Annotated in this window: 43 protein-coding genes, 3 tRNA genes and 1 pseudogene (1 of these 47 running past the window's edge); 20 read left to right on the plus strand and 27 right to left on the minus strand. The window is 45.4% G+C overall.

Going from position 1 to position 57671, the window contains the following annotated elements:
* A pseudogene (locus tag L5M11_RS17180) lies at nucleotides 1–193 on the plus strand (IS5/IS1182 family transposase); the annotation flags it as partial.
* A 30-nt stretch (nucleotides 194–223) separates the two neighbouring features.
* Here the strand turns inward: L5M11_RS17180 and L5M11_RS17185 are convergent.
* The 15 genes from L5M11_RS17185 to L5M11_RS17255 form a co-directional block, all read right to left on the minus strand.
* Nucleotides 224–2833 carry a KAP family NTPase gene (locus tag L5M11_RS17185; RefSeq protein ID WP_263192827.1) on the minus strand — a complete coding sequence of 870 codons (2610 nt, stop codon included), beginning with the start codon at nucleotides 2831–2833 and terminating at the stop codon, nucleotides 224–226.
* Nucleotides 2834–3267: 434 nt separating this feature from the next.
* On the minus strand, nucleotides 3268–4917 hold the full coding sequence (gene panP / locus L5M11_RS17190) for a pyridoxal-dependent aspartate 1-decarboxylase PanP (RefSeq protein WP_263192829.1): 1650 nt from the start codon (nucleotides 4915–4917) through the stop codon (nucleotides 3268–3270).
* Between the two features lie 281 nt (nucleotides 4918–5198).
* Nucleotides 5199–6413 carry a glycerate kinase gene (locus L5M11_RS17195; RefSeq protein ID WP_263192831.1) on the minus strand — a complete coding sequence of 405 codons (1215 nt, stop codon included), beginning with the start codon at nucleotides 6411–6413 and terminating at the stop codon, nucleotides 5199–5201.
* A 232-nt stretch (nucleotides 6414–6645) separates the two neighbouring features.
* Nucleotides 6646–8004 carry a GntP family permease gene (locus L5M11_RS17200; protein ID WP_263144375.1) on the minus strand — a complete coding sequence of 453 codons (1359 nt, stop codon included), beginning with the start codon at nucleotides 8002–8004 and terminating at the stop codon, nucleotides 6646–6648.
* A gap of 326 nt (nucleotides 8005–8330) precedes the next feature.
* On the minus strand, nucleotides 8331–9338 hold the full coding sequence (locus L5M11_RS17205) for a catalase family peroxidase (RefSeq protein WP_173496493.1): 1008 nt from the start codon (nucleotides 9336–9338) through the stop codon (nucleotides 8331–8333).
* 209 nt (nucleotides 9339–9547) lie between these two features.
* A complete protein-coding gene (locus L5M11_RS17210; protein WP_263192832.1) occupies nucleotides 9548–10786 on the minus strand; it encodes a sugar diacid recognition domain-containing protein in 1239 nt (412 codons plus the stop codon).
* A gap of 8 nt (nucleotides 10787–10794) precedes the next feature.
* Nucleotides 10795–11475, minus strand: a complete 681-nt coding sequence (locus tag L5M11_RS17215) for a uracil-DNA glycosylase family protein (RefSeq protein WP_263192848.1) — start codon at nucleotides 11473–11475, stop codon at nucleotides 10795–10797.
* A gap of 110 nt (nucleotides 11476–11585) precedes the next feature.
* Nucleotides 11586–12191, minus strand: coding sequence for a hypothetical protein (locus L5M11_RS17220; RefSeq protein WP_263192833.1), 606 nt, complete (start codon nucleotides 12189–12191; stop codon nucleotides 11586–11588).
* Nucleotides 12192–12406: 215 nt separating this feature from the next.
* A complete protein-coding gene (locus L5M11_RS17225; RefSeq protein WP_173245655.1) occupies nucleotides 12407–14494 on the minus strand; it encodes an MtrB/PioB family decaheme-associated outer membrane protein in 2088 nt (695 codons plus the stop codon).
* 12 nt (nucleotides 14495–14506) lie between these two features.
* On the minus strand, nucleotides 14507–15508 hold the full coding sequence (gene mtrA, locus L5M11_RS17230; protein WP_028760483.1) for a decaheme c-type cytochrome MtrA: 1002 nt from the start codon (nucleotides 15506–15508) through the stop codon (nucleotides 14507–14509).
* 68 nt (nucleotides 15509–15576) lie between these two features.
* Entirely contained in the window at nucleotides 15577–17529 is a 1953-nt protein-coding gene (locus L5M11_RS17235) for an OmcA/MtrC family decaheme c-type cytochrome (protein ID WP_173245653.1), read from the minus strand.
* A gap of 402 nt (nucleotides 17530–17931) precedes the next feature.
* On the minus strand, nucleotides 17932–20463 hold the full coding sequence (locus L5M11_RS17240) for an OmcA/MtrC family decaheme c-type cytochrome (RefSeq protein WP_173245650.1): 2532 nt from the start codon (nucleotides 20461–20463) through the stop codon (nucleotides 17932–17934).
* 248 nt (nucleotides 20464–20711) lie between these two features.
* Nucleotides 20712–22631 carry an OmcA/MtrC family decaheme c-type cytochrome gene (locus L5M11_RS17245; RefSeq protein WP_263192835.1) on the minus strand — a complete coding sequence of 640 codons (1920 nt, stop codon included), beginning with the start codon at nucleotides 22629–22631 and terminating at the stop codon, nucleotides 20712–20714.
* A gap of 35 nt (nucleotides 22632–22666) precedes the next feature.
* Complete coding sequence (locus L5M11_RS17250) at nucleotides 22667–24817, minus strand: MtrB/PioB family decaheme-associated outer membrane protein (protein WP_263192836.1); 2151 nt, start codon at nucleotides 24815–24817, stop codon at nucleotides 22667–22669.
* 13 nt (nucleotides 24818–24830) lie between these two features.
* A complete protein-coding gene (locus L5M11_RS17255) occupies nucleotides 24831–25790 on the minus strand; it encodes a DmsE family decaheme c-type cytochrome (RefSeq protein WP_263144397.1) in 960 nt (319 codons plus the stop codon).
* A gap of 440 nt (nucleotides 25791–26230) precedes the next feature.
* On the opposite strand from L5M11_RS17255, the gene L5M11_RS17260 reads away from it, so the two are divergent.
* The 3 genes from L5M11_RS17260 to glnS all read left to right on the plus strand — a co-directional run bounded on the left by L5M11_RS17260 (nucleotide 26231) and on the right by glnS (nucleotide 30644).
* Entirely contained in the window at nucleotides 26231–26470 is a 240-nt protein-coding gene (locus L5M11_RS17260) for a ferrous iron transport protein A (RefSeq protein ID WP_028760477.1), read from the plus strand.
* Nucleotides 26463–28757 (plus strand): Fe(2+) transporter permease subunit FeoB, encoded by a 2295-nt coding sequence (gene feoB / locus L5M11_RS17265; RefSeq protein ID WP_028760476.1) that lies wholly within the window; start codon nucleotides 26463–26465, stop codon nucleotides 28755–28757. The genes L5M11_RS17260 and feoB overlap by 8 nt, the downstream gene beginning before the upstream one ends.
* A gap of 216 nt (nucleotides 28758–28973) precedes the next feature.
* Nucleotides 28974–30644: a glutamine--tRNA ligase gene (glnS, locus tag L5M11_RS17270; protein ID WP_263192837.1), complete on the plus strand. Its 1671-nt coding sequence runs from the start codon at nucleotides 28974–28976 to the stop codon at nucleotides 30642–30644.
* A 179-nt stretch (nucleotides 30645–30823) separates the two neighbouring features.
* On the opposite strand, the gene L5M11_RS17275 is transcribed toward glnS, so the two are convergent.
* Nucleotides 30824–31420, minus strand: coding sequence for a Yip1 family protein (locus tag L5M11_RS17275; protein ID WP_105252940.1), 597 nt, complete (start codon nucleotides 31418–31420; stop codon nucleotides 30824–30826).
* A gap of 283 nt (nucleotides 31421–31703) precedes the next feature.
* Between L5M11_RS17275 and miaE the strand changes: the two genes are divergently transcribed.
* Nucleotides 31704–32474, plus strand: a complete 771-nt coding sequence (gene miaE, locus L5M11_RS17280) for a tRNA isopentenyl-2-thiomethyl-A-37 hydroxylase MiaE (RefSeq protein ID WP_028760473.1) — start codon at nucleotides 31704–31706, stop codon at nucleotides 32472–32474.
* Between the two features lie 158 nt (nucleotides 32475–32632).
* On the opposite strand, the gene L5M11_RS17285 is transcribed toward miaE, so the two are convergent.
* Nucleotides 32633–33358, minus strand: a complete 726-nt coding sequence (locus tag L5M11_RS17285; RefSeq protein ID WP_263192838.1) for a UDP-2,3-diacylglucosamine diphosphatase — start codon at nucleotides 33356–33358, stop codon at nucleotides 32633–32635.
* Nucleotides 33359–33366: 8 nt separating this feature from the next.
* Complete coding sequence (locus L5M11_RS17290) at nucleotides 33367–33861, minus strand: peptidylprolyl isomerase (RefSeq protein ID WP_198572192.1); 495 nt, start codon at nucleotides 33859–33861, stop codon at nucleotides 33367–33369.
* 140 nt (nucleotides 33862–34001) lie between these two features.
* Between L5M11_RS17290 and cysS the strand changes: the two genes are divergently transcribed.
* Nucleotides 34002–35381 carry a cysteine--tRNA ligase gene (gene cysS / locus L5M11_RS17295; RefSeq protein ID WP_212599882.1) on the plus strand — a complete coding sequence of 460 codons (1380 nt, stop codon included), beginning with the start codon at nucleotides 34002–34004 and terminating at the stop codon, nucleotides 35379–35381.
* A gap of 148 nt (nucleotides 35382–35529) precedes the next feature.
* On the opposite strand, the gene folD is transcribed toward cysS, so the two are convergent.
* On the minus strand, nucleotides 35530–36384 hold the full coding sequence (gene folD / locus L5M11_RS17300; protein WP_168823651.1) for a bifunctional methylenetetrahydrofolate dehydrogenase/methenyltetrahydrofolate cyclohydrolase FolD: 855 nt from the start codon (nucleotides 36382–36384) through the stop codon (nucleotides 35530–35532).
* A gap of 364 nt (nucleotides 36385–36748) precedes the next feature.
* On the opposite strand from folD, the gene L5M11_RS17305 reads away from it, so the two are divergent.
* From L5M11_RS17305 to L5M11_RS17345, 9 genes are all read left to right on the plus strand, one after another.
* Nucleotides 36749–36825 (plus strand) — tRNA-Pro (locus tag L5M11_RS17305).
* Nucleotides 36826–36941: 116 nt separating this feature from the next.
* Nucleotides 36942–37018: transfer RNA gene (locus L5M11_RS17310), tRNA-Arg, on the plus strand.
* A 9-nt stretch (nucleotides 37019–37027) separates the two neighbouring features.
* Nucleotides 37028–37103 (plus strand) — tRNA-His (locus L5M11_RS17315).
* A 261-nt stretch (nucleotides 37104–37364) separates the two neighbouring features.
* Complete coding sequence (gene tig, locus L5M11_RS17320; protein WP_263192841.1) at nucleotides 37365–38669, plus strand: trigger factor; 1305 nt, start codon at nucleotides 37365–37367, stop codon at nucleotides 38667–38669.
* An 89-nt stretch (nucleotides 38670–38758) separates the two neighbouring features.
* Nucleotides 38759–39367: an ATP-dependent Clp endopeptidase proteolytic subunit ClpP gene (gene clpP / locus L5M11_RS17325; RefSeq protein WP_063883148.1), complete on the plus strand. Its 609-nt coding sequence runs from the start codon at nucleotides 38759–38761 to the stop codon at nucleotides 39365–39367.
* 84 nt (nucleotides 39368–39451) lie between these two features.
* A complete protein-coding gene (clpX, locus tag L5M11_RS17330; RefSeq protein WP_028760467.1) occupies nucleotides 39452–40732 on the plus strand; it encodes an ATP-dependent protease ATP-binding subunit ClpX in 1281 nt (426 codons plus the stop codon).
* Nucleotides 40733–40864: 132 nt separating this feature from the next.
* On the plus strand, nucleotides 40865–43222 hold the full coding sequence (lon, locus tag L5M11_RS17335) for an endopeptidase La (RefSeq protein WP_105252934.1): 2358 nt from the start codon (nucleotides 40865–40867) through the stop codon (nucleotides 43220–43222).
* 259 nt (nucleotides 43223–43481) lie between these two features.
* Nucleotides 43482–43754: a nucleoid-associated protein HU-beta gene (hupB, locus tag L5M11_RS17340; protein WP_006081127.1), complete on the plus strand. Its 273-nt coding sequence runs from the start codon at nucleotides 43482–43484 to the stop codon at nucleotides 43752–43754.
* A 225-nt stretch (nucleotides 43755–43979) separates the two neighbouring features.
* A complete protein-coding gene (locus L5M11_RS17345) occupies nucleotides 43980–45845 on the plus strand; it encodes a SurA N-terminal domain-containing protein (protein ID WP_263192842.1) in 1866 nt (621 codons plus the stop codon).
* A 194-nt stretch (nucleotides 45846–46039) separates the two neighbouring features.
* On the opposite strand, the gene L5M11_RS17350 is transcribed toward L5M11_RS17345, so the two are convergent.
* The 8 genes from L5M11_RS17350 to pspF form a co-directional block, all read right to left on the minus strand.
* The gene (locus L5M11_RS17350; RefSeq protein ID WP_006085368.1) at nucleotides 46040–46252 is read right to left on the minus strand and encodes a molybdopterin-binding protein; all 213 of its coding nucleotides are present in this window, start codon (nucleotides 46250–46252) and stop codon (nucleotides 46040–46042) included.
* Between the two features lie 138 nt (nucleotides 46253–46390).
* Nucleotides 46391–47593, minus strand: coding sequence for an enoyl-ACP reductase FabV (fabV, locus tag L5M11_RS17355; RefSeq protein WP_105252933.1), 1203 nt, complete (start codon nucleotides 47591–47593; stop codon nucleotides 46391–46393).
* A 105-nt stretch (nucleotides 47594–47698) separates the two neighbouring features.
* Nucleotides 47699–48484, minus strand: coding sequence for an ATP-binding cassette domain-containing protein (locus L5M11_RS17360; RefSeq protein ID WP_105252932.1), 786 nt, complete (start codon nucleotides 48482–48484; stop codon nucleotides 47699–47701).
* On the minus strand, nucleotides 48465–49472 hold the full coding sequence (locus L5M11_RS17365) for an oligopeptide/dipeptide ABC transporter ATP-binding protein (RefSeq protein ID WP_113938851.1): 1008 nt from the start codon (nucleotides 49470–49472) through the stop codon (nucleotides 48465–48467). Before L5M11_RS17365 ends, L5M11_RS17360 begins: the two co-directional genes overlap by 20 nt.
* Nucleotides 49473–49475: 3 nt before the next feature.
* On the minus strand, nucleotides 49476–50366 hold the full coding sequence (locus tag L5M11_RS17370) for an ABC transporter permease subunit (protein ID WP_105252931.1): 891 nt from the start codon (nucleotides 50364–50366) through the stop codon (nucleotides 49476–49478).
* Entirely contained in the window at nucleotides 50353–51384 is a 1032-nt protein-coding gene (locus L5M11_RS17375; protein ID WP_028760461.1) for an ABC transporter permease, read from the minus strand. Before L5M11_RS17375 ends, L5M11_RS17370 begins: the two co-directional genes overlap by 14 nt.
* Complete coding sequence (locus L5M11_RS17380; RefSeq protein WP_028760460.1) at nucleotides 51384–53009, minus strand: ABC transporter substrate-binding protein; 1626 nt, start codon at nucleotides 53007–53009, stop codon at nucleotides 51384–51386. The genes L5M11_RS17375 and L5M11_RS17380 overlap by 1 nt, the downstream gene beginning before the upstream one ends.
* A gap of 69 nt (nucleotides 53010–53078) precedes the next feature.
* Nucleotides 53079–54170, minus strand: coding sequence for a phage shock protein operon transcriptional activator (pspF, locus tag L5M11_RS17385; protein WP_263192843.1), 1092 nt, complete (start codon nucleotides 54168–54170; stop codon nucleotides 53079–53081).
* Nucleotides 54171–54347: 177 nt separating this feature from the next.
* Between pspF and pspA the strand changes: the two genes are divergently transcribed.
* The 5 genes from pspA to L5M11_RS17410 all read left to right on the plus strand — a co-directional run.
* Nucleotides 54348–55031, plus strand: coding sequence for a phage shock protein PspA (gene pspA, locus L5M11_RS17390; RefSeq protein ID WP_263144432.1), 684 nt, complete (start codon nucleotides 54348–54350; stop codon nucleotides 55029–55031).
* A 17-nt stretch (nucleotides 55032–55048) separates the two neighbouring features.
* On the plus strand, nucleotides 55049–55288 hold the full coding sequence (gene pspB / locus L5M11_RS17395) for an envelope stress response membrane protein PspB (RefSeq protein WP_006081138.1): 240 nt from the start codon (nucleotides 55049–55051) through the stop codon (nucleotides 55286–55288).
* Complete coding sequence (gene pspC / locus L5M11_RS17400; protein WP_028760457.1) at nucleotides 55275–55661, plus strand: envelope stress response membrane protein PspC; 387 nt, start codon at nucleotides 55275–55277, stop codon at nucleotides 55659–55661. Before pspB ends, pspC begins: the two co-directional genes overlap by 14 nt.
* A gap of 113 nt (nucleotides 55662–55774) precedes the next feature.
* Nucleotides 55775–57235: a YcjX family protein gene (locus L5M11_RS17405; protein ID WP_263192844.1), complete on the plus strand. Its 1461-nt coding sequence runs from the start codon at nucleotides 55775–55777 to the stop codon at nucleotides 57233–57235.
* Nucleotides 57232–57671 carry the start of a YcjF family protein gene (locus tag L5M11_RS17410; RefSeq protein ID WP_263192845.1) on the plus strand. It continues 769 nt past the right edge of the window, so only the first 440 of its 1209 coding nucleotides appear in the window; its start codon is at nucleotides 57232–57234; the stop codon falls past the right edge of the window. Before L5M11_RS17405 ends, L5M11_RS17410 begins: the two co-directional genes overlap by 4 nt.

Consider the following 57671-nt stretch of genomic DNA (forward strand, 5'->3'; position numbering starts at 1 on the left):
ACAATGGAAACAAGAGAATGACTATCACCAACGCTCCCTGTCAGAAACAGCTATGTATCGTTACAAGCAACTGATTAGCCCGAAATTGAGCCTGCGGGACTACAACGGCCAAGTCGGCGAGGCACTGGCTGGTGTGAAAGTGATGAACAAAGTCATAGGACTGGGTATGCCTATTCGCCAGAGGGTCAATTAATACCAGGAACCCTTTTAGGAAAAGGCATACCTAAGATTGATTTAGGCAACAACGCCGGTTGTTCGCATAATCTGATTTGCTGAATGCGTACTTAAATAGTAAATGCTCCATCTGCTTTGGCGATCTTAGTTTTATTAAGTATTCACTGATTTTTGTTGTATTTTCCAAATAATTAATTTCATCAGTCTCATATGTTTTACCTAGTCTATTCTCGTAAACTTGTATGGCGTTTGCTATTTTTGCAATATTGTCAATGGTAAGTGATGCTTTGATTAGTGCGTTGATATATGACTTAACATTAAAGGTATTAAGCTTATTTTCTTTATGTAGTTGCGCAAATATTCTTCGAGTAGAAGGTTCATTTAAATTTTCAGATAATGGGAAACGATAGAATAGTGGTAAAAACCTAGTGTATTTTTTGTGCTGTTTATTAGTTGGCTGGAACCAAGCTTCGATAAAATCTTCAGCATTCAACGCTAAATTAGTTCTCAAAAACTGAAAGGCTTCATGTGTGATAGTTTGATCTATGTAACCTTCGTCTTTTTCAGCTTTAGGTATCTCCTCAAGATTAAATCTTTTCAAATAGTCTACATTAGTATCTGTACTACCAAATGTTTGGCACGCACTGATTCTGGGATCTAGCATTAAAAATTTTTCAGTTTTATTATCTATGCTTTTTGATATAGCAGATGCATTCTCATTAAAAATATCAATGTTGACTAAACCTAGCATGATAATAATGAAATCAGCATAGGTTTTATCTACATTACCATTTATACCAGTCACTATCTCTTGTATGTTTTCAATGGAAATCTTAGTGTGGCCGGTTTTGTACAAATAGTCATATTCTTGCTGGAATTTGCTAAAATACTTGGGCCGAACCTCTCTTAATGTTGATAACATTATTAGTGAAATAATGTTAATTTCACCCATGAGTTTATCCGACGTCCAGGCTTCGTCGACTCTGCGTAAAATTTTCTTCAGTAATCGAGGTGAATCAACTATGTTGGATAATGCATTAATTTCCTGATGAAATACGTTATTTTTGTGACGTGTTATTTTCTCATGTGGAGAGTATGAACTTATCGCATCATCATCTAAAGTCTTTACGAAAATACGGTCTACATCATTTTGCGTTTCAATTGTAAGAGTATGAAGCTCATTTTTATTGGTTCCAGAAGTATGGTCGGAGAGTATGATTATATTGTTATGTTTAATTGCGTATTCTAAAGTCCTTCTAATATAATTTAAAATACCGAGTCTTGTGTCTTTCTTTAATATGTGCTCTGTTCTATTTGTTATTTTCGAAACTATTTCTGCTTGCTCGTGGTTCTCATTTCCTAATGCAATAATAAAGTTTATTTTATTCAGGCTTTTGCTTTTTAATCGGTCAAGCAATGCTGCTAATTCATTCAGGCGTCTTGCTATGTCATCTGATGTACCGCGATCAATATCTTGTATTGTGATAAGCAGATTAATTTTTTTGGTCGCAAGTACACTGTTCAATTCGGCTAAGCATGTTTCAACGTCAGTAGTTTTATTAAGCAGTGCTGCCATTATTTGCCAATGGCTACCACCACCTTTCATCGCTTCAACATAATGCTTTGGTAAGCTTCGAAATGCACACATATCAAGTTTTTCAGCAATGGTATCGATAACATGTATCAGTACTACCTGAGCAACATGATCGGCTTGTATTCCCCAAGTAGAGATATCACAGTGTAACCAATTTATTTTATTTGTTTTTTCATATGTATTCTGTTTTAGTTTGTTGACAATTGAGGCAATAATGCTGCTTTTACCACAACCAAATGGACCGCAGAGTGCAATTTGTTGAGCTAAATCTTCAGTTTCTTTTTCTTTGTTGATTAAACGATCATAGATACGATTAGCATAAACCTGATAGTCTGGTTCTAACTGTTCGATTGTATTTATTGGTGTATCGTCTTTAAACCAACTCTGGAACTCTTCTTTACTTCTAAAGTTTTCAACTTCTTTTTTACTTGTCTCATTGGTGCTGCTGACAAAATTGCTATCAGCTTTAATTAATCTTTTTTCTAAAAAAATAAATAAAATTAACATTGCAGAGTAGCAATATACGACTAAATCAGATGCTAAGTAATTATTTGGCTTTAAGGCTATAAATAATATTGAGATAAACATCAATGTTATTAATGAATACCTAAGTTTATTGCTTGTTGTTAGGTGGGAGATGCAAATTCCAGATATTATTAGGCAGATTTGTGATAATGCCTTGCTTTCAAACATCAAAAATATTAGTTCTTTAGAGTCGTCTTTACTGAAGATTGTAAAGCAGCTAATAATTAGAATGGTTAACCAAATACTGATAGTGATTGGCGGATAGCTAAAGTTAGGCCTAAAGATGCGTTTCGGGTGAGTTACACGAAAGCGATCTAGTAAGACTTTAATGGCTATGCCCGCAATAAATGCACTTGCATGATAAACCCATATGTTTGCAGTGATTATCTTACTGTATACCGTGAATGCTGCTTGAAGCCATGCCCATTCACTTAAGAAGAACAGTAAAAGGCTTGCCGTTACCGAACACAAGATGAGTGATATCCAGCGTTTTATCCTAACGGTGGGTAAATTTGATAAGGTTGAGGCAGATTGAGTCACTTTATATCCTTATAATTTAACGCCGTTAGTGTACCGACCTGATTTATATAAAGAAAGTTATTTTTCGGTTAAGAGCTAGATTCCTTGCACTTGGTTTTATTAAGCTTCAAATGTGTGCAACCTCTCTGCTTTGTTCACACGCTATTTGTCTTCTAAATGCCGCATATTACACCGAGATTTGCTAAGCCGAATTCCATTGCGGACGTGACCTTCGATGATATGGATATCATCGCAGAGCCGCCATGGATGGCTTCACGGCGTGTCACGGAAGCAATGGAATTCGGCGTATCCGCAACGAGATCAGAAGTGCTTGGTTTTAACCTAACCTTCTTTCATCCCAGCTCTACAAACAAAAACAGCCGCATAAATTTGCGGCTGTTTGTGATTAACACTCTGTATTTGAATGAGATTTAAAGCTTGCGGTAAATCACTCGCTATTCATTGACCATAACTAATAGCGCAGGTAAAAACTCGTTATCTAGTGCGGCTATTTCACTTTGCTCAACAAGCACTTGGTTGAGGATGTCATGGCTGGTGAGGGGGTTGGCGAGTACTACGCGAAATACTACGGTCGCTTGTCTAAAATAGCGGGCTGGCTGAATGCGGGTGCGGGAGACGAAGGACTTACCCTGTTCGCGTTGGTGCTTCTGAATAAACTGAGTAAGACCATCGAGCAGTTCGTTAAAGCGGGCGAGTTTTACTGTGTCAGCTTGCTCACAGGCAAGCTGCATGGCGGCTTGTACGCGAGCGGGGACATAACGGTAAGTCAGCAGACAAAGTTCTGGCTCAGTGATTAGCTCAAAATCCTCATGGGCTTTGATTTGTTCGGCAAAATAGCGAGCTTTTTCAAGGCTGTTATTGATTAAGATTTCATAACCATCGCGGCCGATGATCTGCAAGCAAGCGTGCACTAACATCGCCATGCCGGGGCGTGAGCCTTCCAGCGTTTGGCTGCCGAGATCCTTTGAACCACGGCGCAGAATATATTCGGCGTGGTGGGCAATGGCGTGGGCAAACTCTGGGTCTTTAAATAACACCATGCCTGCGCCCATAGGCACGTACATTTGTTTGTGGGCATCGATAGTGACTGAGTCCGCAAGTTCGATACCTGCGAGTAAGTGGCGGTATTTATTGGATAATAAACTTGCGCCGCCCCACGCTGCATCCACATGGAAATGGCAGTTTAACTCTTTTGCCAGCGCCGCTAATTCTGTCAGTGGGTCAACATTACCGGTTTCTGTGGTGCCAGCCACGCCAACAATCGCCAACACTTTGATGTTCTTGCTAGCAAGTTCAAGGGCGGCTTGGCGCATTTTTGCGACATCGACCTTGTTATCGCTGCCCGTGGGAATGCTGATGATATTATCACGGCCGATGCCAAGCAGATCGACGGCTTTGCCCAGCGAGTAGTGGCCTCGCTCCGAGACCAAAATCGCTAAATCGTCATAGCCGTAGTGGCGCAGTGCCTTGAGTAAGCCTTCGCGGCTGACGCCTTTAAACTCGCCATCGGCTTTCAATAATTGGTTGCGGGCAATCCACAGCGCCGTGATGTTGGCCACTGTGCCGCCGGAGCAAAACGCCCCGAGGGAATGATTGGCGCTGTGCATCCAGCTTTGATAAAAATCCGTATCTTGGGCGTAAATCAAATGGTGCATCATGCCGAGCACTTGGCGTTCAAGCGGCGTAAATGCCTTAGAGGTTTCTATTTTGACCAGATTTTGATTGAGTCCCACCATCATTTTCGACAGTGGCAACACAAAGTAGGGCAGTGCCGAAGTCATGTGGCCGATAAAACTTGGTGCCGCTGTGTGTACCGAATGCGCCACCAGATTTTGCATAATTTCGTCGGTGTAATCGGAGACAAAACGCGGCTGAGTTGGGATCTCAAAGGCTTGAAAATCGGTTTCGATTTCAGACAAGGGTTTTTCGAGCGCGGCGATACTGTCACCCAAAAAGCCTGCTAAGTCCTCGGAGAGCTTTTGCTCAATAATACTCAGCGTTGAGCTTGCATCTTCCGGTGCAGTAAAAATGCGGAGCAAACTTGCTTCGGATGCGGTGGCTTGGCGAGGGAGTTTCTGGGTCATGGGGCTTGCCGTCTATTAATTTTTATAGTGAAACCGCAAATTGGCTCGAAGAGTATAACGGACCAGTGATTCTCGACCAGTGATGCGCTATCAGTGACTCTCAAATGTTCAATCAGCGGAATACCAAAAAGGGAGCTCACTTTACTGCAAGGCCTTTTAGGCATCAAGCACTAAAATTTTGTGTTACCAAAGCGTTGCGGCCTAAATAAGCAAAGGCGCCGTGATGGCGCCTTTCTTCAAATCATTAAACAGAGGGAATTACTTAAGCATTAGTTCCAGTACTAGCGCTGGCCCAACATGAGTACCGCGCCGATATTTCGAGCGGTATTGCAAAGGTTTAGCTTGGCATTGGCTAGCACATCATCAAGCGGACTTAAGTGCGGGATGATAGGGAAGATAGCCGTCATACCGTGATCCAATATGGCATTGGCGTTTTCACCGAGGCAGCCCGCGATACCGATAGTGGGAATGCCCTGCAATTTGGCTTGCTTTAACACGCCCATTGGGGTTTTACCAAACACTGTTTGACCATCGATACGGCCTTCACCTGTGATCACTAAATCGGCGCCACGGATTTTGTCCGCAAGGCCAACGGTTTGCATCACAATCTCAACCCCAGGTTTAAGCTCGGCATTTAAAAAAGCCATCACGCCAAGACCCATACCGCCAGCAGCGCCAGCCCCTGCATGATCGCGGTGATCGCTAATGCCATTGCGGGCAATCACATCGGCATAATGGGCAAGAGCTGTATCTAGCTGCTTAACCATCTCGGGCGTCGCACCTTTTTGTGGACCAAAAATCGCCGAGGCACCGCGTTCACCGCACAGTGGGTTATCAACATCGCAGGCAACTTCGAAGCTGCACTCACGTAAAAGTGGATGAGCGTTTGATACATCGATTTGAGCAAGGTTCGCCAGCGCTGCGCCGCCAGAAGGCAAGGTTTTACCTTGGCCATCGAGCAATAAAATATCCAGCGCTTGGGCCATACCCGCGCCGCCATCGTTGGTGGCACTGCCGCCTAGCCCCAAAATGATGTGCTTTATCCCCCGATTAAGCGCATCACAAATCAGCTCGCCGGTGCCATAACTTGTGGTAAGCAGCGGATTACGTTGCTCCCTCGGCACATGGTGCAAACCTGAGGCTGAGGCCATTTCAATCACGGCAATCGCGCCTTGATGTGGCGATTTGTTCGTTGGATCTGCACGTGAAACTGACGCAGAACTTGTATTCATCGCAGCGCCGAGAATGCCTTCACCAAGAATGCCATAGTGTGCTTGCACTCTATGTCCAAGTGGCCCCATGACCTCTAAGCTGACAATACTGCCGCCCGTGGCGTCCACCATAGATTGCACTGTGCCTTCGCCACCATCGGCAACGGGTATTTTGATTATGTCGCAGTCAGGTATCACTTGTTTTAAGCCTTGCTCGATGGCGTTGGCCACTTCGAGCGCGCTTAAGCTTTCTTTAAATGAGTCGGGGGCGATAACTATTTTCATTAAAAATCCTACAGCTAAATGGGATAAAACAGGGCTCAATGTTGAACACTAAACCCAAGGCCACTTACGTTGGGCGCAACAACATCCCTGTGTTAAAACTGAGGTGATATAAAGGAATTTATATCCATCACTGGCACATTAATCTGTTGCAATTATTAGGGCGTATAACAGAACTATATCTTGGGCACGGTATGTGCCCAAGGGACAATATTGAATCAAGAACTCATTAATATTAGAGCAACACTAGACTTAGCACATACACAGTTACCATGGACGTTACACCTTGGATTAGGGTCGCCATAGTTTGGGCTTTATAGGCTTGTTTGACGCTCATGCGGCTAAATTGGGTGACAACCCAAAAGAAGCTGTCATTGGCGTGGGAAACTGTCATCGCACCTGCGCCAATTGCCATTACTGTTAATACTCGTCCCATATCGCTACCAAGACCAATATCGCCAAGCATAGGCGCAACCAGTGCTGAGGTTGCGACTAACGCGACTGTCGATGAACCCTGCGCTGACTTAAGCGCGGCAGCGACGATAAATGGCATAAAGATACCGATACCCAGTGCCGACAGTGATGTGCCCAAAAAGTCACCGATAGGCGTGGCTTTTAATACCGCACCAAAGGCACCACCTGCACCTGTGATTAAAATAATCGGCGCGGCAGTGACGAGCCCTTGGCTGATGCGTTCGCTAAATTCGCTGATCTTATTCTCACCCTTTAACAGCAGCAGGGATAAAAACAGGCCAATCATCAGGGCATTAACGGGCTGACCGAGGAACACGAGCACATCAAACACACCTTCTTTACCCAAAGGCGCTGAAGGGAAGTTAGCGATAGAACCTAAACAAATTAATACGATAGGCACAAAAATCGGTGCGAAAGCTTTTAATGGGCTTGGTAACGTGCCATAGCTTTTTTTCAGCGTTTCATAGTCACTGGCCTGCGCTTTAAGTTCTTCTGCGCCTTCCCCATCGGGTTCAACATCGGCAAAGCGGTTTGCCCATAACATACCCGCGAGTGCCGCAACGGCAGCCACAAAGAGACCCACACCGATCACTAAGCCTAAGTTGGACTCTAAGCCTAAGTTGCCTGCGGCGGCGATAGGGCCTGGCGTTGGCGGTACAAAGGTGTGAGTGGCGTACAGACCTGTGGCTAAGGCAACGCTCATGGAGACACTAGAGACCTTCATGCGGTTCGCCATCGATTGTTTCAGTGAGTTTAAGATCACAAAACCCGAGTCACAAAAGACCGGAATAGACACGAGATAACCGATAATTGACATAGTGAGTGTCGGGAAGCGTTTACCTAATATCTTGATCACCACATCGGCCATGGTGATGGCGGCGCCGCTTTTTTCCAGAATAATCCCTATGATAGTGCCTAAGACGATCACTAAGCCGATATAGCCTAAAATATTGCCAAACCCTGTGGTAATGGTTTTAGCGATTTCTCCGCTTGGCAGGCCATAGGCGAAGGCCGCGATAAAGGCGGCCAGAATTAAGGTTAAAAAGGGGTGGAGTTTAAATTTTGAGGTCGCGATAACAATAAATGCAATCACGCCGATGAGAATAAGCACTAAGTTCATAGTTTGTCCCGTTCAGTTCTTGGCTGAAGTTTTTGAGTAAGTTTTTTGACTTATAGTGTAGGGCGCAGTGCTTATTTGGGCCTGAGTCCAAATGAGGGCTGCTTTAAGGTCATCCTATTATTGTGCAGGTATGTTTGAATAGCTTTGGCTAAATCCACGGAATTACCGCGTTATGTTTCGCCATTTTTGTGCTCATGCACAAAAATGCTTAGGTGAATTCGAATGCAGGAGGAGGCGTTTTGTCGGTAAGGGAGGCGCTTGTCGATAAGGATTGGCAAATAGGGCTATTTGCCAATCCTAAACAGGAGGGACTTAACTCGACATCTTTATTGACGACGAATAAAGGATTCTACATAGGCTGCGGTGCGGGCATTGAGTATGGGATCGGCAGATGCAGTAATGCCCTTAGGTAATAACAGTGGGTTAAATATGCCTTTATCGCACTGTTGAACTTGGGGATCGCTATCTCGCTCACCGTTAATCATCACTTGGCCTACCAGTAAACGCTGGCGAGTTTCAGGCCAGATCACAGTTGGGTCATTAATCTCATCCCCCATTTCGGCGAGTTGAATATAAAGGTTCCATTGTGCTGGCTGGGTTTTAATGCGCTCGAGTAATTCCGCCTTTAAAAAATCATCACTGAGATTGGCAAGTTCACTGGCTGACAGCGCGGCAGTACCTGCGACAGGTTCAAAAATCCATTTACCCGCGACCGTTTCACCTTGAAGAACACTGTTTTTTGGCGTGCTGAACAGGAAACTATTTACACCAAAGTAGCGGCTGTTGGCAAAACTTGGGCTGGGAGGCAACTGTTTAACGTAGTCGAAAAAAGCTTTGGCGCTGGGTTGATTATCAATAAGCCACTGTTTACCTTCAGGACCTTGTTTCACTTTGGTCTGAAAGTTAAAAAACTCTTCGAGATTTTTGGCAAAGAAAACGGGAACGTTAGTGGTGACAAAGTTAAGATTTTCTTTATCGCCGTCAATTTTGAGTGACATAAAGCGCCCAGCGGTTTTATCTGAGATCTGCGGATTTGTACCGCCGAGGGAAAAGCGGGCTGTGACCTTGATACTATCTTGATTAAAAAATGGAATTGCCAACGTTTGTTGTAATTGTGGATTCGGTTTAAAACTGCCTGAGGTACAAAATCCCTTAGTGTGATTACGCAGTTTGACATTTTTACCCGCCTCGCGACTTGCCGCATCGGGTGTGCCGTTGACGGCATCGACCAGTTCGGGAATGGTTTTCTCGGCCGCGATTAACGAAGGTGAAGTCAGCGCAATGCCGCTAATGAGACAAGCTTTGGCGAGTAAAGTCAGTTTGATTGAGGTCATTATCATTCCTTTCAATGGACTAAGTCGAGAGCGCTAGCATATCGACGCGATACTATATGAAAGGATAGGAAAGGGGATACGGTATAAATCTTTCAATTAATTTTTTAGTACAGGCCAAGTTTTACTCAATTGATCTGGCCATCAGGCTTGCGCCGTCATCTGCGGGCTTTTTTCTGGCTAATCTGTTGAGTTGCTAAGTCATTTGAGCATTAAGTTAAGCGAGTCGAAGTATCAATTAATTGCCCAAGATACAGGCTCAATAATCCATGCAGGGATTGAATGTCGGCTTGGGTGATTTGCTGAATTTTATCAAGGCGATATCTCAGTGTATTGCGATGAATAAACAGGGCATTCGCGCATTGCTGTGCATCGCCAAAGTGGGTGATGTAAGCCGCTAAGGTTTTGCGTAATTGGCCGTTTTTATCCGCCTTGGCGAGTTGCTGGTAGGGCGTTGCCAGCGCCTGACCGCGCCAGTCATGTTTTAGCCCTGCAAGTAACACTTGTAGGGAATAATCTTCAAACAGGTATTTATTCCCTTCTGCATTGAGCTGCTTACCGAGTGCCAAAGTTTCTTGAGCCGTGTGATAGGAGCGCGCTATCCCGCCTTTTTCGGGGAAGAAATGGCCTAGGGCAATCTTAAAGTTTAAATCCATTTGGGCGGGTAAGCGCTGCAACAGCTTATCGATACGCTGATTTTCAAGCTCAGGATCCCATTGTTTTCCATCTAAAAAAGCAGGCTTTAGGATCACCAACTGCGACATTGAGGTCATGGCAATCAAGTTACCACGGTCAGGATATTGCAATAGATGCAGCACTTGCTTGAGGGTTTCACTGACTCTGGGGCTACGTTCATCGGCGGGCTGAGTGGATGCCTCAGCTAAGTACAAGGCCGATGGGGGGGGGTCGGTCTTTAAGTGGTGTTTCTGGATGTTTTTCTCGCTGATCTCAATAATGGCCGCGACTCTTGGCAGGCTGATATCAATGTCGAGTTGTTTTGCCCAGCGGTGCAACTGTGCATCATCGGTTTCAGCTTTGATCAGTTGCAGAATAAACTCTTCACGCTGGCGATTCTCCCATTGCAATTTATCCTGCAGGTTGGCTTGTTCAACAATCATTTCGGCGGTCATTTTGAGTAACTCACCATAATGGGTGAGCTCACGTGGATCACCGGTAATGCCGACGACGCCGATAATTTGTCCTTGATAATGTAAGGGTAAATTGATGCCTGGCTTAACGCCATGCAGCCCTGAGGCGACTTCTTGACTGATCTCCACATTGCGATTTTGGGCTATCGCTAGCAGCGCACCTTCATGGGTTGAGCCAATACGCTTAGGGTCGCCTGAGCCTAAAATCACCCCTTGGCCGTTCATCACATTGATATTGTGGCCAATGATTTTCATTGTGCGGCTCACAATTTGCTTAGCGATGACAGAATCAAGTAGATACATACAGGCGCCTAGTGGGGTTGAAGGTTTAATAGGGATGCAATACGCATTCTTAATCTGGGTAGCATATCGCGTTCAAACTCAGGATGCTGCTTAAGCCAAAGATTATTACGCGGGCTTGGGTGCGGCAAGACAAGATACTTAGGCCAATATTGCTGCCATTGCGCGCATGCTTGGGTCACTGTTATTGGTTTCAGTTTGGGGATGACCGTTACGTTAGTGCCGGTTGTTTGATGCTTAGTGATCGGCGAAGTGGGGTTTACGGCCTCGGACGATTCGCGCGGTAGATGATAGTCGATGGCATATTGGCCGAGGATCACAATTAGCTCTATTTGCGGCATTAGGGCGAGCAAGGCCTGATGCCAAGTGGCTGCACATTCGGAGCGCGGTGGTTTATCACCCTGCTTTTTACCGTTTTTTTCGATACTGCCCGGAAAACAAAATCCCATAGGGATAATGGCAAAAAGATTGGGGTCGTAGAATTGCTCCCGCGTGACATTCAACCAAGTGCGCAGCCGTTCACCGCTGGCATCGTCAAAAGGTATGCCTTTATGGTGGGTTTTCACGCCCGGAGCTTGGCCTGCAATCAAAATCCGCGCTTGGGTACTGGCCTGCAATATTGGTTTGGGCGCTAAGGGTAAATGGGCCTGACATAAAGTACAGGCGCTGATTTTTGCCAGCAGTTTAGCCATTGATGCCGAGCATGATGGCGGTACAGTTACGCAAAGTGGCGATGGCGCTTTAGTGAGATTCGTCTTAGTCAATTTAATCGCTAATTTTATCGTTGCTCATTCATTTTCAATCAGGATTGGAGCATCATCACTGTTTGATATACCCAGTAGCCAAAAAGAGAATAGCCAAGGATTAAACCGATATAACTTAATATCTTAGGAATTTGATTTGGGCTTGAAGCTAAACAGATGTGGGCCAGTACAATCGTAAAGAAGGCTAAGGGGGCAATCACATAGCTCAGAGCTAAGATGAATAATGCCCCTAGGCTGATGATCCAATCAGCATTGCGATTGGTGGGTTTATCGATTTGGCAAAGCTGTAGTGGCAATAAAATCAGTCCAATACCGACACAGATAATGCCTAAGTTAAGGGCGAAATCACTCCAACCTCTATGATCATAAATGGCTAACGCAATGGCAATTAATGGCACTATTAGTGCGCTTAATACATGGCGTCTAGCAAAAGTGGCGCTGCGATACTGACCCGCAAAAAAGAATAAGCCCTGTAGAAACAGATTGATTAAGGTAAAACCACCTAGGCCTAAAATGATAAATAGGCTCGCTGCGCCACCCGATGGGTCGAACGCCATGGCGGGTAAGGGTAATAGGCTTAGCCCCACTAGTGCGGGAATTGATAACAACCACTGAGATTGGGAGAGTGAAGAATAAATACGCATGGGCTCAGAGGATTAACTAAAAGATTGAATTAAGATCCGCTAAAGTGAGCCAAAACTCAAGGATTAAGCTTTTTATGGGCGGACTTTTGCGCCAGAGTCTGATCTTATTCAAGATTTTTACTGTTATCTGCCATGATGTAATCGCTTTAAAAGATCTTGCTGCGCTTAAACAAAAGCCCGCAACATGCGGGCTTTCGTGTTATGAACAGTATCGATTAGAGTTTGTAACTCATGCTCAGCATGATCATTTGCGCTGTGTAGTCATGGCTATTGCTGCCAAAGCCTACGACGTTCCAGATCCCATCGACGGCGATATCATTGGCGGCATCATTGTCTTTATAATTCTCAATTTTATAATCCAAGCGCAGCGCCATTTTCTCGGTGGCTTGATATTGAGCATATAAGTTAATGTTGTGCACTTTGGCAAAATAATCGCCATAGTCGCCTGTGATACCTTGTCTGACTTGAGTGTTACTGTCGGAGTTTGAATAAGTATAATCCAATCCCATGCGTAACTTGTTCTCAAGCAAGTTGTTGTAGCTCAGGCCTGCTCCGACCACATCTACATTATCTTCAATGAATCCGGTCCACGTTGGGGTGCTGTAATTACTGCTTCCCGCTTGTTCAGACTCAATGATTTGGTAGTTGTAGAAGGCTGTCGCCAGTAAATCATCGGTGATCATGTAGCTGATGTTGGCATCATAACTGGTGTCTTTTGACTCAGTTAAGCCAATAACTGTGTCAGAGTAGTCATCTAATGCGTAACGGGCACCGAAATCTATGGTCAAGCTGTCGATTGGCGAGTGGGTGACTCGAGCTTCAATCTGGGTTCTGTCACGGTTAGCCAGATTGTACTTACGTAACAGGCTGTTGGTTTCAGAAGATGTCCATTCAGAAGCTTGATATTGCGAGCCATCACGCTGACCGTAACTGCCCTTAACCCACATATCCCAAGTTTCAAAGCTGTTAACGCGCAAACGTGCCCAAACGGTATTTTCATCCGTGGTTTCACGGTCTTGATAATTACGGTCATCACGTTTGAAGTCATAGCCGCCATCAAGCTTCAGTCCATGGGTAATACGATAATCCGCCGCCACTTTGAAGCGTTGGCTAGTGTTATCGTAAGGGGTGTTATAGGCCACCTTACCATTAACATTGTTGATGCTGACTTGGGTCCACTCTTCAATTTGAGTATTGTTATCACGGTCGCTATAGTCGTAGCTACCACTTAAGCGCAGTGAGTTAGTCACTTTACTGACGACTTTTAAGTTCAACCCTGTGAGGTCAACTTTGGCATCAACTGCCTCTGTTGGCACTTGATAGCCATAGCCTGAAGTGACTAATGCTTGGTCTTGACTCATTTGTCCCGCAAGCACACGACCTGTTAACACATTGGTATTGTCGTTGTATTGGCCCATGAGCGAGACTGTGTGTGACTGGTTGTCAGGGTCAAGGGCGAGAGTGCCAGAGGTTTGAGCACCAAAGGTCGGATTGAAGGCACTGTCGAAGTTTAACTGGTTGTACTCGTTCTTAAAAATTGAGCCATTGTAGTTAAGTGCAGTGAACCAACGATCGCCTTTGAGTTTAATGCCAGCTTCAATGGAGTCAGTGGTGTAATCAACTGGCTCAGCTAACATCATGGATTGGTTAAAGAATCCACCTGATGTTTTTTTCAAGCCGGTTTTTTCTTCACGCATGTAGCTCACATGCGTACTCCACAGCGATTCACCTTGATAGTCAAAACCTAACCCTGTGCGCTCACGTTTGAGCGACAGTTCTAAGGCATTTAGGTTGTCCATCAGTAACGGCATCTGGCTGCTTGAACCCGCAGTTACCCAGTTGTCTGGCAAGGTTAAATTATCGCTGCCGACACCAGAGTAGGGCGTTAAGGCGCTATTACTGTTGTAAGTGGCGATTTGGCGATAGTTTACATTGACATTATACTGGCCTTGTTTGCCCGCATTGACATCTAAACGGCCACCATCCATGCCCAGTTGATAAGCTTCAACGCTGGCTTGATAGCCTTTCTCACCACGGAAGGTGACATCTGCATCAAATTTACCCGCAACTTCGTTTGAAGTCCCAAAGGCATTCGCCGAGCGAATATCCTCTTCGCTGTTGTAACCCACGCCCACACCCACAGTGCCAGACGTACCCGTTTCAACAACGCAGCCTTTACAGCTCCAAGCGGACATTTTGACTTTTTCTGTATTGGCATTGGCTAAGCCATACCCGTCGGCCGCTATTGCAAAACCTGTGTTTGCTAGTAACGCCAGAGTGATCAAATTGAGTTTAAATTTCATTTTCTCGTCTCCTTAGCGCTGTAATAGCTTGCCAGATGGATGGTTTGAACCATGGACCTGACTGTGGCAATTTAAACAGCTTCTTCCACCCGTAAAGGCATTGTCGCCGACGTTTGAACCTAAACCAGTGTTACCTAAGTAAGCATTGCTGGCGTGTCCATCGCTGGCGTGACATTGCTGACACAGCTGCGGTGCGCGGGTTTTCAACATGGCATCATTCACACTGCCGTGAGGATTGTGGCAAGTCACACAGTTCTCAGTAACGGGTGCATGTTCCCACAGTTTTGGGCCGCGTTTCTCGGCGTGGCAGGAGTAACAGGTTTCGTTAATGCTAGGCTTGTTTAGATCGGAATCTGTCATGCTCCCATGGGGATTATGACAATCGCTACAGGTCATTTGAGCCCATTTTAGTGGGTGACTCGAGCGTTTATTCATATCTGCTTTTTGCTTCGTGTGACAGCTAGTACAGACTTCCATTTCGGTGTTTTTTGATAACACAGGATCTTTTGCGACATGCACTTGGTGGCATGAGGCACAAGCGACATCGGCATTGTCATGGTGACTACCGTTCCAAGATACGCGTTTATCATCTTGGTGACAGCTCATACAGACACTGTTTTGTTTTTCTGCACTTAAGGTCGATTGCTTACCAAAAGTGATCATCGGCTCGTTGCCGCCTTTATTGTGTTGACCCATAGGACCATGACAGGCTTCACATTGCAGGCCAGCCATTGGGCTCTTTGATGAATCAATGGCGCCATGAACACCTTTGAAGAGGTCCATCACTTTTTCAGATTTTTTGTGGCACATCAAACAAGAATCGGCACCTTTAGGGGAGTAGCTGCCTTCGGCAAACTTCTTATCTAAGGTGGCTTCGACTTGTTCTGGAGTCATTTTGTCATCCCACTTTGAGGCGTGTGCACTCGGTGTGATGCATAAAGACATCACTGCAGACATTGCCATGGAGATGACAAGTGCCGGCAGTAGGTTTTTCATTTTTAGGCTGTTCTTCATAATAGGCTTCCCAATTTGTCCCAACAAAATTCAAGAAAGGGGGAGCGAACTCCCCCTGCTTGGGCAAATTACATCTTCACCTGAGTGTGATCTGTTGGTGTGGGTTTGTGACAGTAGAAACAGGTTTCTGACTGCGCCGCTTGATTGGCTTGAACATAATCACCGTTCACAATCGCGCCCATATTTTCTAAGCCGTGGCCAATAGATTCTGGCGCGTGGCATGAAGTACAAGTGGCAGTGATTGGCGTGGTGTATTTACCCGCAGTTGTTGCCAGAGCGCCTTTGACCTTGAATGCATCTAGGTTGAAGTCGTTATGACATTGGGTACATTCTTTGATGACACCTTGTTTACCATGAACAACGTGTAATTTCATCTCCAACGCACCTTTGTTAGCACCACTTGCATAGGTACCATCAGGGGTATGACAAGCGACACACGCATCCACACCGACGATTGGCTTACCGCTGGCATCTTTTGCATGTGATAGCTGTTCTGTCATCACAAAACCCGCATGGTGGCCTTTGTGAATTTCGAAGCTATCACCGTGACAACCTTGACAGGTACCAAACTCAACTGAGTTAACATGACGCATGCTCGGTGCTTTACCAGACTTAGTGCCAAAAGCTAGCTCAGCTTTCATGCTCGTTGTTGCGCTGTCTGCGGTACATGCGGTTAAGCTTGTACCAGTGCTACACACTTCTAAACCGATAATGGTAAAGGCGGTATCAGTATCGCCTGCACCGAAAGGTAGAGCGGGTGTTGTAAAGACCAATTTACCGTCAACTAAGGTTACACCTTCTTGCAGTGCGCCATCTTTGACTAAGTCTTTCGCTATTTTCGCTTTACCGCTACCTGGACTTGGATTGTAGCCCATGATCGGGAAGTTAGGGCCAACGTTGGTAACGGACTCTAAACGTTTAATCTTATCTTGAACGGTTGCCGCATCAATTGCGTTACCATCTTTGTCTAAGATAGACACGGTTAATACTGCAGTATCATCAGCTTGACCAGCAAGTGCTGCTGACATACCTAACTGAGCGATAACGGCTTTTTTGTCTGCAGTCTTACCTGTGTGCAGTTCTGCAGTCCAATCGCTGTTATGACAGGCGATACAGTTAGAGTTATCTAGCTGTTGTGAGTGACCTTTACCAGCAGCAAAGTCCACTGCGCTATGGCAGCTTCCACATGAGGCAGCAGTTGGGATACGTGACCAATTACTCCAATCAGGCGTAGCCTCATTTGCTGCGTGACAGCTTTGACAGCTTTCTAGTGAGCCTAAGGTAAGGTCTTTGTGTTTAGCGTGAACGAGAACATTGAACTCTTTACCTACACCGACTTTTCCGGCTGTGTGGCAAGTTGCACAGTAATTAACGTCAGAATACGCGCCGCCATGTTTAACATTGGCTAAATCTTGGTGACAAGTATTACAGCTTTCTGTGGCGACAATTTTGCGACTGTATGTTGGCAGTGCGCCAGTATCGGCAGTGAAGTCGACAAAGGCGTTACTGTTTGGTACTTGAGTACCATCGGGAAGCGGAGTGTTATAAGCGCGGATTAATACTCGTTGAGCTAACTGTTCGTTATAGGTGACTTTAGTGTTAGCGGTCAGGTTCATACTAAAAGTATAACTGTAGTGACCGTTTTTCTTGTCAACGAAAGTCCCTGGGCATGTTGCAGCGACATCACAGGTTTCATCACCAAAGTATTGCCATTGTGACGCATTACCTGCACCAGTTGCACCTTGTGGGATTAATTGTGCTGCGGCAAAACGCATTTTTTGTAGGCCAACAACGGGTAAATCATTTTCGTTAGTGACGGTAAACTCAACACTCGGAATACCGTTAGTGACGACAGATTTGTCAAAGGCGAAATTAAGGGTTTGAATCGCTGGAGCAGGTTCGCCGCCAGGTTCACCGGGATTACCATCATTACCATCGCTGCCACCACAGCCCGCTAAGGCCATAGTGACTGCACTTGCTGCTAACAGCAGTGCGATTTTAGTTGTTTGTGCGTTCATCATTTTTTTCCCTGCATAGGTTTGGCATTGCTTAAACGCTATGTTCTAGAGCCAACAGATTCTATGTCTGTGTTTTTGGTCACTAGAAGCGACTTAAGTGGATGCTGGAAATAGAATTCCCCAAGGAAAGGCTAACCTAACATGACCTTAAAATCTCCAAGGCCTTTGCTAATGTGTGACTTGGATCTTTCTATTTCTAAAGAGGTATTTAAAGCGAGAGGTAAAAATGATTCTAGAACAAAAAAACAGCGGATTTTATCTGGGTAATGTGCGTTGACTTTATACTATAAAAGAAAGGTTTGAATGGGATTGCTGTTATGTAAATAAAATCCCCCGCAGTGCGAGGGATTTTGCTGAATTTAATGTGAGTAACGACTGATTTGCGATTCGTTACTCGGTTCCATATTAGTATTTCACTGGGTGAACTTTATCCACACCAAATGATTTACCTTCACCATGGCAGGTCGCACAGGTTTCGCTACCAGGAGTATAAGTGCCAGCAGCAGCGTTATATACACCACCATTGGTTTCGAAGTGACCTATCACTGCGCTGTCAGTTGCGGTCGTTGCATGGCAAGATGCACAAGCTGCAACGGTTGGTGAGTATTCACCAGTACTTGCTAAGAACGCAGGTTTATCGCCTAGTGTAGCTAAGCTAAGTTGACCTTTATCATGACAAGCCGCGCAGTTCGCTGGGTTTTCAGGGAAGGTTGCTGCATCTGTTGTTAAACGGCGAACACTGCGAGTATCAGCGTGAATTTGGTGGATCATGACTTTAAAGTCAAAACCACGTTCAAATGGCTTTTTACTGTGAGCAGGAGCGCCATTGTGACAAGCCACACAACTACCATCGGCTAAAGCTACCGCGGTATTAGGTACAGCAGAGTGACAAGTACCACAGCTGTTATCAGGCTTGTCTGCCGCATGGGTCAGCGCATGAGAGGCTGAAAAGTCAGCTTTCTCACCATGACAGTTAGCACATTTTGCTTCAGAGATGACTATGCTACGTGCGGTAACATTACTTGCATCGGCAGAGAATGAAGCTTTATTACTGCCAACAATCACTTCGTAGATTGGTGCTTCAGTGTTACTACAATCAATCGCAGCATCCATCGTTGGATCGAGTTCTGCAGAGTTTGCACAGATCAGCAATTTGCCGTCCATGAAGCCTTTACCAATACTAACAATTTGTTTGTATGGAACAGAACTTGTGCCAATAACAGCTTTAATGCCTGTTAATGTGTATGTTACTTTTGAGCCATTTGGTACCGCTGTTAAGTTAGCGTTAGTCTCAACTTTGGCCAAATTTACAGAAATACGGTTTTCGCTACGACCTAAAGTACCATTAGATGGACGTGGGCCCATGGTGTATTCAGTGCCATTGAATGCCGTTAAGCTGACCCAAAACTCTTTCACTTTAGGATCTTGATGTGGAGCAACATCACTGTGCCAATCGACTGTGAATGTTAACTCTCCTTTAGCCACATCAAATGTGCCATTTTCTAACTTATAGGCATATTCAGTTCGCAGTAACTTAGTGGCATTAGCTTTTGCTAAGTGATATTTAGCGCTGCCTTCTTCACCTTGTTCGGCGTGACAAGAAGCGCAGCCTCCATTTTGGAATACATTGACTAGGTTTGCACCTGGAATACCGTCAATTTCAGGTGTTGCATAGTAATGGAAATAGTTACCAACGAAACCACGGTCTTTTTGACCTTCAGGTGGCGTTAACCATTCACTGTTATCTACTGGATTAAAACCTGACATGTGACAAGATGCGCAGGCTAAACCTTTGTGATGTTTAAAGCTCGCGGCATCAACGGGTCCTTTGTCATCTGTGCTATGGCAAGACTGGCAGTTCCCGATAGAGACAGGCAGAGTGACTCGTTCAGAAACGTCTTTACCTTCACGGTATTGTGGGTAGCCACTTTCAGCCGCAGCTTTAGCCATAGTACCGCTAAAGTCATAAGCCGTTCCGCTGTAACCCACCATAGCGTAAGTACCTTTGTGAATGGCATGAACCATGGCGCCCATATCCAAAGGTGATCCTGTTTCTGGATCTTTACTGTAGCTGGTATGACAAACTTGACAGTTTGCTATTCCGATCCGTCTTCCGCCATGTAGTGCTAATGGCTTAGCAGTAGAAGATGTATCGCTATAATTTGTGCTGTGACACTTGATACAGTTCGCTTCTAAATCGACGACCGTACGCGTTTCCGTCTCTTTAGCTACTCTAAAGTTATCGCTTGGTAAGAAGTCGATATGGCTGTTGACTAACTTGGCATCTTTACTGCCATCGGTTTGAAGTTCTAAAGTAATGCGATGTATTAATGTTGGGTCGTAGGTTAAATCGAGACCTTCAATAGCGGGCAAAGTACTTAAATTGGTTTGGAAGGTATAGCGGTAAACGCCACTATCAACCACTGTTAAACAAGTGGTTTTACAACTAGATTCGATGTTCGCTTGAATAGCATCACCAGGTGTAAATTTCATTTCTTTAGTAATAGGATTGCCAGCGCTATCTTTACCATCGGTATAGCTATAATTTGCAAGACTGCGTGCAGGATCAGCTGCTTTCACTGAGTTGATATAGCTGACCCATTGAGGTGTTTTGTAACCTTTGCCACTTTCAGGGGTAAGTTTTGCAATACCCAATCCGATAGCATTGATTTGAGCGTATTGCTCTAGGCCCGTCACAGGAACGCCATTCGCATTCGTTAGTACTATGTCTACGCTGACAGTGCCGTTGTCAATTTTTACATCTTCAAGTGTGGCTTTGAGTGTGGTGGCTTGACTTATGTCTAAGCCTACCGGACCCGGTTTTCCGTCTTCACCATCTTTACCGTCACTACCACCGCAACCGGCGAGTAGTAGAGAGAGTAAACCGGCACCCAACATCGCTTTTGTTGCGGTATTGAAATTGAACCGTTTCATCATGATATTTCCCTGCAATAGTTGTAATCATCATCAAACGCCTGGCAAATAAGAATAAATCTCATTACCCGCATAAGATGTGTGGAATTAGTTTTCCATCTGTAAGGCTAACTAAGTCACTGGTATTTATCAGTCACTTTAGGCGGGTAATGTGACTGAGATCTGACTATTTCTTTAGGAGTAGATGACTGCATCGTATGAGTTCCTTTTATATCTGCAGTTGCTGGCCTTTTTAGGCCAGCATCATAGGGTTAGTTTATTGGATGCACTTTCAACACGTCCGCGACTCCGCCCTGTCCATGACAGAAAGCACAGGTTTCAGTTCCTGCGGTTGCATCGGATTTTGTACCTGCAAAAACAGCACCTTGCTGAGCCATGTGGTTATGAGTGCTGGTATCTGAATGGCAGTTGCTACACACAGCGGCAATTGGGCTGGTAAAAGTGCCGTTATCGAGGGCAAGGGGTTGTACCGCTGAATTTAAGGGGAGGGCGACGGTAGAAATCCCCGCAGTATCGTTAACGTGACATTGGGCACAGTTACCGATTTTTCCTGGGTAGTTTAGGCTTTCAAACCCCGTGAATTGACTGGTGTGAATACCGTGGATCAGCTGCTTAAAGTCAAATGACGTGATTGAAGGATTGGCTGCCGTCGCATCGGCCAGCATATTGGCGTTATGGCATAGCTGGCATTGACCATCGAGATCGTTACGTGAGCCGTGAATATTCAGTTTTTGATCACCATGGCAATTACCGCAGCTTGCATTGCTCACAACGCTACGGCGACCTTCATTGCTCAATGCTGCCATATCAAAATAACTGTGGCTGGATTTAATCACTAACACTTCCGCCAGTTCAGTCGTGCAATCAACCAGTACTTTATCTTTGGCACAGACTCTGCCTTGAATCGCAAGTCCGCCATGATCCGTTTCAGTGCCTGCTGGCACGGTAAGGCCCGCTATCGTATAGGTATAAATGCCATTAGAGTCTGATATGGGTGTGGATTCCGGCAGTTTAATCGAGCGAGCTGAACGGGTCGCATAATCAAAACTGGTTCCCCAGTTGGCATATACTCTTAAATCATTGATAAATTTTAGCTTATCGGCACTTTCGCTATACACAGTTCCTGTGGCTGGATTCATCAGCTTAACCGCAACAGTGACCGTACCATTGGCATCCATACTAGCGCTGGTGATACTTGGGCTAAATTGCATCAGTGCCACGGTTTTAGCTTCATCACTGTGTACGCTTGCGGTCCAGTCGGCATTATGACACGCCACGCAGTTACTGTTATCTGTTTGCACTGGGTGTCCTTCGCCTGCGGGGAAATTGATCTGTGTATGACAGGCACCACAGGCTTGCATGGTCGGGACTCTGCGCCAGTTTTGCTGTTCGGTTAACTCAGCCTTATCGACGTGACAGGTTTGGCAGTCACTAATGGGTTGCGGGAAGCCGGTTAAATGTTTGCTGTGGATCATTTGTGGGAAAATATCCGCAGGGTTACTGACTTTTTTGCTGTTATGGCAGGTGACGCAGGTTTCGATTTGATTATATCTACTGCCATGGAAAGCTAGATTACTGTGGCAACTATTACAGGTCTCTATTGTGACTAAGTTGCGGGTGTAAGCGACATTACTACCTGAAGATTGCCAGTCATAATGCTGATTGGTTATAGGTAAGGGCGTGTTATCGGCAAGTTTATCGCCGCCAATTTTGACCACCATTCTTTGGGTCGCTTCGGGCATAAACGTCACTCCATTCATGCCATTAAATGCGGCGCTGAAGGTATAACTGTAGTGACCGTTTTTATGATCTGTGAGACTGCCTGGGCAAGTTGCCGCGCAGGTTTCAGCGGTAAAGTGCTGCCATTCACTGCTATTCCCCGCGCCTGTATAACCCTGGGGGAGAAGCTGCGCAGCAATAAATGTCGCCGATGGGATACCAATCACGGCTTCATCATCTTGATTGCTCACTTGAAAATCCACTTGAGCAATGCCATCTGTCATCGCGACTTTATCGACCATGATGTTAAGGTTAGTTATCGTTAATGCAGGCGGTTTCGCAGGCTCACCGGGATTACCATCTTGGCCGTTATCACCGCCACAGGCGCTTAATAGCGAGACTAAGGCCAGCATAAGACTGAATCGAGTGCGAATTTTTGCAAACTTGTTCATATTTATATCCTTGGAATGCGCTGTCAGTGCCTAAGTTACATTTGGTAGCTTAAGGTCAAGCCTAAGTAGTGAGCGTTGTAATCGTGGCCCATATCACCAAAACTGAGTACGTTGGGAATCGTGTCCCAGCTTGTGCCTTGGTTTTGCCAGTTAGCATCTTGATATTTTTCGAATAACCAATCGACGCGCAGCGACATACTGTCGGCAAACTTATATTTGGCGTAGGCATTAATATTGTGTTTGCGGGCGTAAAAATCGCCATAGGGACTGGTGATGCCGTAGGTCACTTCTGTATCACTCTGTCCATCGGAATAGCTGTAATCCAAACCAATATCGAGGTGATGATCGAACAGGTTTTGATAACTAAGCCCTGCACCAATCAAGGTTGATTTTTCCTCGGCAGTGCTGTACCAATCGGGTGTCGAGAAGGAATTACTGCCCGCTTGGTCTGAATCGCGCCAATCTTGGTTAACAAAGGCGGTTAAATTGAGGTCACTGCTCAGCACATATTGGGCTGACAAGTCGTAACCGAGATAGGACACCTTTGTTAGACCTACTAGGGTATGATGATAGTCGTCATTAATGCTGTGTAAGCTGGCACCAAGAGATAGACCAATATCGCTCTGATAATCCGTGTGTAAGGTGACTTTCTGTCTTTTTCTATCGGCAAGGTAGGATTTACGTAGCCAAGGATTACTTGAACTTTGAGTGGTTGCGACGGGATGATATTCACTGCCATCTCGCTCTAGTGCTTCTCCTTTCAACCAAGCTGACCATGCGGGCGAATAGCGATAACTTAGTTTAGCAAACACGCCGGACTCGTCGACGGATTGGCGGTCGAGTTCGGCATAATCGTTTTCATTATGGCTGTAACCCGCTTCGGCATAAGCCGCTGAGGTAAAACGGTATTTGCTTTTAAGTTCGAGTTTTTTGGTGCGCTTATCATAAAGGCTATTTTGGGCTGTGCCTTGATTAATACTGTCGGTGACGATCTGCGGAAAGTCTAATTGAGCCGTTTTGTTATCTCTGTCTTGATAGTTGTAACTTGCCTGCATACTTAAATCTTGGCTTATCCGTCCTGAATATTTAAGGTCCATCTCTACAATATCGACTTGGCCATTTAAGGTATCCGCAGGCAGGACGGGCGATGGGCCATTGATGGTGGCAGGAATAAAGGTGTTATCTTGGGTCATGCGGCTAAAGCCTGCGTGCATCAATACATTTTGACCATTTGCTCCCCCTGAGGCTTCTGCGGCAACTCTGTAGGCTTTATTGTCGGGGTCGACCGCATTCTGGCCTATGTATGCTGCACCAAAGGTGGGCGTGTAGGCTGATTGCCACAGCATGGCTTGGTGATCATTTTTATATTGGCTGATTTGGCTATTGATGCCTGCTTGCCAGCCTGAACCGTTAAAATAAATTCTCGCATCGACTTCATAAGTACTGTCATCAATTGGTTGGGCTAGTATAACGCTATTGGTGAGTATATTGGCACTGGTCTTTTTTGCGCCACTGCGGTCTTCATGCTGATAGTTTAGCGAGGCTTTGTAGTGACTGTTATTGTCACCTTCAGGTGATATTTTGCCCGCGTAGTAACCACCGATACTAAAGCGATCACGTTGAATACTTAAATCTTGGCTAACAAGGCTGCTCTGTAACATAGGCATAGATTGCGTTGTGCCGCCTGTTATCCAGTTATCGGGCAATAACATTTTATCTTGCACTGAGGTATAGGGGCTTTTGAGTTGATTATGGTTATAGTTTGCTAAGCCTCTATAACCCAAGTTGATTTGATAGTTTCCCAGCCTTCCCGTTGTGAGCATGGCTGAGCCCGCATCAAAACCTAACTTATCCGCGACCAGCTCGGTTTGATAACCCGACGGTGTTTTGTACACCATATCCGCACCGACGGCACCAACGAGACCATCATTATCTGTTCCAGTACTGTTACCAAAACGGCTGTCCTCACTATCGTTGTAAGCGAGGCTGGCACTGACATTGCCAATATGCCCTGTCTTAGGTTGGCATTGCTTACAGCTCCATGCCTCTGTCTTTATGCTACTTCGATTCGCTTCTTGCAGCCCATAACCTTCGGCGTGTGCTTGAGTCAAAACACCGCTTATCGCCCAAGCCAGCAAAGTGAGGGAGAAATAAGCGCTAGGGTGAGACATTTTAGCTGTTCGCATGATCATTCCCTTGTTATCTCTGCAGTAATTTGCCAGAAGGATGGTTAGAGCCATGCACTTGTCCATGACAATTCATACAGGAATTACCAGAAGTGAAGGCATTGGTTTGATTGCCAAAATAGGCATTACTGCTATGGCCATCCGAAGCGTGGCACTGCTGACACAGTTGTGGCGGTTTGCTGATCAGCATGGCTTCGTTCACGCTGCCGTGGGGATTATGGCAATTAGCGCAGTTGTCGGTGACGGGGGCATGTTCCCACAGTTTAGGGCCGCGTTTTTCGGCATGACAGCTATAGCAATTTTCATTAACACTCATTTGCTTCAAGCTTGAATCGTTTAAACTGCCGTGGGGATTATGGCAGTCACTGCACACCATTTGTTGCCACTGTAATGGATGCGCCGAGCGCTTGTGCATATCGGCTTTTTGTTGGGTATGGCACTGGGTACAAATGGTGACTTCATTGGCTTTATCGCTGATAGGATCTTTTGCGGTATGCACTTGATGGCAGCTGCTACAGGCGACATCGGCGTTATCGTGGTGATTGCCTTTCCATGCGGTACGTTGACTGTCATTGTGGCAACTCATACAGACACTGTTTTGCTTTTGCGCGGGAACAGGGGAGTTTGCGCCAAAGGTGATCATCGGCTCTTTGCCACCTTTATTATGATTCCCTAACGGGCCGTGGCAGGCTTCGCACTGCAAATCGGCCATAGGCGAATCTTTCACATTGGGGTTGCCATGAACCCCCTCAAATATTGCCATCACCATGGCACTTTTTTTGTGGCACATCAGGCAAGTATCAGCGCCTTTAGCGGAATACTTACCTTCGGCGAATTTTTTGTCTAATGTCGCAACAACTTCTTCTGGTTTTTTGTTATCCCAAGGGGTCGCTGAGGCCGAAACGCTCGCGATTGATAACAAAATACATAGCATAGCCTTAGCTATGCTTCTGAACTTTAGCCCTATTTCCATGGTTATGTTTTCCCGAGTGCATTTATATTTGTTATTTTTACGCTTTCGACATTGCTAATTTAGCTTATTGAGCTTGGTTAATATTAGAACAAGTGTGTGACACGTGCTTAACATTGCGTGGTCTTTTCACTGTAAAGAAGGATGATTTTACAGGCGATATAGATTAAGTGTGATTTTGATCACACTTGCTTCGGGTGGGATTTGTTTACAGCGTTTTGACTTCTGTGCATCGCTTGATAGTCACTAATGCTAAGGTGCGGATTTTTATTTTCGGTTGGTCGTTTATTCATTGGAATTTTTATCACATAATACCCAACACAATTGAAAACTATTATCGTTACCAATCAAAAATCTTGATCTAGGTAAAGTTATTAGTGTCATCGCTCGGTTACAATGGGCGCAGTTTTTCGAGCTGAACCTGTTGCAAGGTGGAATACGTAATGAAGTTAAGCGAACTCAGTCCCGGCGATCGCGGTCTTATTTCTGAAGTGGGGCGTTTGGCGCTGCCACAAACCGTGAAGCGCAAGTTGTTGTCCATGGGGATCACGCCAAATACGCGTTTTTTATTGATCCGATACGCACCTATGGGCTCTGGTCTCGAACTGGATATTCGTGGTAGTAAACTTTGTATGCGCAGAGATTTGGCAGACATCATTGAGGTGGAAAAGACGAATGGCTAAGCAGTTTCATTGCGTCACAGTAGGAAACCCTAACGCGGGTAAATCTACACTCTTTAACGCGCTAACAGGCGCAAATCAACAAGTGGGTAACTGGTCTGGTGTTACGGTCGAAAAAAAGACTGGTCATTTCACCTTAAACGGTGCTGACGTCTATCTGACAGACTTACCGGGTATTTACGACCTTCTTCCTGCGGGTAATAGTTGCGATTGTTCACTTGATGAGCAAATTGCGCAGCAATACCTTGCCGAGCAACGTGTCGATGGCATTATCAATTTAGTCGATGCCACTAATATCGAACGTCACTTATATCTCACAGCCCAATTACGTGAACTCGCTATCCCTATGGTAGTGGTGCTGAATAAAATTGATTCGGCTGTCAAACGTGGGATTAAAGTCGATTTAAAGAAAATGAGCCAAGAGCTGGGTTGCCCTGTGATTGGCGTGTGTTCGCGAGATCCTGCCGATGTCGCTAAAGTGCAGGCACAGGTACTCGATTTACTTCAAGGCCGAGTCTCAGAAGCCCCATTAGTGCTTCACTATGATGAACAAATTGAAGCGGGCGTGCAGTTACTCTGCAGTAAAGATGCCCAATTAAGTCGCGGCCGCGCTTTGGCTATGCTAGGTAATGGTTCAGGTTGTGGTAGCTGTAAAAATGCTGAACTGCAGGATGAAGTGAATTCCTGTACTCAGATTATCGCTCAGCAAGGCCATGATATTGAAGTGATGGTGGCGACCACGCGCTTTAATTTCGTTGAACAAGTTTTTCAAGGTTCAGTGAAAGAGTCAGGGTTCCTCACCCTCAGTGACAAATTAGATAAACTCGTTTTACATCCTGTGCTTGGCATTCCTGTGTTCTTGTTTGTGATGTATTTGATGTTTATGTTCAGCATTAATATTGGCAGTGCTTTTATTGATTTCTTTGATGTTTTTGCTGGCGCATTGTTTGTCGATCACTTCGGTTCATTCTTGACGAGCATGGGCTCTCCGGCTTGGTTGGTCACTATCTTAGCGGGCGGTGTCGGCCAAGGCATTCAAACCGTATCAACCTTTATTCCTGTTATTGCGGCGCTTTTTCTCGGTTTGTCGATCCTCGAAAGTTCTGGCTACATGGCGCGCGCTGCATTTGTGGTTGACGGTTTAATGCGTCGTATTGGCCTGCCTGGTAAAGCATTCGTTCCTATGATTGTCGGTTTTGGTTGTTCAGTGCCTGCAATTATGGCGACGCGAACCTTAGGCAGTGAGCGTGAGCGTATTGTGACAGGGATGATGGCACCATTTATGTCCTGTGGTGCACGTCTTCCTGTTTATGCACTATTTGCGGCTGCTTTCTTCCCTGATTCAGGTCAGAATTTAGTCTTCTTGCTGTATATTATTGGTATCTTTGCCGCTATCGGTACGGGTTTATTACTCAGAAGCACTTTATTACCCGGCAGCAGTAGCGCTGTGGTGATGGAGCTGCCAAGTTATGAACTACCTAAGCTGAAAGCTGTTATGGTTCGTACAGGTAAACGCACTAAGAGTTTTATTTTAGGCGCAGGTAAAACGATTGTTCTGGTCGTGACCTTATTGAACTTTATCAATGCTATTGGTGTTGATGGCACATTTGGCCATGAAGATAGCCAAGCATCTTTGCTGAGTGTCGCGAGTCAAAAAATCACGCCTATCTTCTCGCCTATGGGCATAGAGCAGGATAACTGGCCTGCAACCGTCGGTATTATCACGGGTATTTTCGCCAAAGAAGCGGTTGTTGGTACCTTAAACAGTCTATACAGCAGCGCGGCGCCGACAGATGAAGAACTTGCACCATTGAGTGAAAGCTTTAATGCGGCTCTGGCAACGATTCCAACTAACTTGTTTGGTTTAGATCTTGAAGATCCGCTTAAACTGTCGGTCGGTGATTTAACCAATAAAGAAACCGTTGCTGAAGAACAAGGTGTTGCGACATCGACTTTCGGTGCTTTACAAGCAGGTTTTAGTGGTAAAGTTGCGGCTTTCTCCTACTTGCTGTTTATCTTACTTTATACTCCTTGTGTTGCGGCAATGGGCGCCTTAGTGCATGAGTTTGGTTCTCGGTGGGCGACGTTCGCGGCAACGTGGACTTTCTCACTGGCTTATGGTTCTGCAACGGTAGTTTATCAAGCCGCTACCTTTACGCAGCACCCAGTTCAATCAAGTCTGTGGATTGGTTTCTTCTTGTTTGCATTAGCCGCTTTTTATCTGTGGTTGAAACGTAAGGGTAAAAGAAGCCAGCAGATTATTCCTGGGATCCGCATTATCACCGAGTAAGATTTACTGAGTCAGCATGACTGAATAATAAATGTCAGCTTAGTTAGGTCAAAGATAAAAGCAGCTTTCATGGCTGCTTTTATTGTTTTACTATCGCGGTTATAACCCTAAACAGTCAAAAACCAGAGTTTTTAACCCTAGGCATTGTAACTAGTAGTGATCTGTAGGATCATGCTGGTTTTCTTAAAATTGCCATTGTTCGCAAAGAGGAATTCCATGAGTCATGTGGACACTGAAGTACGTCCGAGTAACTTTATTCGTAATATCATAGATGAAGATTTACAAAGCGGTAAGCACACGAGTGTACAGACTCGTTTCCCGCCGGAACCGAATGGCTATCTTCATATTGGTCATGCTAAATCTATCTGCTTAAATTTTGGGATAGCGCGAGACTATAACGGTCTGTGTAATTTACGTTTTGACGATACTAATCCTGAAAAAGAAGACATTGATTATGTGAATTCTATTCAGGCGGATGTGCGTTGGCTTGGATTCCAGTGGGATGGTGACGTTCGCTATTCATCAAACTATTTTGATCAGTTACATCAATATGCGGTTGAACTGATTAATAAAGGTTTGGCTTATGTGTGTTTTTTGAATGCAGATGAAACCCGTGAATACCGTGGTACGTTAAAAGAGCCAGGTAAAAACAGTCCTTTCCGCGACACATCAGTCGAAGAAAACCTCGCCTTATTCGCTAAGATGCGCGACGGTGGTTTTAAAGAAGGTGAGTGCGCATTGCGTGCCAAAATTGATATGGCATCGCCATTCATGTGCATGCGCGATCCTATCATCTACCGTATTCGTTTTGCCCATCATCATCAAACAGGTGATAAGTGGTGCATTTACCCAATGTACGACTTCACGCACTGTATTTCTGATGCGTTAGAACATATTACCCACTCTTTATGTACTTTAGAGTTCCAAGACAACCGTCGTTTATACGACTGGGTGTTGGATAATTTGAATGATTTTCAAGCGCCGAATCGTACTCGTCAATACGAGTTTTCACGCTTAAATCTCGAATATACCTTGATGTCTAAACGTAAGCTGAACGACCTTGTGACCCGTAAACTCGTGTCAGGTTGGGATGACCCACGTATGCCAACGATTGCAGGCTTACGTCGCCGTGGTTACACACCGGCTTCAATTCGTGAGTTCTGCCAACGTATCGGCGTGACTAAGCAAGAAAATATGATTGAAGTCGGCATGTTAGATGCGTGTATTCGTGAAGAATTGAACGAACATGCACCGCGTGCGATGGCCGTATTACGTCCATTGAAAGTCATCATTGAAAACTATGCTGAAGATGAACTTGAGTACATTCAAGCGGCCGCTCATCCAAATGATGAGAGCATGGGGACGCGTGAATTAGCCTTTGGCCGAGAAATATTGATTGATGTGGCTGACTTTAAAGAAGAAGCCAACAAACAATACAAACGCTTAGTTACAGGTAAAGAAGTGCGTTTACGTAATGCCTATGTGATTAAAGCTGAACGTTGTGACAAAGACAGTGAAGGTAATATCACGACGGTTTACTGTACTTATGATCCTGAAACTTTAGGTAAAAACCCTGCAGATGGCCGTAAAGTCAAAGGCGTGATCCATTGGGTTGAGGCATCTACTGCTAAGCCTGCTGAATTCCGTCTCTATCAGCGTTTATTTACCGATCCTAATCCTGCTGCGGCAGAGACTGTGGATGAAGTGTTGAACCCTGAATCATTGATCGTTGTACAAGGTTTTGCAGAAGCAAGCTTAGTGAATGCACCTGCAGAACAAGCCTATCAGTTTGAGCGTGAAGGCTATTTCTGCGCTGACAGCAAAGATTCATCGCCGGATAATTTAGTGTTTAACTTGACCGTAGCGCTGCGTGATTCTTTCGAGTGATTTTGCTTAAGTGGATCTGTTTGACTGAATGAGTCAAACAGATCTGCTAACTCGCTCAGAGCGTTAATTCAACTCAAAAAAGAAGGCCTTTGCGGCCTTCTTTTTTATTTTCTGCTACAAATCAATTGCGACGCAGAGCTTGAGTTGCTGTTGATTAAATTTGTGATGAATTAAAATGGTTATTGGTACATAGGACCAAAGCCTAAGCTCCATAAAATGACACTAGTTGCCATTAGCCCCACCAAGAGTACTAAGCCTGCTGTCACCATAGAGCTGGCGTAGATAAAACCTTTCTCTTCGGGGATATTCATAATGATAGGCACCCCCGCGTACAGTAAATACACTGAGTAGGCTAAACCAATCAACCCTACTATCATGATAAACCATAGCACTGGATATAATGCGGCTAAACCGACCATAAACAACGGGGTTGCAGTGTAGGAGGCGAGCTCTAATGCTTGGGTGTAAGTTGGGTTAGCATCGAAGGTTTTTGCCATCCAATAGGCTAAATAGGCAAGGGCGAATACGCCTGCAATCAGGCCTAAATACATGCCTGCGGACATAAACAGGGCGCTTTGTGGTGTAAGGTAAATAGGATCGCCAGCGCCAGGATTCCAGCCAATGTAAGCCGTAGCTATATAGCTGCACACCGCCGGAATTAAGGCGATAAGTACTACATGGCTTAAGCTACTTTTCAGTGCCTCATGGTTTTTTTCAATTGTTTGCCACTCTTGTTTTGGATGAGTGTATAGCCCCATTAAGTGATTCAGTATCATTATAATTATCCTTGTTCAGCATTGATGAATGGCTCGCCAAACGTCAGACGAGCTGATAACAGCTCTACAATCGAGGTTAAAATGGTGTCCTGTCTCTTTATCCATCGATTGGTTACACATAGAGAAGTGAGAGGCTGTGTGATCAGGATCTCAGTTCTTTAGAGTGTAGATTATTTATTGAACAAAAAGTTCAGCGCGTCAAGTTTACTTAAGCCTAATGCTATAGCTTATGAGTAAATATGCGTAAAATAGTGCGATATTCAGAATGATATTGAGTGAGTCCATGCTGCAACTTCTTGCCCCCATCCACGCATTTCTTCACTGTGAAACACCGCAAACTTGGATTGATGTTGCGATAAAATCAGATTCCTTGGATGAGTTGCTGATCGACCATTGTAACTGTGAGTTAAAAGCCGCTCAGACAGCGATTTTTTTGCTACGAAAATATGCGTTAGATAAAGACAGTGGTCGAGCTCTGTTGGCGTGGGCTAAACCCTATGAAGAGTTTATTTATTCGCAAGAACATGATGTGGAAAGTTTTTTAGCCCGTGATGTGAAAAAGAATGAGTTGGTAACTGACCTTATACCTAAGCCCAACTTTAAGTTTGCTGCGAATTTAGTTTCACCTTTAATCCGCTTGATTAAAGAAGAGTTTCATCATTTTGAACAAGTATTGGATTTAATGCACAAGCGCAGTATTGATTACCGCAATATTCGCGCGGGTCGTTATGCCAAGGGCATGATGAGTCATGTGACAACCCATGAGAAAGATATTTTGCGGGATAAGTTGATTGTAGGGGCATATATTGAGGCTCGCTCGTGCGAGCGCTTCGCTAAACTCGCGCCTTATTTAGACGGTGAGCTGAGTAAGTTTTATGTGTCACTGCTGCGCTCTGAAGCGCGACATTATCAAGATTATCTTGCGTTAGCTCAGTTGGTTTCACCTGAGGATATTAGCGAGCGAGTGAAGTACTTTGGCGAGTTAGAAGCTGAGTTGATTTTGGCGCAGGATGATGAGTTTCGTTTCCACAGTGGGTCGCCTCTACTAAATTAATTTGAACGGCTTTGCTTCCCCAAACGAGTAGAGTTAAGTCCATATAGCTGAAACGATTAACGGTTCTAACAAACCATTAATCACAGTATTTTCAAGCTATTAAAGCTAAAAATTTAAGCTTAAGTAACGCTAAATGAGGCCTACTTAAGCCTATGCCTTTAGGTCATCGTCGGGTCGAAGGGTAAGGACTGTAAATTAATCCCTTCAGCGCTCACACTGAGCACACTGCCTTGCTCATACCAATCGCCAACCACTATACGCTTACAGCCATTGGCAAGTTGATGAATGGCCGGTCTGTGAGTATGACCGTGGATCATATGCTTAGTGTGTGTCTTGGCAAATAACACATCGACCGCATTGGGCTCTACATCCATGATAGTGTAGCTCTTTTGCTTATTGCTGTTCTTGCTCTTGCTGCGAATTTTATCAGCAATGCCCTGACGGGTTTTCTTGGATAAACAACCATACAGCCAACGAGACAGCGATAAACTGCGCAGTTTTCGAAAGCGTTGGTAGGCCTTATCTAAAGTACATAAGCTGTCGCCGTGCAAAATTACAGTGTCGACACCGTATAAATTGAGGCGAGTGACTTCGGGTAAAATTTGCATGCCTGCGGCGCGCGCAAATTGTTTGCCTAGCATGAAGTCACGGTTGCCATGGATAAAATACACGGGCAACTTTTGTGATACTTGCTTGAGTTTTTCGGCGATGTCTAGGGCAAAAGGCAAGGCAATATCATCACCAACCCAGACTTCAAACAAATCGCCTAGGATATAAAGGGCGTCAGCATCATCGAGTTCAGTGTCGAGAAAGTGAGTGAACGCTTGGGTGATATCAAGGCGATCTGCACTCAGGTGCAGATCGCCTATAAATAGAGTTCGCATTCGCCGTATTATGCCGCGACGCTGACTTTTTCAATCACAATGGCTTCTAATGGCACATCTTGATGCATACCACGGTTGCCAGTGCTAACGGCCTTGATTTTTTCGATAATGTCCATGCCTTCAACGATTTCGCCGAATACGCAGTAGCCCCAGCCCTGTGAGGTTTCTGATTTAAAATCGAGGAAAGTGTTGTCGTTCACGTTAATGAAGAACTGCGCAGTAGCTGAATGTGGATCTGAAGTACGCGCCATAGCGACAGTACCAGTACGGTTTGATAAACCGTTATTGGCTTCGTTCTTCACTGGCTCGTTACAACGCTTTTGGCTCATGTCTTCGTTGAAGCCACCACCTTGGATCATGAAACCGTCTATCACACGGTGGAAGATAGTGCCGTCGAAGAAACCTTCGTCAACATATTTCATGAAGTTTGCTACTGTTAACGGTGCTTTTTCAGCGTTCAGTTGCAGTTTAATGTCGCCTAAATTAGTGTGTAATGTGATCATGTTTTCATACTCAGTGTAAATAGTGGCGCGATTCTAACTTATCTCGGATTGCGCGCAAAGTGCAGTATTCAAAACCTGTCAGGCCGTGATAGACTGACTCCTTGATTTTACACCTGAATGTATCATTGAAGAGAATATCGATGTTGAAGATTTACAACAGTATTACCCGCCAAAAACAGGAATTTAAGCCAATTAATCCCGGGAAAATTGGGATGTACGTGTGTGGTGTGACCATATACGATCTCTGTCATATTGGTCATGGCCGTACTTTTGTTTCCTTCGACATGATAGTGCGCTACCTGCGTTACGCGGGTTATGAAGTGAATTTTCAGCGCAATATTACTGATGTTGATGACAAAATCATCAAGCGCGCTAACGAGAATAACGAAAGCTGTGAAGCCTTAACCGAGCGTCTTATTGGTGAAATGCACCAAGACTTCGATGCCTTAAATATGTTGCGCCCCGATTTTGAACCGCGCGCGACCCTTCACATTGCTGAAATCATCGACATGGTTGAGTTATTACTCGCCCGTGGCCATGCCTATGTGGCGAGCGATGGTGATGTGCTTTTCAGCGTGGCCTCATATCCTGATTATGGCCGTTTATCGGGCCAGAATTTAGATCAACTGCAAGCTGGTGCTCGGGTTGAAGTGGATGAAACCAAGCAAAATCCAATGGATTTTGTGTTGTGGAAAATGTCTAAACCTGGCGAACCAACGTGGGAATCCCCATGGGGACCAGGTCGTCCTGGCTGGCATATCGAATGTTCGGCCATGAACAGCAAACATTTAGGTCTGCATTTTGATATCCATGGCGGCGGCTCTGACTTACAGTTCCCACATCATGAGAATGAAATCGCTCAGTCTTGCTGTGCCCATGACACGCCATACGTCAACTATTGGATGCACACTGGCATGGTGATGGTTGACCGTGAAAAGATGTCTAAGTCCTTAGGCAACTTCTTCACCATTCGCGATGTGCTTGGTCACTATGATGCTGAAACTGTGCGTTATTTCTTATTATCTGGCCATTATCGTAGCCAACTGAATTATTCAGAAGATAACTTGAAACAAGCTCGCTCAGCTTTAGAGCGTTTATATACCGCCATTAAAGATGTCGACTTGACTGTTGCTGCGGCGCCAGCAGAAGAGTTTGTCGCGAAATTTAAAGCGGCGATGGATGATGACTTTAATACACCTGAAGCATATTCCGTTCTATTTGATATGGTGCGTGAGATCAATCGTTTAAAACTGACCGATATGGCACAGGCATCTGCGTTAGCGGTCACCTTGAAGCAATTAGCAGATGTGTTAGGTCTATTAAGCCAAGAGCCAGAGGCCTTCTTTCAAGGTGGCGGTAGTGACGATGAAGTGGCCGAAATCGAAGCCTTAATCGTTGAGCGTAACCGTGCTCGTACCGAAAAGGATTGGGCTGCTGCGGATGTGGCGCGTAATCGTTTAGATATTTTGGGCGTTGTGCTTGAAGATGGTCCAAGTGGCACCACTTGGCGTAAGAAATAAGCTTATTCGCTATATTTTTAATTCAAGAAAATCTTCAGTAAATAAAAAACCTGCATCATGCAGGTTTTTTTATGCTTGCTAGAACTTAGAACTTAGAACTTAGAACTTAGAACTTAGAACTTAGAACTTAGAACTTAGAACTTAGAACCTAGTCATGATACTGCTCGGCGGCATATAAGGTGTTTTCTAATAGGCTTGCAATCGTCATCGGGCCAACACCGCCGGGGACTGGAGTGATAAAGCTGGCATTTTGCGCAGCAATGTCATATTGCACATCGCCGACTAAGGTGCCGTTATCTAAACGGTTAATACCCACATCTATTACAATCGCGCCAGACTTGATCCACTCGCCAGGAATAAAGCCAGGTTTACCCACTGCAACGATCACGAGATCTGCCTGACGAATTTTTTGCTCGAGATTCTTAGTGAAGCGGTGGCAAGTAGTGGTGGTGCAGCCAGCAAGCAGCAACTCTAAGGTCATTGGGCGGCCGACAATATTCGATGCGCCAACCACAACAGCATCTAAACCATAGGTATCAACGCCGGTGGATTTGATGAGTGTCATTATGCCCATTGGGGTGCAAGAGCGCAGCACCGGAATACGCTGGGCTAAACGGCCGACATTGTACGGGTGAAATCCATCGACGTCTTTATCTGGGCGGATACGCTCGATGACTTTTGAGTCTTCGATATGTGCGGGTAATGGCAGTTGCACTAAGATGCCATCAATTGTCGGATCATCATTAAGACTATCAATCAGGTTGAGTAATTCATCTTCAGTGCAGTTTGTTTCTAAATCGTATGAACGAGAAATAAATCCAACTTCTTCACAAGCCTTACGTTTACTGCCAACATAAACTTGTGATGCCGGATCGGCTCCCACTAATATTACGGCTAAACCCGGTACGCGTTGTCCAGCCTCTTTGCGGGCTGTGACTTTTTCGCTGAGCTTAGTGCGGATGGATTGAGCAATCGCCTTGCCGTCGATTATTTGGGCTGTCATGGGTGTAGGATATCCTTTATATGGGCGATGGTGAAAACACTAGTTAACACAGAGATTGGCAATCGTGGCTATTTTAACAGGGCACAGCTACTGTGTCATGGTTAAAGCCGTTGCCAAGTGGATAAAAAAAACCAGATTAGCCTGATAATTCAGCACCTAGAGTCGAACGATAAAAAAATCGTTGACGGGTGTAAAGTGAGGGGATAAGATGCGCTCCGTTCTCAGGCAGATGTGTTCATCTTGCGCTGAAACTGTCATGTAAGACGTTAGGTAATTAGCGCAGTCCGATAGTACATGCAGATTTTGGATGAGAGCGGACCAGAGGGAACCCTCTGAGTTGATACCAAGTAAAATGTAAGACCTTCGGTGATTAGCGCAGTCCGGTAGCGCATCTGGTTTGGGACCAGAGGGTCAGAGGTTCGAATCCTCTATCACCGACCACTTTATTGTCGTTTGCTTCGATGAATTCAAAATAATTTGAACTAAAATAGGCAAATGATAGGGTTAGCATAAATGCTTTCCAAATCGGTTAGGATACAGAAAATTCTGTAAACCATGCGCCCGTAGCTCAGTTGGATAGAGCACCCGCCTTCTAAGCGGGTGGTCGCAGGTTCGAATCCTGCCGGGCGTACCAGTTTCAGTGGTGATTGTAGCTCAGTTGGTAGAGTCCCGGATTGTGATTCCGGTTGTCGTGGGTTCGAGCCCCATCAGTCACCCCATTTTTAGTACTTTGAGTACAAATTAAATAAAGCGACCTTGTGTCGCTTTTTTTATACCCCAGATTCGGCTGTTGAGGCTCGACTCTGCAGAAAACGGTGGCTATAATGTCGCGTCTTGATAGATATCAACTATGAGCGACCTGTGCCTAAAGCCAGTTGTGGTGGGCATTGTAGTCAAATTTAATGATCAAGAAACGAATACCTGAATAGTTGATGAATCGGCTATTACAAAGGACGTTAGACAAATTTCGAGGTAAAACAATGCAAGTTTCTGTTGAAGCAACCCAAGGCCTAGAGCGTCGCCTGACCATTTCTGTTCCTGCTGAACAAATTGAAAAGCTGGTTAAAGACAGTTTACAACGTGAAGCTAAGCGTGCTCGTATCCCAGGTTTCCGTCCTGGTAAAGTGCCTGTTACTGTTATAAACAAACGTTACGGCGCAGCGATTCGTCAAGACATCATGGGTGAAGTGATGCAACGTAACTTCATCGAAGCAATTATTGCTGAGAAGTTAAACCCAGCGGGTGCACCGACTTTTGTTCCTGGTTCTACTGATGGCGAAAAATTCGAATTTATCGCTACCTTTGAAATCTATCCAGAAGTTGAGCTGAAAGGCTTAGATGCAATCGAAGTAGAACAGCCAAAAGCTGAAGTGACTGACGCTGACGTTGACACTATGATTGAAACCTTACGTAAACAACACGCGACTTTCGCTGCTGTTGAGCGTGAAGCTGCTGATGGCGGCAAAGTGAAAATGAACTTTGTTGGCTCAGTTGACGGTGAAGAATTTGAAGGCGGCAAAGCTGATGATTTCGAACTGCAACTAGGTAGCGGCCGTATGATCCCTGGTTTTGAAGCAGGTATCTTAGGTCACAAAGCGGGCGAAGAATTTGTTATCGACGTGAACTTCCCTGAAGAATATCACGCTGAAAACCTGAAAGGTAAAGCGGCTAAGTTTGCGATTACGCTGACTGAAGTGCAAGCGGCTAACCTGCCAGAAGTAAACGATGAGTTTGCTGCTCTGTTCGGTATCAGCGAAGGTGGCTTAGAAGCCCTTAAAACTGAAATCCGTAAAAACATGAACCGTGAACTTGAGCAAGCGTTAAAAGCTAACGTGAAAGAGCAAGTGATCAATGGTCTGTTAGCTAACAACGATATCACTTTGCCAAAAGCATTGATCGATGGCGAAGTTAACGTTCTGCGTCAACAAGCCATGCAACGTTTTGGCGGCCAATCGGCTAACATGCCAGAACTGCCAGCTGAATTGTTCACTGAACAAGCTGCACGTCGTGTTAAAATCGGTCTGCTATTAGGCGAAGTCATCAAGACTAACGAACTGAAAGCGGAAGATGAACGCGTACAAGGCTTGATCGCTTCTATGGCGTCTGCTTACGAAGATCCAAGTGAAGTGGTTGCTTATTACAACAGCAACAAAGAGCTGATGCAAAACATGCGCAACGTTGCTTTAGAAGAGCAAGCGGTTGAAGCACTGTTGAAATCTGCCAAAGTGACCGAAAAACAAGTCGCTTTTGAAGAATTTATGAACAAGGCTACTGGTCGCGCATAAGCTAAGCTTGACTTGATTAGCTGTTCGCCATTTATAATGGCTCGTATGAGGCTCCTCATGCGAGCCATTTTTATTTAGGGAAGTGAATAATGCATAATGCGTCAGACATACAAAGTGCTTTAGTGCCTATGGTGATCGAACAGACTGCTAAGGGTGAACGCTCATACGATATTTATTCTCGTTTGTTGAAAGAGCGGATTATCTTTTTGGTAGGTCAAGTTGAAGAACACATGGCAAACCTTATCGTGGCGCAACTATTATTCTTAGAATCAGAAAGCCCAGATAAAGATATCTTTTTATACATTAACTCTCCTGGTGGCTCTGTCACCGCAGGCATGGCGATTTATGATACCATGCAGTTTATCAAACCGAATGTTAGCACTGTCTGTATCGGCCAAGCCGCCAGTATGGGCGCTTTCTTGTTAGCTGGTGGTGAGAAGGGTAAGCGTCACTGTTTACCAAACTCTCGCGTGATGATCCATCAACCGCTGGGTGGTTTCCAAGGTCAAGCATCAGATATTGCTATTCATGCCAAAGAAATCTTAGGCATTAAAAATAAGCTTAACCTAATGCTCGCTGAACACACAGGTCAACCGCTCGAAGTGATTGAACGCGATACCGATCGTGACAACTTCATGAGTGCAACTCAAGCCGTCGAATATGGCTTAGTTGACTCTGTGATGACGAAACGCGGCTGATTTTTGCTTTTGACTGAGCTATGCTTTGTAAAAGTTAAGCAAATTTAAGACAGGCAGTAGAGCAGACTGCAAATGAGGTAATTAATGGGCGACAACAAAAATAATGGTGACAGCGGTAAATTGCTGTACTGCTCTTTTTGCGGAAAGAGCCAGCATGAAGTCAGAAAACTCATTGCTGGCCCATCAGTGTATGTATGCGACGAATGTGTTGAGTTATGTAACGACATCATTCGTGAAGAGATTAAAGAAATCTCTCCAAAGCGTGATAGCGATAAATTACCGACACCACATGAGTTGCGTGCACATTTAGACGATTATGTTATTGGCCAAGACAGAGCGAAAAAAGTGCTTTCTGTGGCAGTGTATAACCACTATAAGCGTTTAAAAAATGCATCGCCTAAAGATGGTATCGAGCTGGGCAAGAGTAATATTTTGCTTATCGGTCCAACGGGTAGCGGTAAAACTCTACTGGCTGAAACCCTTGCGCGCTCACTCAATGTGCCTTTCACTATGGCAGATGCTACTACGCTGACTGAAGCGGGTTATGTGGGTGAAGACGTTGAAAACATCATTCAAAAGTTGCTGCAAAAGTGCGACTACGATGTTGAGAAGGCGCAGCGTGGTATCGTTTATATCGATGAAATCGATAAAATTAGCCGTAAGTCAGACAATCCATCAATCACCCGTGACGTATCGGGTGAGGGTGTACAGCAAGCGCTGCTTAAGTTGATTGAAGGCACTGTTGCCGCGGTTCCACCACAAGGTGGCCGTAAGCATCCACAGCAAGAATTCTTACAAGTCGATACTTCTAAGATCCTGTTTATCTGTGGTGGTGCGTTTGCAGGGCTTGAGAAAGTGATTGAGCAACGTGCGCACGTTGGCTCGGGTATCGGTTTTGGTGCACAGGTAAAAGGCGAGAAAGAGAAGGCGACGATCTCTGAAACCTTATCGCAAGTAGAACCTGGCGATTTAGTCAAATACGGTTTAATCCCCGAGTTTATTGGTCGTCTACCAGTGGTTGCGACTCTGACTGAGCTGGATGAAGAAGCTTTAGTACAAATTCTATCTCAACCTAAAAATGCCCTAACTAAGCAATACAGTGCGTTATTTGAGATGGAAGGGGTTGAGCTTGAGTTCCGCGAAGATGCGCTTAAAGCGATTGCTCACAAAGCCATGTCTCGCAAGACTGGTGCCCGTGGCCTACGCTCCATCGTTGAAAGTATTCTGCTGGATACTATGTACGATATCCCATCCGTTGACGGTGTGGTGAAGGCCGTTGTGGATGAATCAGTCGTGAAAGGGGAATCTGCCCCAATCTTGATTTACGAGCACAATGAGGCCCAAGTGGCATCAGGTGAACAATAATTGTACTGATCGCTAATAAACTGAAAAACAAGGAGTCCAATGGACTCCTTTTTTCGTATTAGCCATTGAAACTCCATAAAGCGTCCCAATATACTCCAGTATTAATCCATTTCACCAAAACGGAATCGAACTATGACCCAAGAGCGTGAAGCGCATATCGAACTCCCCGTGCTGCCACTGCGAGATGTGGTGGTCTATCCCCATATGGTAATTCCGTTATTTGTCGGACGAGAAAAATCTATTCGATGTCTTGAAACGGCAATGGCGCAGGATAAGCAAATTATTTTAGTGGCGCAGCGTGATGCCGAGCTCGATGAACCATCAAAAGATGACATCTTCGAAGTGGGTACGGTTGCCTCTATTTTACAGTTACTTAAGCTGCCAGACGGTACAGTCAAAGTGCTGGTTGAAGGCGGTCGTCGCGCCCGTATTACCCGTTATACCCAAGAAACAGAATTCTTTGTGGCTAAGGCTGAGTATCTGGAATCAGAACCGCTGGAAGACAAAGAAGAAGAAGTGTTAGTGCGCAGTGCTATTGGTCAGTTTGAAGGTTATATCAAGCTGAACAAAAAGATCCCACCAGAAGTCTTGACCTCTTTATCGGGTATCGATGAAGCGGCGCGTCTGGCCGATACTATGGCCGCACACATGCCACTTAAGCTTGAAGATAAGCAATCTGTGCTTGAGATGGTCAACGTCGGCGAACGTCTGGAATATCTAATGGCGATGATGGAATCGGAGATCGACCTATTACAGGTTGAGAAACGTATCCGGACTCGCGTTAAAAAACAGATGGAAAAGAGTCAGCGTGAGTACTATCTGAACGAACAGATGAAAGCCATCCAGAAAGAACTGGGTGACTTAGATGAAGGCCATGACGAATTTGAAGCCTTAAATCGTAAGATTGAAGAGGCTAATATGCCCGCTGAGGCGAAAGAGAAAGCCCTCGCCGAGCTTAACAAGTTACGCATGATGTCACCAATGTCGGCTGAAGCGACGGTTGTTCGCAGTTATGTCGATTGGATGACGGCTGTGCCTTGGAGCCAACGCTCTAAAATCAAACGTGATTTAGCCAAAGCCCAAGAAGTACTCGACACCGATCATTTTGGCCTTGAAAAAGTCAAAGAACGTATCTTGGAATATTTGGCAGTCCAAAGCCGAGTGCGTCAGCTTAAAGGGCCAATCCTATGTTTAGTGGGGCCACCAGGTGTGGGTAAAACCTCGCTAGGTCAATCGATCGCTAAGGCCACCGGTCGTAAGTATGTGCGTGTTGCCCTCGGTGGTGTGCGTGATGAAGCGGAAATCCGTGGTCATCGCCGTACTTACATTGGGTCTATGCCAGGTAAAGTCATTCAAAAGATGGCTAAAGTCGGCGTGAAAAACCCGTTATTCTTGCTCGATGAAATCGACAAGATGAGTTCTGATATGCGCGGCGATCCGGCTTCTGCTTTATTAGAAGTGTTAGATCCTGAGCAAAATGCGACCTTTAACGATCATTACCTCGAAGTCGATTACGACCTATCCGATGTGATGTTTGTTGCAACGTCAAACTCTATGGATATTCCTGGGCCACTTCTTGACCGTATGGAAGTCATTCGTTTGTCGGGTTACACCGAAGACGAGAAGCTGAATATTGCTAAGCAACATTTGCTGAATAAGCAAATTGAGCGCAATGGTTTAAAAGCCACTGAAATTAAAGTAGATGATAGTGCTATCGTTGGCATTATCCGTTATTACACCCGTGAAGCGGGTGTGCGTTCACTCGAGCGTGAATTGTCTAAGATTTGCCGTAAAGTCGTGAAAATGATTTTGCTCGATAAGTCTGTCAAGTCTGTGACTGTCAACCAAGAGAATCTTAAGTCTTTCCTTGGTGTGCAGCGCTTTGATTACGGCAAAGCCGAGTCTAAGAACCAAATCGGTCAAGTGACTGGCTTAGCGTGGACTCAAGTGGGCGGTGACTTACTGACGATTGAAGCAACCTCAGTGCCAGGTAAAGGGAAGTTAACCTATACCGGTTCCCTTGGCGACGTGATGCAAGAGTCGATTCAAGCAGCGATGACAGTTGTTCGCGCCCGTGCGGAACAATTAGGTATCAATGCTGATTTCTACGAGAAGCGTGATATCCACGTGCATGTGCCAGAAGGTGCGACACCCAAAGATGGTCCATCTGCAGGTGCGGCAATGTGTACCGCGTTAGTATCAAGCTTAACGGGTAACCCCGTGCGTGCTGATGTGGCCATGACAGGTGAAATAACCTTACGTGGTGAAGTGTTACCTATCGGTGGTTTGAAAGAAAAACTGCTAGCAGCTCACCGCGGCGGCATAAAATTGGTGCTTATTCCAAAAGAAAATGAGCGCGATTTGGAAGAAATTCCTGCCAATGTAATTGCCGATTTAGAAATTCGTCCCGTGCGTTGGGTCGATGAAGTGTTAAAACTGGCACTAGAAAGGCCGGTGGAAGGCTTCGAAGTGGTTAAAAACTTGGCATAACGCAAGAAATTGCGCTATCACGTTAAAAAAAATGAAAAAAGGGGCTTAACAAAGCGCAGACCTGTGGTAGCCTAGGTCTGTGGAGAGCCAGCTGCTCCAAGCCCTTGGCGCAACTGGCTTTGAGCTGTATCCAGTTTTAATTCTTTGGTTTTCGAACTCAGCTTGAACTTTGAATTCAAGCTTGTTATAAAAGCCTCCGCAGACCGCTCTAGAGACGGATTTGGTTGCGGCGCAAAAAAATTACATTCAAGGGGATGACATGAACAAATCTGAACTAATCGAGAAAATCGCATCTGGTGCTGACATTTCTAAAGCCGCTGCTGGCCGAGCACTGGATTCTTTTATCGCTGCTGTGACCGAAGGTCTGAAAGAAGGTGATAAAATTTCTCTTGTTGGTTTTGGTACTTTTGAAGTGCGTGAACGCGCTGAGCGTACTGGTCGCAACCCACAAACGGGTGAAGAAATCAAAATCGCAGCAGCTAAAATTCCTGCATTCAAAGCTGGTAAAGCACTGAAAGACGCTGTTAATTAATAATTAATATCGTAGCCTTTGTAAGGCGTTCGTAATGACAAGCACTGTTTATCAGTGCTTTTTACGAATTGAAAGTAATGGAATATGAAGCTTAATTTCTACCATTACTCGGGGTTTTAGAATTTACCAGTGGTAGCGTCTGAATATTCCCCATAAATTACAGAAAGGCGCATCTCAACCTGATGCGCCTTTTTATTTTGTTAATCGCAACAAGCGAGAAATCTGATGTTAGAAAAGATCCGCGATGGTTCGCAAGGCGTGATTGCTAAAGGCATTCTCGTACTTGTGATTTTATCTTTTGCATTTGCAGGAGTCAGTAGTTACTTAGGTTCAACAACTGATGTGCCTGCGGCAGAAGTGAACGGTGACAAGATCACTAAAGCCGAGCTAGAGCAGGCGTACCAGAGCGAGCGCTCTCGCATGGAGCAACAGCTAGGTGAAATGTTTGCTGCGTTATCTGCTGACGAAAAATACTTACAAAGCATTAAGCAGAGCGTATTAGAACGCTTAGTGGCTGACAAGTTGATAGATCAAGCTGCTAAGGCTATAGGTCTACGTGTATCTGACGAGCAAATTGTTGCTGCAATGAGAGCTGAACCGGCATTTCAAACTGATGGTAAATTTGATAACGATCGTTATCAGGCGATTCTGCGTCAGTTAGGTTATCAGCCACAGACTTTCAGAGACATGATGCGTGTCGATATGACCCGTCGTCAGTTAACTGCGGCCCTTGTGGGTACTGAATTCGTGTTACCTGGCGAAGCTAAGCAATTGGCTGAGTTACAAGGCCAAACCCGTGATGTGCGCTATGTTATTGTCGATTCTGCACCATTCTTAGCGACAGCGGTTGTGACTGACGAGCAAGTGAAAAACTATTACGACGCAAACCAAGGGCAGTTTATGAGTCCTGAGATGGTGAGCTTAGAATATGTTGAACTGAATGCTGCTGATTTTGCTAAAAATAATCCAGTTTCTGATGAAGAAGCACAAACGTATTACGAAGAACATAAAGCACAATATGTTTCTAACGAGAAGCGTCTTGCCGCGCATATTTTGGTTATGCCAGGTAATGATGAAGCTGCAGCAAAAGCAAAGGCTGAAGATCTCGCTAAGCAATTAGATAGCGGTGCCGATTTTGCTGATCTGGCTAAAGCTAACTCTGATGATACTTTGAGTGCAGAGCAGGGCGGTAAACTGGATTGGTTTGAACCTGGTGTTATGGACCCCGCATTTGATGCCGCTTTATTTGCATTAAATAAAGGCCAACATTCTGCGGTGGTTAAAACAGACTTTGGTTTCCACATTATCAAGCTATTAGATGTGCAATCTGGCGCGACTGTACCTTTTGCTGATGTGAAAGCTAAGATAGTGGCTCAATTGCAAGATAAGAAAGCGGTTGACCAGTTCTATAGCTTACAAAGTAAATTAGCGGATACCAGCTATGAAGTGCCAGATACACTATCTGAAACCGCAAAAGCTGTTGGCGTTGATGTTAAGACTACAGCACTGTTTTCTCGCGATAATGCACCTGCTGAGCTAAACAAGCCTGACTTAGTTAAAGCAGCCTTCTCTGAAACTGTGATGCTGAAAGGTTTAAACAGTGAAGTGATTGAGCTTGAACCTAACCATGTGGTTGTTATCCGAGCGAAAGAACATCACGATGCGGGTACTTTGGCCTTAGCTGAAGTGAAAGCCAACATCACTGAGCGCTTGAAGCAAGATCAAGCAAACGAAGCCGCCCGTGCAAAAGCACAGGAACTGATGGCACAAGTTAAAGCGGGTGCAACTGATCTTGGTTTAGTGTCTAAAGCGAAACTAGGCCGTGGTGCGCAAGACGTTGATGCTGCGATTGTAGGCAAAGCGTTCCAAATGCCAACACCAAGTACAACTCCTGTTGTTGATACCGTTGGTTTAGCAAACGGTTATGCTGTGGTTGCACTGGATAAAGTCAACGCAGCAGAAGGTGTGAGTGATGAGCTAGTTAATGCACTTAAACAACGTCTGAACGCACAATACAGTGAAGCAGACTACCGTGGTTTGATCGATTCGCTTAAAGCCAATGCCAAGGTGCTTTATCCTGTAGAAGAATAATTTCAGTGAGGATAGTGAGTTATTAAATTTACTATCCGACTGATTAAATAGAAAAGGCCAAGTGAGTTCACTTGGCCTTTTTGTTTTTTTAATTCGATAAAGTTTACCAATGAAGTTCGAAGGATATCCGCTATAGCAACACTGTCAGACTCCATATTCCATTACTTCAATCGCCACGTTACTGAGTTGAATGGTTAATCATCAACGCCAATCATTACGCTGCTGGCTTTGATGAGGGCATAAGCCGAATCACCCACTTTGAGCCCTAGGCGCTCACAGGAAGCTTTAGTCACCACAGAGGTCAGTACGACACCGGGTGCAAGTTCGATTGTCACTTCATTGTTTACAGCGCCCATTTCTATGGATTTGATTGTACCGCTGAGGGTGTTTCTTGCGCTAATTTTCATTGATTTTCCTTATTGAGGGATTATTAGGGGTCAACTGCAGCTAGTGTAGCGCATCTTAATTTGGGAGTTATAAATAAAAACGCCACTAAAAAGTGGCGTTTAACGTTTGTGATAAGCAGTGATTCGCTATCGAGTTGATTAGAGTTCGATAACGTCAAATTCAACGTATGGGTTAACGTCGGCATCGTAATCAATGCCTTCGATACCAAAACCAAATAACTTAATAAATTCAGCTTTGTATTCACGGTAATCAGTCAATTCTGATAAGTTTTCTGTGGTCACTTGTGGCCACAAATTACGACAGTGTTGCTGAATATCTTCACGCAGTTCCCAGTCATCTAAACGTAAGCGATTATCACTGTCGGTCTCAGGTTTTGCACCATCGGCACGGAATAGACGCTCACTGAATAAGCGATAGATTTGCTCCATACAACCTTCATGGAGACCTTCCTGACGCATTTTCTTAAATACCATAGCGATATATAAAGGCATGACAGGAATGGCCGAACTCGCTTGAGTCACAACGCTCTTTAGCACTGCAACATTTGCGCTGCCGCCAGTGGCTGACAGTTGTTCATTTAACGCTTTTGCTGCGCGGTCCAGATCCATCTTGGCCTTGCCAAGGGCGCCGTGCCAGTAAATTGGCCACGTCAGTTCTGTACCTATATAGCTATAGGCTACGGTTTTGCAGTTATCGGCTAATACACCGGCTTCAGATAGGGCTTTAATCCACAGTTCCCAATCTTCGCCGCCCATAACAGTGACAGTATCGGCAATTTCTTGCTCAGTTGCTGGCTCAACGGTGGCTTCAATGATGCAGTCTTTATTGGTATCAACGGCAGTCGCTGTGTAAGTTTCGCCAATGGGTTTTAAAGCTGATCGGATAAGCTCACCTGAATCAGGGAGTTTGCGCACTGGTGATGCCAGTGAGTAAACAACCATGTCAATTTCACCAAGATCTTGCTTGATAAGCTCGATGACTTTTTGTTTAGCTTCATGGCTAAAGGCATCGCCGTTAATGCTTTTAGAATATAAACCTTCCGCTTTAGCAAATTTGTCGAAAGCGGCAGAGTTGTACCAACCTGCAGTACCTGGTTTCGCTTCAGTACCTGGCTTTTCGAAGAACACGCCAATCGTTGCGGCATCGCTACCAAAAGCGGCTGCGATACGTGAAGACAGACCATAACCACTTGATGAACCGACTACTAATACCTTTTTCGGGCCGTTAGCGATCTTGCCTTTTGCTTTAGTTAAGGTGATTTGTTCTTGAACGTTTACTTCACAACCGACAGGATGTGTAGTGGTACAAATGAATCCACGAATTTTTGGTTTGATAATCATATTTAAGCTTCTTCTATCAAAATGACCAATAGGATAAATATTTCGGCGGGTAAATGGCACCTATTTTTAGCCAATTCACCTGATTATTTAAGTGGTTGGAGCAGTTTAGCGTTTGTGAACAAACAGACTCTGCTCTTGGACCAACCTCTGGGTGTATTCATGTTTTGGTGAGTTAAATATTTGTTCTGTATCAGCTTTTTCAACCATTACACCTTTGTGCAGTACCATGATTTTATCGCTGACATGGCGAATAATATTGAGATTATGGGACACGAAGATATAAGACAAGCCGAGATCTTTTTGCAGTTTTAACAGCAAATTAAGAATTTGCGAACGCACCGAAAGGTCCAATGCGGTTAAGGCTTCATCGGCAATGATAATTTTAGGATTGAGCATTAAGGCTCGTGCTACTGCGACTCGTTGTTTTTGCCCTTCGGAAATCATGTGCGGATAAAACTCCGCATGCTCGGGTAATAAACCTACTTTTCGTAAGGTATCGACCACTTGGGTGTGCCGCGATTGCGCTGACATTTGGGTGTTGAAACGCAGCGGCTCATCGAGTAATTGACCAATCGTTAGGCGCGGGTTCAGTGAAGTATTCGGATCTTGGAAAATCATCCGAATTAAGCGGCATCTTTGCTTCACATTGCGGCTGTCTAAGGCTTCACCTTCGAAAAATATTTCACCACCGCTGCGGGGCTCTGCACCGACTAAAATGCGGGCGAGGGTACTTTTACCTGAACCCGCCTCACCCACTATCGCTAAGGTTTCACCGCGTTCGAGTTCAAAGGATACGGGCGCTAATGCATCGTTATATTGGCGGGAAAAGCCCTTATAACCAGTATCATATCTTTTATAAAGGTCATTAACTTTAAGCAGTGGGGTCGTCATTATGGGTTTCGCCGTGATAAGGGAAATGACAGGCAAAATAGCGGTCTTTGATATGACTCAAATTTGGCTGATTAACGCATTTTTTTTGTGCTTCAGGGCAGCGTGGCCCTAAACGACAACCAATTGGCAAATGCTGTAAGGCGGGCGCAGAACCCGGTAGGGTAGGCATAATCGCCTTGTGACCACCTGAGCCTGAATAGTCGGGCATATTTTCGAGTAACGCCTTAGTGTAAGGATGATAAGGCTGCTTAATCACTTCGTCCGTCGGCCCAGATTCCATGACTTGACCGCAATAGAGTACGGATAAGTGATCGCACCATTGGGCTAAGGTTTCCAGCTCGTGGCTGATCAATAGAATCGATACGTTTTGTAATTGATTTAATTGGGATAATAATCTGAAAATTTGCGCCTGAGTGCTGAGCTCCATCGAGCTTGTGGGTTCGTCTGCAATCAAGAGGCGAGGCTGGTTAGCAACCGCCATCGCAATCATCACCTTTTGGCATTCGCCTTCGGATAATTCCCATGCGTAGCTAGACATCACCTGCCGCGGATTCTTGATCCCGACTTTATGCAGCCATTTCTGTGCTGTAAGTCGTGCATGCCTGCGCCGTTGCCAAAAATAGGCGTTGGGATTTTTAGGCATAGCTTGCATTAACTGACTGCCAACGGTTTGTGCTGGATCTAAGCTGCCAGACGGATCTTGGAAGATCATTGCCATGTCTGAACCCATCAGGTTACGGCGCTCTTTTGAGCTCATGGCCATCAAGTTATTGCCATCCCACATCATGCGGTCTGCTGTGATAGTCCAGTTAGGGCCGGGGATGCCTAAAATTGCTCTGGCTAACAAACTTCGTCCTGAGCCAGATTCACCCACTAGCCCATGAATTTCGCCCGCATTGAGCGTTAAGCTGACTTTTTCTAGCGCCCGCACTCTACCGTGGGGCGTATCGAGTTCAATCGTTAGATTTCGTACGTCGAGTAAAGGCATAAGTTAGTTTCTGATGGGCGCAAGCGCCGACCGTAGGCCATCGCCAACCAAGTTAATGGAAAGCACACTGAAAAGAATCGCTAAGCCTGGGATAGTTACGGCCCAAGGCGCAGTTAGTAAATTATCCATTCCTTGGGCGACCATAGCGCCCCATTCTGGACTCGGCGCCTGTGCGCCCAAGCTTAAAAAACCGAGGGCAGCGATGTCTAAAATAGCAGCTGAAATGGCAAGTGTGGTTTGAATTATCACCACTTCCCAGACGTTTGGCATAATGACGTACCAAAAAATTTGCATCGAGTTTGCACCGTCTAAACGTGCGGCTGTGACATATTCTTTTTGTAATTCTTCATGCACTGACTGGTGTATGGAGCGCACAAATTGTGGGGTTAAGGCTATCCCGACGGCCCAGAACACATTTTCAAGCCCTGGTCCCATTACAGCGACCACTAAAATGGCCATTAATAATGAAGGAATCGATAACAGCGCATCGAGCAAATGACCGAGAATACTGGATTTTAAGCCCCGCATCATGCCCGACAACGACCCTATGATAAAGCCTGTGAATAATGCGGTGACGACGATCAGCAGCGCCATGCCAAAGGTCAAGTGCGCGCCGTGTAATAATCGGCTGAAAATATCGCGGCCGAGATCGTCAGTCCCTAAAAAGTGCGCCACTGTGCCTGAAGGGTCCCAAGAGGGTGGCAACAGCAAGGCTCTTGGATCTTGTGCCTCTGGCGGAAAGGGCGCAATCATAGGGCCAAACAGGGTTAGCAAGAGCAGAAATGCAATCGTCCACAGACCTGCTAAAGCGAAAGGATTAGCCGAAAAGTTAATCCAAACCCGCATAGTCGGGGAGGCAATTTGATCTTCTTGATAAATTTTAACTGGTGGCATAAAGGTCTTTTCTGCTCAGTGGATTAAAGGCTGTGTGCAGCACTTCAATCAAGATACTTAGGAAGATAATCAATAGGGCCACGGCCAAAATCCCACCTTGGATAACAGTATAGTCCCGTTGGTAAATCCCTGAAACTAGCCAAGATCCTACACCAGGCCAAGAGAAAATCATTTCAACCACTATGGCATAACTGGCAAATGAGCCAAGCATTAGCCCTAAATGTTTAAGTACGGGGATCAGCGCATTGGGCAGTGCGTGGCGCAGTATAATCGTGCCAGTATGCATGCCTCTGGCTTCGGCGGCGCGGATAAAGGTTTGATTCATCACATTCACCATTGCCGAACGGGTGCTACGAACCACTACAGTAAAAGGTAACACGGCCAGTGTTGTGGCAGGCAAAATGATATGCAGCAGGGCATCTTTAAATGCCGACATGCCGTATTCAGACTCTGACAACAAGGTATCCACTAGCATAAAGCCAGTGACGGGCTTGATTTCATAGAGCAAATTGATTTGTCCCGAAATTGGTAACCAACCAAGATCGACGCCAAACCAAAGCGAAAGATACAGGCCTAACCAGAATACGGGTACAGAGTAGCCCGTTAGGGTAATCGCCATAATGGTATTTTGGGTGAGCTTATGTTGACTCTGGGAGGCGAGCACGCCTAAGGGCACGCCCAAGCAAATTGCGATAATACCCGCCATCACAGCAAGTTCGAAGGAGGCGGGCAGGACGGCACTGAGTTCTTCGGCGACTTCTTGATGTGACGTGACTGAAATCCCTAAATTACCGCTAAGCCTTTGTTGTAGGTAAGCGATAAATTGCCACGCTTGGTTTTTATCTAATTTGTAGTCCTGTTCTATTTGAACCAGTTGGGTCGCCGTCGGTGTATGTATGCCAGTGAGTGCATAGGTGCGCTCAACTGGAAACAAGCCTGTAGCGTAAAATAAGACACCCACCATGACTAACGAAGTAGCAAGAAATAAATTGAGGCGACGCAGTAGGTATGTAAACATTAATTCGCCTCCTGTGGTGCTTGGCTAGTATGGGTGAAGGAAATCCCACCAAAAGGCGTAAGCTGCATATCCTTGATATCACTGCGAGTTAACGCTACACGTTTGGCATGGGCCAGACTCAGCATAGGTACTTGTTCAGCTAAAAAGGCTTCTGCTTGTTGATAAATCACTTTACGTTCCGCTTGATCTGATACTTCCCTTGCGCTGTTTAAGATGGCATCAAACTCAGGGTTACACCAGCGAGAACGATTGTTGTTTGATTGCATTGCTGCGCAGCTCAGCAGCGGATTAAAAAAGTTATCGGGATCGCTGTTATCAGCATTCCAGCCAATCAGCACAGAATCATAGTCGTCGCGGCTCAGTCTCTGATTAAATACGCTCCAATCGTAACTGACGATATTCACTTTTACGCCGATGTTTGCTAAATCGGATTGAATTAATTCGGCCGTTTTCAACGAATTGGGGTTATAAGCGCGGGCAACCGGTATGGCCCAAATATTGATGCTGAGATTTTTTATACCGGCTTCTTTTAATAGGTCACGTGCTTTTTGCGGATTGTAATCGACAAGTCCTTTGTTATTTTCGTAGGCCCATGATGCTGGCGGCAGAACGCCGGTGGCTTCAATGGCAGTATTTTGATAAACCGCTCGCAGGATATTTTGTTTATCAACAGCATAGGCAAGTGCACGACGTACGCGAACATCATCTAACGGTGGCTTTTGCGTATTAAAGGCCCAGAATGCTACGTTAAGACCTGGTTGTGATTCGATGTTTAATTCTTGATGCTGTTTGATAACAGGCAGTTCACCTGCTTTGGGCAGCGCAGAAACGCTGCAATCCCCCGCGATAAGCTTAGCGAGCCTAACTGTACTTTTGGGCGTGATATCAAATACCAGCATATCGATTTTTGCTGGCTCTCCCCAAAAATCGGGATTACGGCGATAGCGGATATATTCGTTTTTAGCGTATTGCACTAAGGTGAACGGTCCTGTACCAATGGCAAAGTGGTCGACGTTTTCAGGATGACCTAAAGCTAACTGCTGCTGCGCGTATTCGTTGGATAAGATCACCGCAAAGTCGGTGGCTAAATTTGACAAAAAAGAAGCGTCTTTGCGGGTTAAGTAAAAGACCACTTCATGATCGTTTATCTTCTCTATCCCTTTAACTTGCTGAGAAAAGCCAATACTTTGGAAGAAGGGATAACCCGTGCGGGAGACAAAATGATAAGGATGCTGGGTATCGATAATACGATTAAAGGAGAACAACACATCGTCGGCATTAAAGGGGCGAGTTGGGTAAAAACGCTTTGAATGCTGGAACTGCACGTTTTCCCTGAGAGTGAAACGATAGCTTAAGCCATCATCAGACATGGCCCAACTCGTCGCCAAGGCAGGGACAAGCTTGCCAGACTGGGTATCATAATCCACTAAGCGACTATAAATTTGGTGCGAGGTGGCATCGATTGTCGTGCCAGATGTCACCAATTGTGGATTAAAAGACTCAGGATTCCCTTCGGAGCAATACACCAAACCGGAGGGGAGTCGTTGGGGGCCACACGCGACCAACAACCAACTCATGCAAGAAACTGCAGTTGTTAGGCACAGGCGTCTAATTAGCACACTCATTTATAAATCATTATTTTATCGACTATGAACGGCTATTTTAGCAGTGCATCTCCCCCATGGGCAATCTGCTTATGCTTTATCAAGTAAATTGTATTTTTTAAGGATGCCACGCAGTTGGTGGTAGCTTAATCCGAGCATGTCGGCGGTTTTCTTTTGGTTGTATTGGCTGCTTGAGAGTGCCTGCTGGATCAGATCCATTTCGTATTTCTCAGTTTGCTCTTTAAAATCCAGCGGAAAATTAAAGTTATGCACTGAAGACTCAGTATTGGCGGGTACTTCAGTCTCAAGTATCGGCGTAGATTGCGACGTACTGGCAAGGGTTGTTGGCGCGACTGAGGTGATTTGACGTTCGCGGGTCTTGATCCGCGTTTTAGGTCGATAGGGCGAAGCAAAGGGATCGAGGGTGATATGGTCGATGGGCCTATTTTCACCGCCATTACGGTAAACGCTGCGCTCTACAACGTTTTTAAGTTCACGGATATTACCCGGCCAGTCGTGGGTCATTAATTGCTCGACCGCATGGGCGCTGAAACCGCTGAACAGCTGCAGCTTTAATTGGCGCGCCATGCCAACGGCGAAATATTCCGCCAGCGTCATTATGTCTTCTGGGCGGCAACGCAGTGGGGGCAGAGTGATTACATCGAAGGCGAGTCTATCGAGCAAGTCGGCACGAAATTCGCCTGCGTCAGCAAGTGATGGTAAATCTTCGTTGGCGGCGCAGATTAACCGAACATCAGCCTGCACGGTTTTACTGCCGCCGACCCGTTCAAATTCGCCGTATTCAATGACACGCAGGAGCTTTTCTTGGACAAGTCCTGAGGTGTTGGCTAATTCGTCGAGGAATAAGGTGCCGCCGTCGGCGCGCTCAAAGCGGCCTTCGTGTTTGCCTTTGGCGCCAGTAAAGGCACCTGATTCATGGCCAAATAATTCACTCTCGAGTAAATTTTCACTCAAAGATGAACAGTTTAGCTTAATAAAACTTTGATCCCAGCGCTTAGACAGATAATGTAAGCGTTCGGCAATAAGCTCTTTACCTGTACCACGTTCACCAATAATCAGTACGGGTTTAGACAGAGGCGCTATTTGCGACACATGTTCTAACACTTCGAGTAGGGCGTTGGATTGACCGATAAGGTTGTCTTGCTGAAATTTATTATCCACGATATTTTTTAGTCTTTCGCGCTAAAATTTGGTGAAAAAGATAATAAGTGGCTTGAAGCGTAAAAGGAAGTAAAAGTTAATATTTTGTTTAACTTGCTGTATTTAAATGAGAAGTTAAAGTTGGCACGGTTAGTGTATTACCTTGTACGAGACCAACATCAATTTGAGGATAGGATTATGGGAATTTTCTCTCGTTTCGCCGATATCATTAACTCTAATATCAGCGCATTGCTGGATAAAGCCGAAGACCCAGAAAAAATGGTTCGACTGATTATCCAAGAAATGGAAGACACACTCGTTGAAGTGCGTTCTACCTCAGCTAAAGTGTTAGCTGAAAAGAAAGAGCTGCAACGTCGTATCAACCGCGTGTTAGAGCAAGTGCAAGATTGGCAAGATAAGGCTGAACTGGCACTGTCCAAAGACCGTGAAGACTTAGCGAAAGCCGCTTTAGTTGAAAAACAAAAAGCGACCGGTTTAGCTGATACGCTGAATCAAGAGTTAGCCGTCATCGATGAACATATCGCACGCTTGAAAGATGAAGTGGGCATGTTGCAAGAAAAGCTGCTCGATGCAAAAGCGCGTCAAAAGACCATTATTTTGCGCACTCAAACCGCGTCATCACGCTTAGAAGTGAAAAAGCAGCTAGATTCAAGCAAGATCGACAATGCTATGCTCAAGTTTGAGCAATATGAGCGCCGTGTCGAAGGCTTAGAAGCCCAAGTTGAATCTTACGATCTTGGCTGCAAGAAGACCTTAGCCGATGAGTTTGCGGCGCTAGAAGCGGAAGATTCTGTGAATGCAGAACTGGCAGCGCTCAAAGCCAAGGTAAAAGGTAAAGCGCCAATTAAGTCAAAAGAATAACAATTCAGAGGTGAGTTATGGATATGGACGTGCTAATGGCGCCGATTATTATTTTCATGGTGATAGTCGCGCCAATATGGTTAGTTCTTCATTATCGCAGTAAGCGACAAGTGAGCCAGGGACTCACTGAGGAAGAGTTTTCACAACTCAATGATTTGATATCCAAGGCCGATAAAATGGCGGCGCGTATCGAGACCTTAGAGGCCATTCTGGATACAGAATCGCCCGAATGGAGGGGGAAACATGAGAGGATCTAATGGCCGTACTTTGTACCGCATTCCCCAGTCAGGCAAAATAGCGGGTGTATGTGCAGGGATTGCCGAGTACTTTGCGATTGAAACTTGGTTAGTGCGAGTGCTGACTGTGTCTATCTTCTTACTCGGCGGCTCAGGTGTGGTATTTATCATCTATGTCGCTTTGTGGGTGATTTTAGACATCAAGCCGCAAAAGCATTACGATAGAGACGATATCGAGGTGAAGAAGAAGCCGTGGCAGTCGGGAGAACCCGCAAAGCAAGCGCTAAGCGACGTGAGTCGTCAATTTCGAAGTCTAGAAGTTAGGCTACAAAATTTAGAACGCCATGTCACCTCTGACAACTTTGATTTAAAAAGACAAATCAATAGTTTGTAACCCTTCTAAAGGGCGGCCATGTCCGCCCTTGTTGCTTAATCTCTGCTCCATTCCAGTGTATAGTCAACATCACTTGACATAAGTTAACATCATTCGACATAAGGGAAGTCTCTATGGGAATGCTTGATGCCTCGCTCCATAAATTAACCCAAAAGGGCCAATCCCTGTTACATCGCACCGCGGACCGGCATTTACGTTTGGCCGTGACGGGGCTTTCTGGTGCGGGAAAAACGGCGTTTATCACGGGGTTAGTCAATCAGTTACTCAATTCTGGACCTGTCTCAACCTTACCCCACGCCCGCAACAACAGCGCTTTGCCACTGTGGCAGGTGAGCCGCGATCAGCGTTTGCTCGGTGTTAAGCGTGCCATGCAGCCGGATCTTGAGATCGCTAGTTTTGATTATCAAGGCGCCATGTTAGCGCTCACTTCCGAACCCGCGACCTGGCCTGCCTCCACTCGTACTATTTCTGAGTTACGACTGGCGATTAAATACCAACCTAAGAAGGGCTTACTGGCCAAGTTTTCTGATACCGCCACCTTGTATTTAGACATAGTCGATTATCCTGGCGAATGGTTACTCGATTTACCTATGTTGCGCCAAGACTTTGTAACCTGGTGTCGCGCTCAACAAGTTCGCATCGAGAATCTTAAAAGCTCGCCTTTGTATGCTGAGTTTGAACAATCTTTGATTTTATTGGATTTAGCCGCCAGCGCCGATGAGCAGCAATTAAAGCAGATTGCCGATCAATATCAGCTATTACTCAATGATTTAGTGCACGTGCAAGGTTATTACCAAGCGCAACCTGGGCGCATGTTATTGCCGGGTGAATGGCAGGGGGCTCCCTTATTGGCTTTTTTCCCCCTGTTATTGGTTAATGATGAAAAGTTTGCTGCGCTTTCGCAAAGCGATAAACACAGTGGATTCCATGTACTTGAAAAACGTTATCAAGAATATGTGGCTAAAGTGGTTAAGCCTTTCTATAAAAACCACTTTGCCGGTTTTGATCGGCAGTTAGTACTTGTTGACTGTTTTAGTGCGTTGAATCGCGGTAAAAAGCAATTTGAGGATATGGGCGCGGCGCTCAATGCCATTATGGAAAGCTTTCAGTTTGGCCAATCGAGTTATTTACGGCGTTTATTTTCCCCCCGCATCGACCGTTTGTTGTTTGCCGCGAGCAAGGTTGACCATGTGACCCGCGATCAGCAGAGCCATGTTTTGTCCCTGCTGACCGATATGTTGAAACACAGCCAGCATTTTGCCAGTTTCGATGGTTGTAAAGTGGAGACTATGGCGATTAGCGCCATCAAGGCGACTCGCCATGGCATGGTGACAACTCAGGACGGTGAGGTCGAAGTCGTGCAGGGGATGGGACTCAACGGTAAAGCCCTGACCTTGTTTCCAGGCGAAGTGCCCACTCGCTTACCTGAAGCGCATTTTTGGCGTGACCAAGGGTTTAACTTTGTCGGCTTTGCACCGCCGAGCAATGCCAATGTTGACCCATCTCAAGTGCATTTTGACCATATTCGTCTTGATCATTTGCTGCAGTACTTACTGGGAGATAAGTTGGAATGACGTTAAAGCTATCGGATAACGCTAATGAGCAGGCCTCTAATTCCTCTGTATACTCATTTGAGCATAAGGCGCTGAAAAAGCAGCAACTGTTTGACCCACAAATAGTGGAGCTCAAACCTAGCAAAGAGGAGCTCAAAGGGGCGAAAGCCTTTGATCCCCATACGCCAGTGCAAGAAGTGGCTGCTGATATTGAGGAATTGATGGATGAAACGTTGTCATCCCATCCAAAAATGATCGATGCTAAATCGGTATCGCCTCAACTTGTAAAATCACGCCGTTGGTCTTGGCTCGCTCGTCTAGCTGCTGTGAGTTTATTGCTGCTTGTAGTCGTTCAAACAGGATTAGGACTGAGGGATGCTTGGCTTGAGAGCCCTTGGTTGTTTAGTTTTTATGGTGTGGTGCTTGGGGTGGTCAGTGCGTGGGCATTGGCGGGCGC

This window comes from Shewanella sp. SM87, assembly GCF_025653705.1.
Taxonomy (GTDB): Bacteria; Pseudomonadota; Gammaproteobacteria; order Enterobacterales; family Shewanellaceae; genus Shewanella; species Shewanella oncorhynchi.

Bases quoted from the DNA above. Each gene is read 5' to 3' on its own strand.
- L5M11_RS17200 (WP_263144375.1), bottom strand. From the start codon at position 8,004: ATGAACTTAGTGCTTATTCTCATCGGCGTGATTGCATTTATTGTTATC.
- mtrA (WP_028760483.1), bottom strand. From the start codon at position 15,508: ATGAAGAACAGCCTAAAAATGAAAAACCTACTGCCGGCACTTGTCATC.
- L5M11_RS17210 (WP_263192832.1), bottom strand. From the start codon at position 10,786: ATGTATCTACTTGATTCTGTCATCGCTAAGCAAATTGTGAGCCGCACA.
- L5M11_RS17360 (WP_105252932.1), bottom strand. From the start codon at position 48,484: ATGACGACCCCACTGCTTAAAGTTAATGACCTTTATAAAAGATATGAT.
- L5M11_RS17195 (WP_263192831.1), bottom strand. From the start codon at position 6,413: ATGAAAATAGTTATCGCCCCCGACTCATTTAAAGAAAGCTTAAGCGCG.
- cysS (WP_212599882.1), top strand. From the start codon at position 34,002: ATGTTGAAGATTTACAACAGTATTACCCGCCAAAAACAGGAATTTAAG.
- hupB (WP_006081127.1), top strand. From the start codon at position 43,482: ATGAACAAATCTGAACTAATCGAGAAAATCGCATCTGGTGCTGACATT.
- glnS (WP_263192837.1), top strand. From the start codon at position 28,974: ATGAGTCATGTGGACACTGAAGTACGTCCGAGTAACTTTATTCGTAAT.
- lon (WP_105252934.1), top strand. From the start codon at position 40,865: ATGACCCAAGAGCGTGAAGCGCATATCGAACTCCCCGTGCTGCCACTG.
- L5M11_RS17285 (WP_263192838.1), bottom strand. From the start codon at position 33,358: ATGCGAACTCTATTTATAGGCGATCTGCACCTGAGTGCAGATCGCCTT.
- L5M11_RS17250 (WP_263192836.1), bottom strand. From the start codon at position 24,817: ATGCGAACAGCTAAAATGTCTCACCCTAGCGCTTATTTCTCCCTCACT.
- pspC (WP_028760457.1), top strand. From the start codon at position 55,275: ATGAGAGGATCTAATGGCCGTACTTTGTACCGCATTCCCCAGTCAGGC.
- clpX (WP_028760467.1), top strand. From the start codon at position 39,452: ATGGGCGACAACAAAAATAATGGTGACAGCGGTAAATTGCTGTACTGC.
- L5M11_RS17405 (WP_263192844.1), top strand. From the start codon at position 55,775: ATGGGAATGCTTGATGCCTCGCTCCATAAATTAACCCAAAAGGGCCAA.
- L5M11_RS17350 (WP_006085368.1), bottom strand. From the start codon at position 46,252: ATGAAAATTAGCGCAAGAAACACCCTCAGCGGTACAATCAAATCCATA.
- L5M11_RS17290 (WP_198572192.1), bottom strand. From the start codon at position 33,861: ATGATCACATTACACACTAATTTAGGCGACATTAAACTGCAACTGAAC.
- L5M11_RS17240 (WP_173245650.1), bottom strand. From the start codon at position 20,463: ATGATGAAACGGTTCAATTTCAATACCGCAACAAAAGCGATGTTGGGT.
- feoB (WP_028760476.1), top strand. From the start codon at position 26,463: ATGGCTAAGCAGTTTCATTGCGTCACAGTAGGAAACCCTAACGCGGGT.
- panP (WP_263192829.1), bottom strand. From the start codon at position 4,917: ATGACCCAGAAACTCCCTCGCCAAGCCACCGCATCCGAAGCAAGTTTG.
- L5M11_RS17225 (WP_173245655.1), bottom strand. From the start codon at position 14,494: ATGAAATTTAAACTCAATTTGATCACTCTGGCGTTACTAGCAAACACA.
- clpP (WP_063883148.1), top strand. From the start codon at position 38,759: ATGCATAATGCGTCAGACATACAAAGTGCTTTAGTGCCTATGGTGATC.
- L5M11_RS17215 (WP_263192848.1), bottom strand. From the start codon at position 11,475: ATGGCTAAACTGCTGGCAAAAATCAGCGCCTGTACTTTATGTCAGGCC.
- pspB (WP_006081138.1), top strand. From the start codon at position 55,049: ATGGATATGGACGTGCTAATGGCGCCGATTATTATTTTCATGGTGATA.
- folD (WP_168823651.1), bottom strand. From the start codon at position 36,384: ATGACAGCCCAAATAATCGACGGCAAGGCGATTGCTCAATCCATCCGC.
- L5M11_RS17220 (WP_263192833.1), bottom strand. From the start codon at position 12,191: ATGCGTATTTATTCTTCACTCTCCCAATCTCAGTGGTTGTTATCAATT.
- L5M11_RS17205 (WP_173496493.1), bottom strand. From the start codon at position 9,338: ATGACCTCAATCAAACTGACTTTACTCGCCAAAGCTTGTCTCATTAGC.
- tig (WP_263192841.1), top strand. From the start codon at position 37,365: ATGCAAGTTTCTGTTGAAGCAACCCAAGGCCTAGAGCGTCGCCTGACC.
- L5M11_RS17375 (WP_028760461.1), bottom strand. From the start codon at position 51,384: ATGTTTACATACCTACTGCGTCGCCTCAATTTATTTCTTGCTACTTCG.
- L5M11_RS17370 (WP_105252931.1), bottom strand. From the start codon at position 50,366: ATGCCACCAGTTAAAATTTATCAAGAAGATCAAATTGCCTCCCCGACT.
- L5M11_RS17260 (WP_028760477.1), top strand. From the start codon at position 26,231: ATGAAGTTAAGCGAACTCAGTCCCGGCGATCGCGGTCTTATTTCTGAA.
- L5M11_RS17235 (WP_173245653.1), bottom strand. From the start codon at position 17,529: ATGATGAACGCACAAACAACTAAAATCGCACTGCTGTTAGCAGCAAGT.
- L5M11_RS17380 (WP_028760460.1), bottom strand. From the start codon at position 53,009: ATGAGTGTGCTAATTAGACGCCTGTGCCTAACAACTGCAGTTTCTTGC.
- L5M11_RS17365 (WP_113938851.1), bottom strand. From the start codon at position 49,472: ATGCCTTTACTCGACGTACGAAATCTAACGATTGAACTCGATACGCCC.
- L5M11_RS17275 (WP_105252940.1), bottom strand. From the start codon at position 31,420: ATGATACTGAATCACTTAATGGGGCTATACACTCATCCAAAACAAGAG.
- L5M11_RS17255 (WP_263144397.1), bottom strand. From the start codon at position 25,790: ATGGAAATAGGGCTAAAGTTCAGAAGCATAGCTAAGGCTATGCTATGT.
- L5M11_RS17245 (WP_263192835.1), bottom strand. From the start codon at position 22,631: ATGAACAAGTTTGCAAAAATTCGCACTCGATTCAGTCTTATGCTGGCC.
- miaE (WP_028760473.1), top strand. From the start codon at position 31,704: ATGCTGCAACTTCTTGCCCCCATCCACGCATTTCTTCACTGTGAAACA.
- L5M11_RS17345 (WP_263192842.1), top strand. From the start codon at position 43,980: ATGTTAGAAAAGATCCGCGATGGTTCGCAAGGCGTGATTGCTAAAGGC.
- fabV (WP_105252933.1), bottom strand. From the start codon at position 47,593: ATGATTATCAAACCAAAAATTCGTGGATTCATTTGTACCACTACACAT.
- pspA (WP_263144432.1), top strand. From the start codon at position 54,348: ATGGGAATTTTCTCTCGTTTCGCCGATATCATTAACTCTAATATCAGC.